Annotated in this window: 50 protein-coding genes, 2 pseudogenes, 1 riboswitch and 1 other annotated feature (2 of these 54 cut by a window edge); of the genes and pseudogenes, 6 read left to right on the plus strand and 46 right to left on the minus strand. The window is 38.5% G+C overall.

Annotation, left to right across the window (positions count from 1 at the left end; genetic code table 11):
* From mtaB to gpr, 13 genes are all read right to left on the minus strand, one after another.
* Positions 1-602, minus strand: partial view of a tRNA (N(6)-L-threonylcarbamoyladenosine(37)-C(2))-methylthiotransferase MtaB gene (mtaB, locus tag EDD72_RS02945; protein ID WP_132767142.1) — the start only. The gene continues 733 nt to the left of window position 1, outside the view; the window shows 602 of its 1,335 coding nt (coding positions 1-602); it begins with the start codon at positions 600-602; the stop codon falls past the left edge of the window.
* Between the two features lie 3 nt (positions 603-605).
* Positions 606-1,346, minus strand: coding sequence for a 16S rRNA (uracil(1498)-N(3))-methyltransferase (locus tag EDD72_RS02950; protein WP_132767143.1), 741 nt, complete (start codon positions 1,344-1,346; stop codon positions 606-608).
* Positions 1,347-1,364: 18 nt separating this feature from the next.
* The gene (gene prmA / locus EDD72_RS02955; RefSeq protein WP_132767144.1) at positions 1,365-2,300 is read right to left on the minus strand and encodes a 50S ribosomal protein L11 methyltransferase; all 936 of its coding nucleotides are present in this window, start codon (positions 2,298-2,300) and stop codon (positions 1,365-1,367) included.
* A 53-nt stretch (positions 2,301-2,353) separates the two neighbouring features.
* Complete coding sequence (gene dnaJ / locus EDD72_RS02960; protein WP_132767145.1) at positions 2,354-3,490, minus strand: molecular chaperone DnaJ; 1,137 nt, start codon at positions 3,488-3,490, stop codon at positions 2,354-2,356.
* Between the two features lie 99 nt (positions 3,491-3,589).
* Positions 3,590-5,419, minus strand: coding sequence for a molecular chaperone DnaK (gene dnaK / locus EDD72_RS02965; RefSeq protein ID WP_132767146.1), 1,830 nt, complete (start codon positions 5,417-5,419; stop codon positions 3,590-3,592).
* Positions 5,420-5,448: 29 nt separating this feature from the next.
* The gene (gene grpE, locus EDD72_RS02970) at positions 5,449-6,024 is read right to left on the minus strand and encodes a nucleotide exchange factor GrpE (protein ID WP_132767147.1); all 576 of its coding nucleotides are present in this window, start codon (positions 6,022-6,024) and stop codon (positions 5,449-5,451) included.
* An 11-nt stretch (positions 6,025-6,035) separates the two neighbouring features.
* On the minus strand, positions 6,036-7,574 hold the full coding sequence (locus EDD72_RS02975; protein ID WP_132767148.1) for a TCP-1/cpn60 chaperonin family protein: 1,539 nt from the start codon (positions 7,572-7,574) through the stop codon (positions 6,036-6,038).
* Between the two features lie 79 nt (positions 7,575-7,653).
* Positions 7,654-8,697, minus strand: a complete 1,044-nt coding sequence (gene hrcA / locus EDD72_RS02980; protein WP_132767149.1) for a heat-inducible transcriptional repressor HrcA — start codon at positions 8,695-8,697, stop codon at positions 7,654-7,656.
* A gap of 97 nt (positions 8,698-8,794) precedes the next feature.
* On the minus strand, positions 8,795-9,934 hold the full coding sequence (gene hemW / locus EDD72_RS02985; protein ID WP_132767150.1) for a radical SAM family heme chaperone HemW: 1,140 nt from the start codon (positions 9,932-9,934) through the stop codon (positions 8,795-8,797).
* A gap of 191 nt (positions 9,935-10,125) precedes the next feature.
* Positions 10,126-11,940, minus strand: a complete 1,815-nt coding sequence (gene lepA, locus EDD72_RS02990) for a translation elongation factor 4 (protein ID WP_132767151.1) — start codon at positions 11,938-11,940, stop codon at positions 10,126-10,128.
* Between the two features lie 156 nt (positions 11,941-12,096).
* Positions 12,097-12,483: a DUF3679 domain-containing protein gene (locus EDD72_RS02995; protein ID WP_132767152.1), complete on the minus strand. Its 387-nt coding sequence runs from the start codon at positions 12,481-12,483 to the stop codon at positions 12,097-12,099.
* Positions 12,484-12,497: 14 nt separating this feature from the next.
* On the minus strand, positions 12,498-13,625 hold the full coding sequence (gene spoIIP, locus EDD72_RS03000) for a stage II sporulation protein P (protein WP_165894949.1): 1,128 nt from the start codon (positions 13,623-13,625) through the stop codon (positions 12,498-12,500).
* A 201-nt stretch (positions 13,626-13,826) separates the two neighbouring features.
* Positions 13,827-14,882 carry a GPR endopeptidase gene (gpr, locus tag EDD72_RS03005; RefSeq protein ID WP_132767154.1) on the minus strand — a complete coding sequence of 352 codons (1,056 nt, stop codon included), beginning with the start codon at positions 14,880-14,882 and terminating at the stop codon, positions 13,827-13,829.
* 162 nt (positions 14,883-15,044) lie between these two features.
* On the opposite strand from gpr, the gene rpsT reads away from it, so the two are divergent.
* The 4 genes from rpsT to EDD72_RS03025 all read left to right on the plus strand — a co-directional run bounded on the left by rpsT (position 15,045) and on the right by EDD72_RS03025 (position 17,915).
* A complete protein-coding gene (gene rpsT / locus EDD72_RS03010) occupies positions 15,045-15,323 on the plus strand; it encodes a 30S ribosomal protein S20 (protein ID WP_132767155.1) in 279 nt (92 codons plus the stop codon).
* A 124-nt stretch (positions 15,324-15,447) separates the two neighbouring features.
* Positions 15,448-16,071, plus strand: coding sequence for a GNAT family N-acetyltransferase (locus tag EDD72_RS03015; RefSeq protein ID WP_132767156.1), 624 nt, complete (start codon positions 15,448-15,450; stop codon positions 16,069-16,071).
* A gap of 41 nt (positions 16,072-16,112) precedes the next feature.
* Positions 16,113-16,742, plus strand: coding sequence for an acetoin utilization AcuB family protein (locus EDD72_RS03020; RefSeq protein WP_132767157.1), 630 nt, complete (start codon positions 16,113-16,115; stop codon positions 16,740-16,742).
* A 3-nt stretch (positions 16,743-16,745) separates the two neighbouring features.
* Positions 16,746-17,915 carry an acetoin utilization protein AcuC gene (locus EDD72_RS03025; RefSeq protein WP_132767158.1) on the plus strand — a complete coding sequence of 390 codons (1,170 nt, stop codon included), beginning with the start codon at positions 16,746-16,748 and terminating at the stop codon, positions 17,913-17,915.
* 454 nt (positions 17,916-18,369) lie between these two features.
* On the opposite strand, the gene EDD72_RS03030 is transcribed toward EDD72_RS03025, so the two are convergent.
* The 20 genes and pseudogenes from EDD72_RS03030 to EDD72_RS03130 all read right to left on the minus strand — a co-directional run bounded on the left by EDD72_RS03030 (position 18,370) and on the right by EDD72_RS03130 (position 44,009).
* Positions 18,370-20,148 carry an acyl-CoA dehydrogenase family protein gene (locus EDD72_RS03030; RefSeq protein ID WP_132767159.1) on the minus strand — a complete coding sequence of 593 codons (1,779 nt, stop codon included), beginning with the start codon at positions 20,146-20,148 and terminating at the stop codon, positions 18,370-18,372.
* 22 nt (positions 20,149-20,170) lie between these two features.
* On the minus strand, positions 20,171-21,349 hold the full coding sequence (locus EDD72_RS03035) for an acetyl-CoA C-acetyltransferase (protein ID WP_132767160.1): 1,179 nt from the start codon (positions 21,347-21,349) through the stop codon (positions 20,171-20,173).
* A gap of 15 nt (positions 21,350-21,364) precedes the next feature.
* A complete protein-coding gene (locus EDD72_RS03040; protein WP_132767161.1) occupies positions 21,365-23,767 on the minus strand; it encodes a 3-hydroxyacyl-CoA dehydrogenase/enoyl-CoA hydratase family protein in 2,403 nt (800 codons plus the stop codon).
* A gap of 338 nt (positions 23,768-24,105) precedes the next feature.
* Positions 24,106-27,323, minus strand: a pseudogene (gene icmF, locus EDD72_RS12795) (fused isobutyryl-CoA mutase/GTPase IcmF).
* A gap of 28 nt (positions 27,324-27,351) precedes the next feature.
* A complete protein-coding gene (locus tag EDD72_RS03055) occupies positions 27,352-28,494 on the minus strand; it encodes an acyl-CoA dehydrogenase (RefSeq protein WP_132767163.1) in 1,143 nt (380 codons plus the stop codon).
* A 142-nt stretch (positions 28,495-28,636) separates the two neighbouring features.
* A complete protein-coding gene (locus tag EDD72_RS12800) occupies positions 28,637-28,759 on the minus strand; it encodes an acyl-CoA dehydrogenase family protein (protein ID WP_132767164.1) in 123 nt (40 codons plus the stop codon).
* The gene (locus tag EDD72_RS03065) at positions 28,746-29,597 is read right to left on the minus strand and encodes a 3-hydroxybutyryl-CoA dehydrogenase (protein ID WP_132767165.1); all 852 of its coding nucleotides are present in this window, start codon (positions 29,595-29,597) and stop codon (positions 28,746-28,748) included. The genes EDD72_RS12800 and EDD72_RS03065 overlap by 14 nt, the downstream gene beginning before the upstream one ends.
* A gap of 19 nt (positions 29,598-29,616) precedes the next feature.
* Positions 29,617-30,792 carry an acetyl-CoA C-acetyltransferase gene (locus EDD72_RS03070; protein WP_132767166.1) on the minus strand — a complete coding sequence of 392 codons (1,176 nt, stop codon included), beginning with the start codon at positions 30,790-30,792 and terminating at the stop codon, positions 29,617-29,619.
* 79 nt (positions 30,793-30,871) lie between these two features.
* A complete protein-coding gene (locus tag EDD72_RS03075) occupies positions 30,872-32,962 on the minus strand; it encodes a (Fe-S)-binding protein (RefSeq protein ID WP_132767167.1) in 2,091 nt (696 codons plus the stop codon).
* Positions 32,963-33,074: 112 nt separating this feature from the next.
* Positions 33,075-34,052, minus strand: coding sequence for an electron transfer flavoprotein subunit alpha/FixB family protein (locus tag EDD72_RS03080; RefSeq protein WP_132767168.1), 978 nt, complete (start codon positions 34,050-34,052; stop codon positions 33,075-33,077).
* Between the two features lie 17 nt (positions 34,053-34,069).
* Positions 34,070-34,828, minus strand: coding sequence for an electron transfer flavoprotein subunit beta/FixA family protein (locus EDD72_RS03085; protein WP_132767169.1), 759 nt, complete (start codon positions 34,826-34,828; stop codon positions 34,070-34,072).
* A 17-nt stretch (positions 34,829-34,845) separates the two neighbouring features.
* Entirely contained in the window at positions 34,846-35,625 is a 780-nt protein-coding gene (locus EDD72_RS03090) for an enoyl-CoA hydratase-related protein (RefSeq protein WP_132767170.1), read from the minus strand.
* Positions 35,626-35,638: 13 nt separating this feature from the next.
* A complete protein-coding gene (locus tag EDD72_RS03095; RefSeq protein ID WP_132767171.1) occupies positions 35,639-36,226 on the minus strand; it encodes a TetR/AcrR family transcriptional regulator in 588 nt (195 codons plus the stop codon).
* Positions 36,227-36,354: 128 nt separating this feature from the next.
* Positions 36,355-38,055 (minus strand): long-chain-fatty-acid--CoA ligase, encoded by a 1,701-nt coding sequence (locus EDD72_RS03100; RefSeq protein WP_132767172.1) that lies wholly within the window; start codon positions 38,053-38,055, stop codon positions 36,355-36,357.
* 158 nt (positions 38,056-38,213) lie between these two features.
* Entirely contained in the window at positions 38,214-39,209 is a 996-nt protein-coding gene (gene holA, locus EDD72_RS03105; RefSeq protein ID WP_165894950.1) for a DNA polymerase III subunit delta, read from the minus strand.
* Positions 39,210-39,518: 309 nt separating this feature from the next.
* Positions 39,519-41,975, minus strand: a complete 2,457-nt coding sequence (locus tag EDD72_RS03110; protein WP_132767174.1) for a DNA internalization-related competence protein ComEC/Rec2 — start codon at positions 41,973-41,975, stop codon at positions 39,519-39,521.
* Complete coding sequence (locus tag EDD72_RS03115) at positions 41,975-42,439, minus strand: deoxycytidylate deaminase (RefSeq protein ID WP_132767175.1); 465 nt, start codon at positions 42,437-42,439, stop codon at positions 41,975-41,977. The genes EDD72_RS03110 and EDD72_RS03115 overlap by 1 nt, the downstream gene beginning before the upstream one ends.
* 206 nt (positions 42,440-42,645) lie before the next feature.
* The gene (locus tag EDD72_RS03120; RefSeq protein ID WP_132767176.1) at positions 42,646-43,065 is read right to left on the minus strand and encodes a CoA-binding protein; all 420 of its coding nucleotides are present in this window, start codon (positions 43,063-43,065) and stop codon (positions 42,646-42,648) included.
* A gap of 89 nt (positions 43,066-43,154) precedes the next feature.
* Positions 43,155-43,349 (minus strand): annotated as a pseudogene (locus EDD72_RS03125) (PLP-dependent transferase); the annotation flags it as partial.
* A 12-nt stretch (positions 43,350-43,361) separates the two neighbouring features.
* Positions 43,362-44,009 (minus strand): helix-hairpin-helix domain-containing protein, encoded by a 648-nt coding sequence (locus EDD72_RS03130; RefSeq protein WP_165894951.1) that lies wholly within the window; start codon positions 44,007-44,009, stop codon positions 43,362-43,364.
* A gap of 52 nt (positions 44,010-44,061) precedes the next feature.
* On the opposite strand from EDD72_RS03130, the gene EDD72_RS03135 reads away from it, so the two are divergent.
* Complete coding sequence (locus EDD72_RS03135) at positions 44,062-44,313, plus strand: DUF2533 family protein (RefSeq protein ID WP_165894952.1); 252 nt, start codon at positions 44,062-44,064, stop codon at positions 44,311-44,313.
* A 247-nt stretch (positions 44,314-44,560) separates the two neighbouring features.
* On the opposite strand, the gene leuS is transcribed toward EDD72_RS03135, so the two are convergent.
* The 10 genes from leuS to EDD72_RS03185 form a co-directional block, all read right to left on the minus strand.
* Entirely contained in the window at positions 44,561-47,032 is a 2,472-nt protein-coding gene (gene leuS, locus EDD72_RS03140; RefSeq protein ID WP_132767180.1) for a leucine--tRNA ligase, read from the minus strand.
* Positions 47,033-47,082: 50 nt separating this feature from the next.
* Positions 47,083-47,315 (minus strand) — a binding site (T-box leader).
* Positions 47,316-47,375: 60 nt separating this feature from the next.
* Positions 47,376-48,122 carry a class I SAM-dependent DNA methyltransferase gene (locus EDD72_RS03145; RefSeq protein WP_132767181.1) on the minus strand — a complete coding sequence of 249 codons (747 nt, stop codon included), beginning with the start codon at positions 48,120-48,122 and terminating at the stop codon, positions 47,376-47,378.
* Positions 48,112-49,008, minus strand: coding sequence for a CvfB family protein (locus tag EDD72_RS03150; protein ID WP_132767182.1), 897 nt, complete (start codon positions 49,006-49,008; stop codon positions 48,112-48,114). The genes EDD72_RS03145 and EDD72_RS03150 overlap by 11 nt, the downstream gene beginning before the upstream one ends.
* A complete protein-coding gene (rsfS, locus tag EDD72_RS03155; protein ID WP_132767183.1) occupies positions 49,005-49,364 on the minus strand; it encodes a ribosome silencing factor in 360 nt (119 codons plus the stop codon). The genes EDD72_RS03150 and rsfS overlap by 4 nt, the downstream gene beginning before the upstream one ends.
* 27 nt (positions 49,365-49,391) lie before the next feature.
* Positions 49,392-49,958, minus strand: a complete 567-nt coding sequence (gene yqeK / locus EDD72_RS03160) for a bis(5'-nucleosyl)-tetraphosphatase (symmetrical) YqeK (protein ID WP_132767184.1) — start codon at positions 49,956-49,958, stop codon at positions 49,392-49,394.
* Positions 49,948-50,541 (minus strand): nicotinate-nucleotide adenylyltransferase, encoded by a 594-nt coding sequence (locus EDD72_RS03165; protein ID WP_132767185.1) that lies wholly within the window; start codon positions 50,539-50,541, stop codon positions 49,948-49,950. The genes yqeK and EDD72_RS03165 overlap by 11 nt, the downstream gene beginning before the upstream one ends.
* Before the next feature lie 2 nt (positions 50,542-50,543).
* Entirely contained in the window at positions 50,544-50,837 is a 294-nt protein-coding gene (gene yhbY / locus EDD72_RS03170; RefSeq protein ID WP_132767186.1) for a ribosome assembly RNA-binding protein YhbY, read from the minus strand.
* Positions 50,837-51,697: a shikimate dehydrogenase gene (locus EDD72_RS03175; protein ID WP_132767187.1), complete on the minus strand. Its 861-nt coding sequence runs from the start codon at positions 51,695-51,697 to the stop codon at positions 50,837-50,839. Before EDD72_RS03175 ends, yhbY begins: the two co-directional genes overlap by 1 nt.
* A 22-nt stretch (positions 51,698-51,719) precedes the next feature.
* Complete coding sequence (gene yqeH / locus EDD72_RS03180; RefSeq protein WP_132767188.1) at positions 51,720-52,832, minus strand: ribosome biogenesis GTPase YqeH; 1,113 nt, start codon at positions 52,830-52,832, stop codon at positions 51,720-51,722.
* Complete coding sequence (locus EDD72_RS03185; protein WP_207893630.1) at positions 52,833-53,354, minus strand: YqeG family HAD IIIA-type phosphatase; 522 nt, start codon at positions 53,352-53,354, stop codon at positions 52,833-52,835.
* A 201-nt stretch (positions 53,355-53,555) separates the two neighbouring features.
* Here EDD72_RS03185 and EDD72_RS03190 point away from each other — a divergent pair, with 201 nt between their 5' ends.
* Positions 53,556-54,866 carry a hemolysin family protein gene (locus tag EDD72_RS03190; protein WP_132767189.1) on the plus strand — a complete coding sequence of 437 codons (1,311 nt, stop codon included), beginning with the start codon at positions 53,556-53,558 and terminating at the stop codon, positions 54,864-54,866.
* 46 nt (positions 54,867-54,912) lie between these two features.
* Here the strand turns inward: EDD72_RS03190 and EDD72_RS03195 are convergent, their stop codons facing one another.
* The 3 genes from EDD72_RS03195 to EDD72_RS03205 all read right to left on the minus strand — a co-directional run bounded on the left by EDD72_RS03195 (position 54,913) and on the right by EDD72_RS03205 (position 57,385).
* Complete coding sequence (locus EDD72_RS03195; RefSeq protein ID WP_132767190.1) at positions 54,913-55,224, minus strand: MTH1187 family thiamine-binding protein; 312 nt, start codon at positions 55,222-55,224, stop codon at positions 54,913-54,915.
* A gap of 346 nt (positions 55,225-55,570) precedes the next feature.
* On the minus strand, positions 55,571-56,347 hold the full coding sequence (locus tag EDD72_RS03200) for an ABC transporter ATP-binding protein (protein WP_132767191.1): 777 nt from the start codon (positions 56,345-56,347) through the stop codon (positions 55,571-55,573).
* Positions 56,348-56,350: 3 nt separating this feature from the next.
* Positions 56,351-57,385: a FecCD family ABC transporter permease gene (locus EDD72_RS03205; RefSeq protein ID WP_132767192.1), complete on the minus strand. Its 1,035-nt coding sequence runs from the start codon at positions 57,383-57,385 to the stop codon at positions 56,351-56,353.
* 137 nt (positions 57,386-57,522) lie between these two features.
* A riboswitch (cobalamin riboswitch) is annotated at positions 57,523-57,671 on the minus strand (it continues 37 nt past the right edge of the window).

Genomic DNA, 57,671 nt, shown 5'->3' on the forward strand with positions numbered 1-57,671 from the left:
CCTCCTGTGTGAATACCCGTTAAAACAATCTCTTTATATCCTGCGGCAACTAATTGTCTAGCCTGTTTCAATACGTTCTCTGGTTTCCGACTTCGTAATAAACCTCGAGCCCACGGAATGATACAGAAGGTGCAGAAGTTATTGCACCCTTCTTGGATCTTTAATGATGCCCTTGTTCGGTCTGAAAAAGAAGGTACATCTAATTCCTCAAATTCTTTTGTCTTCATAATATTGTAGACGGCATTGATCGGCTCTCTTTTCCGTCGATATTCCTCTACGTATTCAACAATCTTCTCACGCCCCTGATTGCCAACAACAATATCTACCCCGGGAATATCGAGAACGTCACCAGGTGCAATCTGGGCATAGCATCCCGTCACCACGATTACTGCGTCTGGGTTTCTTTTAATCGCTCTTCGAATCACTTGTCTACTTTTTTTATCTCCCGTATTCGTTACGGTACAAGTATTGATCACATAAACATCCGCTTTTTTATCAAAATCAACTCGCTCATAACCATGCTTTCTGAACAACTGGTAGATTGCTTCTGTTTCGTATTGATTTACTTTACATCCTAGAGTATGAAATGCAATGGTAGTCAATGTTTATCCTCGCTTTCCTTCTAGATGATAGAGTATATTGGCAACCCCCACAAGTCCAGCTGTTTCCGTACGCAAAATTCGTTTCCCTAAGGAAATTGATATGGCTCCCCTTTTTATTGCTTCTTGTACTTCATGAGTGGAAAATCCCCCTTCAGGGCCGATTACTAGCAGCAATCTCTTTTGTTCTGAATTCTTTGATAGAGCTTGATATAAAGTTATGGTATTTTCCTGTTCATAGGCAATAAGCGTAAACTCTTTCTGTATTAAATCTAATAATCCTTCCCAGGTCAAAACGGGATGAATTTTGGGAATTGCACTTCGATGAGCTTGCTCAGCCGCTTCTTTAGCAATTTTACGCCAGCGCTCTAAACGCTTTTGTTCTTTATTTTCATCCAACTGGACAATTGTTCTTTCGGATGTGAATGGGAGAAATGATGTGACGCCAATCTCTGTCCCTTTTTGGATAATCCAATCCATCTTATCTCCTTTTGGTAATCCTTGTGCCAAGATCACTTCGAAAGGAGATTCGTTGTTTTCTTGAATCACTTCTTCGATATTGCAGATAACTTGGTCTCGCTCGATTTTTTTTATTTTCCCTAGAACATCCAAACCCTCACCATTAGAGCAGATGATCATATCCCCTTGTTTTAATCGCAAAACTTTGCTGATATGTTTTACATCATCTCCCTTGATGAATACCTGATCATCCAAAAATTGGTCCTTATGAACAAAATATCTTTGCATTTCTATATCCCTACTATCTTATACTTTTTTTGCAATAAAAGCTATCCAATCTTCCTGTGTAAGTGTTTCCTCAATAACCAAACCTTCCCGTTCAATTACTTCTTTTACCAATTCACTTTTGGATTGGATAATTCCAGAAGCAATAAAGTAGCCATTTGGTTTGAGTACCCTTGCTACATCATTGACGAAACGTAGAATAACCTCTGCCAAAATATTTGCAACAACGATTTCCACTTGATCCTCGATATGATCTAATAAGTTATTTTGTTTTACCTCAACCATTTGATCAACGTGATTTAGCTTTATATTTAATTTTGCACTTTTTACCGCAACTTCATCTAAATCAAGTGCTAATACATGTTTTGCTCCCAATTTTGCAGCAGCGATACTCAAGACACCTGTACCACATCCAACATCAATCACTTTTTCATCCCCATTAATCACTTTTTCTAATGCTTGAATACACATCACTGTTGTAGGATGGGTTCCTGTTCCAAAGGCCATCCCCGGATCTAATTCAATGACATGTTGACCTGGTTTTTCTTCTACTTCTTCCCATGTTGGAGTGATTAAGATTTTCTCAGAAACCTGAACGGGTTTGTAGTATTTTTTCCATCCTGAAGCCCAATCTTCTTCATTCACTTCAGAAATGGATACATGTCCTGCCCCAATGTTAATATCATAAGTTAATAGATTATTAATCGCTGATTTAATTTGCTCAACCGTTTCCATGAGATAACTATTAAGCGGAAAATATGCTTTGACATAAACACCTTCCTCTGGAAAATCTTCAGGAGAAAGTTCGTACACCTCACCATAAGGAGATTCCCACTCTCGCTCAAGAACTTCTGGGTCTTCAATAATAACTCCACCAGCACCTGCCTCGTGAAGAATATTCGCAACCGCTTCGATTGCTTCTTGTGTCGTATGAATTGTAATTTCGGACCATTTCATAAACGTTCATTCCTCCTAAAGTTTCCATTCAATTAAAAGAAGAAAAATGGGGGTTATTCCCCCATAAAGGCTTTTTTCATACGCTCAAAAAAGGATTTGGATTGCTGGTGGGTTTCCTCACCACTGAGATTACCTAATTCCCTTAGTAATTCTTTTTGTCGCTCTGTTAAATTCGTAGGAGTCACGACAACAACCTTTACATGCTGATCTCCTCTACCACCAAAACGTAGGTGGGGTACTCCTTTTCCTTTTAAACGAAAACTGGTTCCGGTTTGTGTCCCTGCAGGTATTTTTAATTTCACTCGACCATCAAGAGTAGGAACTTCGATCTCATCTCCTAATGCTGCCTGTGCAAAGGTTAGTGGGACTTCACAGTAAATATTATCTCCATCTCTTTCAAAGAAATCGTGAGGTTTGACATGTAAGAGAATAAATAAATCACCAGGTGGTCCTCCATTTACCCCAGGTTCTCCTTCCCCACTTACCCGCAATTGCGAACCATCATCCACTCCTGCAGGAATTTTCACATGAATTTTTTTATTCTTCTTCACACGACCTGTTCCATAGCAATCCGTACATTTATGGGGAATGATTTTTCCTTTTCCTTGACATGCTGTACAAATTCGACGATTTACAATTCGACCAAATGGGGTATTCTGAACTACTTCTTGTTGTCCAGTTCCTTTACATACGGAACAGGTTTCTACTTTGGTTCCTGGTTTTGCCCCTGTACCATGACAAGTATCACATTCTTCTTCCCGTGGAATGGTGATATCTGTTTCTTTTCCGAAAACAGCTTCCTTGAATTCTAATGTCATACTATATTGGAGATCAGCACCTCTTCTTGGTGCATTGGGGTTACGTTGTCTCCTTCCACCACCGAAAAACATATCGAAGATATCGCCAAAATCTCCAAAATCAGCACTGCTAAAACCACCGCCACCAAATCCTCCGCCACCAAATCCAGCAGTAGGATCTTCATGACCAAACTGGTCATAGCGGGCTCTTTTATTTGGATCACTTAGAACCTCATATGCTTCTTTTACTTCTTTAAATTTCTCTACTGCATCAGGTTCTTTATTCACATCAGGATGATATTGACGAGCCAATTTGCGGTATGCCTTTTTTATTTCATCCTCAGTGGCGTTTTTACTGACTCCTAAGACTTCGTAATAGTCTCGTTTACTCATCGAATCACCACCGTTCTTTTCATATTGATGAAAACAAGAGAAAAGCCAAAGCCAAGAAACACGACTTTGACTTTCTCCTTTTATTTACAGTATGCAATATTATTCTTTCTTGTCATCTTTTACTTCTTCATAATCGACGTCAACAACATTCTCTTTATTTTGAGATTGATTATTCGTTGTCCCTTGTGCATTTTGTGCTTGTGCTTGTTCATAGAGTTTCACAGAAAGTTGTTGTACAATGCCAGCAAGTTTTTCATTTGCTGCCTTGATTTCTTCGATATTATTACCTTCTAGTGCTTTCTTCAAAGCTTCTTTTGCTTCATTTGCCTTGTCAATCTCCGCTTTATCGATTTTTCCTTCTAAGTCTTTGAGTGTTTTTTCCGTTTGATAAATCATGGAGTCGGCTTGGTTACGAATTTCAACTTCTTCTTTGCGTTTACGGTCTTCTTCAGCGTGTGATTCAGCCTCTTTCACCATTCTTTCGATTTCTTCTTGGCTTAAACCGCTAGAAGAAGTGATGGTAATTTTTTGACTCTTACCTGTACCTAGATCTTTTGCAGATACATTTACAATACCGTTAGCGTCAATATCAAAAGTAACTTCAATTTGTGGAATTCCACGTGGTGCTGGTGGAATATCATGTAATTGGAAACGACCTAATGTTTTGTTATAAGCTGCCATTTCACGTTCTCCTTGAAGAACATGAATATCTACAGATGTCTGATTGTCAGCAGCGGTAGAGAAAATTTGTGATTTACTTGTTGGGATCGTTGTATTTCTTGGGATTAATTTGGTAAATACTCCACCAAGGGTTTCAATACCTAAGGATAATGGTGTAACGTCAAGTAAAACAACGTCCTTCACATCACCCGTAAGAACTCCTGCCTGAATCGCTGCACCAATAGCAACAACTTCATCTGGGTTCACCCCTTTATATGGTTCTTTCCCAATGAACTTCTTAATCGCTTCTTGAACAGCAGGAATCCGTGTTGATCCACCAACAAGGATGACTTTATCGATATCGTTTGGTGTTAATCCTGCATCTTGTAATGCTTGACGAGTTGGGCCCATTGTTCTTTCAACTAAATCTGCAGTTAACTCTTCAAATTTGGCACGAGTTAAGTTGACTTCTAAGTGTTTTGGACCTGTTGCATCTGCAGTGATAAATGGTAATGAGATAGTAGTTGTTAAAACTCCAGAAAGTTCTTTTTTCGCTTTCTCAGCAGCATCTTTTAAACGTTGTAAAGCCATTTTATCTTGGCTTAAGTCAATCCCATTTTCTTTCTTAAAAATATCGATTAAATAATCGATTATGGCTTGGTCAAAATCGTCGCCACCAAGTCGGTTATCTCCACTGGTAGCTTTTACTTCGAAGATTCCATCTCCTAATTCAAGAATCGATACGTCAAAGGTTCCACCACCAAGGTCATAAACAAGGATGGTTTGGTCTTCTTCTTTATCTAAACCATAAGCGAGAGACGCAGCAGTTGGTTCGTTAATAATTCTCAACACTTCTAAGCCAGCAATTTTACCTGCATCTTTCGTTGCTTGACGTTGGCTATCGTTGAAGTAAGCAGGAACCGTAATGACAGCTTGAGTAATTTTTTCTCCTAAGTAAGCCTCGGCATCAGCCTTTAATTTTTGAAGGATAATTGCAGATATTTCTTGTGGTGTATATTCTTTACCATCAATATTTACTTTATAGTTTGTACCCATATGGCGTTTAATCGAGATGACTGTATTTGGATTTGTAATCGCTTGACGTTTTGCTACTTCCCCAACTAATCGTTGCCCATCTTTGGTGAAAGCAACGACGGATGGAGTTGTACGGTTACCTTCAGCATTTGGTATGACAACAGGTTCTCCACCTTCTAATACTGCGACACAAGAGTTAGTAGTTCCTAAGTCAATTCCTATTACTTTTCCCATGATCGATTACCTCCTATTTCATTTTTCTTTTATGCATTTACTTTAACCATTGAGGGTCGAAGAACTTTATCTTTGAATTTATATCCTTTTTGTAATTCTTCAACTACAACCCCTGATTCATATTCATCTGTTTGGACTTGCATAACTGCTTGATGAAGTTCAGGATTGAATGGTTGACCAACTGCTTCAATCGGTTGAAGTCCTTCTTGGTTTAGAACTTGTTCAATTTGTCGATAAACCATTTCTATTCCTTGAACAAGAGATTCAAAGTTTTGGGTTTCTTTACTCGAACTAACCGCCCTTTGAAGATTATCATAGGCAGGTAATAATGCTTCTACTAAGCGGGCGGCGGCGTATTTAGCCGTTTCTTCTTTTTCAAGTCTCGTTCTTTTTCGAAAATTATCAAAATCTGCATGTACACGTAAAAGTTTATTTTGCAACTCATCAATCGTTTGTTTTAAGGTATTAACCTCATCATCTGTTTGTTCAATGATTTCTTTTTGAGTTTCTTCCTTATCAGCATCGACTGATTCATTCTTCTTCGTTTCTTCTTTTTCCATTTCCTCTGACATCACTGTAGATTGGTCCTTCGTTTTTTCTGTCATTGAGTCACCTCCTAATCATGGTCAACAGATCTCATTTTTATAATGGTTTGAATGCGAAGAATCGCCTCTGCAATCTCTCCAGCAGCCCTCAAGGCATGAATTTTAACGAGAGATGGATCAATGACTCCAACCTCTTCCATATCGATCACTTTACCCGTATCAGCATGAATTCCTAAGGAGTCTTTCTTTTGTTTATTTTGAGCAACTTTCACCTCTTCCAGCTTTTCCAATGGATTAAATCCTGCGTTCCAGATGATCTGAGCCATTGGCTTTCGCAAAGCGGTTGCAACCACTTGCAGACCATGGCCTTCCATTCCCTGAACTTGTTCTATTAACTTTTCAATTTCTCTAGCTGCCCAAAATTCGATTGCACCACCACCTGGAACATATCCCCCACGAATAGCTGCTTGTACGGATGAGGCTGCATCTTTCGCAATTCGCTCTCTTTCTTCAACAATTTCGCCTGTAGATGCTCCAACAAGAATCGTGGCCATTGGCTTTCCTTTACCACCTATGATTCTTATTTTCTGTAACATTTGATCCTCTAGTACTTCTTCAGCATGGCCAACATATGCTTTTAGTTCCTCCACTTCCTTATGAAGACCTGTGCGTTTGATTGTTTTCGCACCTGTATGTTCAACGAGACGCTTTAAATCTTGCCTTGACAACCTTTGTATCACCATAATTCCATGATCAATACAATATTCCTCTGCTAAAGGATCAACGCCTCGATCAACGGCAATCACGTTGACCCCTAATAAAGGAATTTTTACTAAATTCTTTTGGAATTCAGCTTTATATTCTAAATATTTGCGAAAACCAACTTCTGTACCTAATGCTTCGTCATCAATATCTTCAGGTTCAAATGCATCTTCAATCACCAAAATGTTTGCATTGATCAATTTCTTAGGCATCTGGATATTCATCCGTTTTTTGCTGAGGATCAAACCAGAGATTAATTCATTCTCCGTTCCTTCATAAGCCATAATCGATTCAGCGAATTTATATTCAGGATTAAGCAGTTTTTCTTTTGTCATTAACCTAGCGGCATCTATGATTAACTCAGCAATATCTTCATGTTCCCGTCCAGCAATATAAGCCACTTGACGTAATGATGATTCGGATAAATCAGCAATCATCCGCACTTTCGATCGGATAAGATCGATTGCATAGTCGATTCCCTTTTTCATTCCAGCGATAACTTTTGCAACTGGCACACCGCGATTTACTTGGTTTACTGCTTCAGTTAATAATTCACTAGCTAGAACCGTAGCCGTCGTTGTGCCATCACCAATTTCATTTTGCTGTGACCTGGCTACTTGTATCAGCATCTTCGCTGCAGGATGACTCGCTTCCATCTTCTCTAAGATCGTTACCCCATCATTTGTAACGATTACTTGACCATTTTCATCCACCAGCATCGTATCCAAACCTTTTGGGCCTAGTGTTCCTTCAACCGCAGACGCCACAGCTTTAATCGCGTTTACATTGGTATGTAAAACAGTCAAGCGGTCATCATAATCATGGCCGGTTTGGTTTTGCTTGCTCATTCATGTCATCCTTTCAATTGAAAATGGGGAAAATTCCCCATTTCCATAAATCCCCTATTATTTTTGGGATATTTTCCTTCTATTTATACAATCTAGTAATGAAATTTGAAAAATCTTGGGTTAAAAATTCAAGAATCCGAATCACACGGCTGTAATCCATTCTCGTCGGCCCAAAAATACCGATTTTCCCTAATAAGACTCCATCCACTTCATATGTTGCAGTAATAATGCTACTATTAGTAGCTGCTTCTACGGTATTTTCTGAGCCAATTCTCACTTCAATTCCTTTTTGACTGGATTTCATCAATTCTCGAACATCTTCTGTTTTTTCAAACATCATCAAAAGATCTTTGATTGTATTGATATCATTAAATTCTGGTTGATTTAAGATATTTGTTGTCCCACCGACATAGATTTTATGGTCAGCTTGGTTATCAAGATCTTGAAGAATTGCCTGATCAATCAATTGCATCATTTGTTCATATTCACTAATGTTTTTTTGCAATTCTTGCTGAAGTTCAACAAAGATTTTTGATTTTAATTGATATAACGGAATACCCGTCAACTTAATGTTCAGGAAGCGAACCATCTTCTCAATCGAATCGATTGAAATTTCGTTCGGAATGGTTAACGTTTTATGTTGAACCTTTCCAGTATTAGTAACCAAAATAACAACTAATCTTTGATCAGATAAAGGAACAATTTGGACATGTTTTAACTTGGTATGATAAATCTCTGGACCAAGGATAATACTTGTATAATTGGTGATTTGCGATAGAATTATAGCAGTTTGTTCTAAAATCTGCTCGAATTCGTTAAATTGCTTCGTAAAGATATGGCTTATATTCGTTAGTATCTCTTTAGAGATTTTGATATTCTTTGGATTGATTAAATGATCCACATAATACCGATATCCTTTATTGGATGGAATTCGACCTGCTGAAGTATGGGGTTGCTCTAAGTAACCCATTTCTTCGAGGTCAGCCATTTCATTACGGATGGTTGCCGGACTATAACCGATATCATGCCGTTTCGAAATCGCTCTCGATCCAACAGGTTCAGCAGATTCTATATAGCTATTCACCACTGCAGCCAAAATCAGTTTCTGTCTATCCGTAAGCACACCATCCACCTCCATCAATATTATTAGCACTCACATCTAACGAGTGCTAAAAAATCTATTTAAAAAATACCAAAATTAAACCCGTTTTGTCAATGCTTCATGAAATAAATTCAGCAAAGACTTCATTCCCGTAAATGAGTCCTTTTTTAGTTAGACGAATCCCAATTTCATCTTTTATTAATAACCCCTTGTCGACGAGTTCAGAAATTTGTGAACCGAATTTTGTTTCGATCGATTCACCAAAGATTCGTTCATAGTCCGCGATTTTTACACCCTCTAACAACCTTAATCCCAGCATCAGCATATCCTCTTTTTTCTCTTCTATAGAGACTTCATGCTCTTCAATTCGAGGGAGTTGTTGTTCTTTTTCTATTTTTTCAATATAAGGAACAACCCCTTTAAGATTCATATGCCTTTTTCCATTTAAATATCCGTGAGCACCCGCACCAAACCCATAATAGTCTTCATTTTTCCAATAGGTGATATTATGCTTACTTTTAAACCCTTTTTTGGCAAAATTGCTAATCTCGTATTGTCGATACCCATGTATTTCCATCTGTTCAATCGTCATTAAATACATATTTAATTCATCGTCTTCAGGTGGTAACGGCAATTGATTTCTTTCAAATAATCGATGAAATAAGGTATTTTCTTCTACTTTTAAACTATAAACAGAGAAATGAGGTAAATCTAATTCAAAAGCTTTGTCTAAACTCTCTTTTACCATACTGAGCGTTTGATTGGGGAGTCCAATCATTAAGTCGATATTGATATTCGTAAATCCAACTTTATGTGCGTTATCCACACTTTGGTATACATCTCGCACATTATGAATTCGTCCAATATAGGAGAGGAGGCCGTCTTGAAAAGCTTGAACACCCATACTTAGTCGATTCACGCCATAATCTTTCATGATCTGTAACTTTTCAATTTCTACTGTTCCTGGGTTGGCTTCCATGGTAAACTCAATCTCTTGATCCCAACTTTGGAAATGATTTTTCACGCTTTTGAGAAAGTATTCCATTTCTTGCAGAGAAAGTACCGTTGGAGTTCCTCCGCCAACGAAAATGGTTTTAACCTTCTTTATCGGGATGATTTCCAATGTTTTCTTCATTTCTAGATCCAGTGCTTTTAGATAATCCATAACAGGTTGACCTTGTGCAATATAGGAGTTAAAGTCACAATAGTGACATTTGTTGGTACAAAAAGGAATATGAATATAAACCGCATGTGCCATTTAAAACATCACCTCTAGAGTAAAAAAACTTCCATCGAAGTCGTTTCGAAGATGTAGTCGAGTCCTTTTCTTTAGCGGAAGTTTTTTATGCCGATCGTTCAAGTTTAACTTCGATTTATTACTTTAATGAAGTTAAACTTTCCGATGTGGTAAGAAAACCTACACCTATGTGTAGGTTTGAATTGTTTTATTTATTGTTGATCCATTTTTAAAACAGCCATAAATGCCTCTTGTGGAACCTCTACTGTACCCAAGGCTTTCATTCGCTTTTTCCCTTCTTTTTGTTTCTCTAATAATTTTCTCTTTCTCGTAATATCCCCGCCATAACATTTAGCAAGAACATTTTTCCGCATTGCGCTAATCGTTTCTCTAGCAATGACTTTGTTACCAATTGCTGCCTGAATGGGTACTTCAAACATTTGCCGTGGAATCAGTTGTTTTAATTTTTCTGCAATTTGTCTTCCTTTTTGATAAGCTTTGTCTTTATGAACAATAAAGGAAAGGGCATCTACTTTTTCACCATTTAATAGAATATCGACACGAACTAATTTCGAAGGTTTATATCCTGTCAATTCATAATCAAAAGAAGCATAACCTTTTGTACTTGATTTTAACTGATCAAAGAAATCATATACAATCTCGGATAATGGCATATTGTACGTTAAGGTAACCCGATTGGTATCTAGATATTGCATATCAAGAAACTCTCCGCGTTTTGACTGGCAAAGTTCCATGACTGCCCCAACATAATCATTGGGTACCATAATCGAAGCCTTTACATAAGGTTCCTCGATAAAATCAATATTTCCTGGTTCTGGCATATTCGATGGATTATCAATGATCAATTTTTCCCCATTCGTCTTTGTTACATGATAAACCACACTAGGTGCTGTTGTAATGATATTAATTCCAAATTCCCGTTCAATTCGTTCTTGAATAATCTCCATATGAAGAAGTCCTAAAAAGCCACAACGAAAACCAAAACCAAGGGCTGTCGAAGTCTCTGGTTCATATTTTAGCGCTGCATCATTTAACTCTAATTTTTCCAAAGCTTCCCTTAAGTCATCATAGTCTTTCGTTTCTACTGGATATAATCCACAATAAACCATTGGGTTTACTTTTCGGTAACCTGGTAATGGCTCTTTCGCTGGACGTTTTGCATCGGTGATCGTATCCCCAACTCGGGTATCTTTTACATTCTTAATGGAGGCCACGACAAAACCAACATCGCCAACCGATAACTGATCCACTTGCGTCATTTTTGGTTTGAATACCCCTACTTCTGTTACTTCAAACGTTTTATCCGTGGACATCATTTTAATCTTCATTCCTGGTTTAATCGACCCATTCACTACACGAATATAGGTAATAACCCCTTTATATGGATCATAGTGCGAATCAAAAATTAATGCCTGTAAAGGGTCGTCACTATTCCCAGAGGGAGCTGGCACTTTTTTAACAATTTGTTCTAAGATTTCCTCAATACCTATTCCTACTTTCGCAGAAGCCAATACAGCTTCTGAAACATCCAATCCGATCACATCTTCAATTTCCTGTTTCACTCGTTCTGGTTCTGCACTAGGTAGATCAATTTTGTTAACTACCGGTATAATCTCCAAATCATTTTCAAGCGCCAAATATACATTGGCCAGCGTTTGCGCTTCGATTCCTTGAGCTGCATCTACTACTAAAACAGCCCCTTCACAAGCTGCTAAAGATCGGGAAACTTCATAGGTAAAGTCCACATGTCCAGGTGTATCTATTAAATTAAGAATATATTCATTCCCATCTTTTGCTTTATAATTTAAACGAACGGCTTGTAGTTTAATGGTAATACCTCGTTCACGTTCTAAATCCATTTGGTCAAGAACTTGATCTTCCATTTCCCGTTGGGTTAAAGCACCCGTAAATTCAAGGATACGATCGGCCAAGGTTGATTTACCATGGTCGATATGGGCAATGATAGAAAAATTACGAATTCTTCTTTGTCGTTCTTGGTCGTTCATATAATCCCATTCCCTTCTAAAAACCCTTCCGAAAAGAAACACAAATACACTTCTATTAATTATATAGATTATAAAGTATCGATGCAATATGTGTAAGGGTGTAATTGAAATGTGTTGGAGACCAGTAAAAAAAATAGAGCCTAGTTCGGCTCTGAATTAATCGATAAAACTCGCGAGGATTTCAAATCCTTTTTCTGCACCAAGTTGAAGTGTAGAACTGATCGCATTTCCGATCTCACCAATATAAGTAGAACTTTGCCCTTTTTCTTCTTGAACAGGTTGTTTTGGTGATGTTGGTTTTGAACTTTGTTCTTTTTTGGTAGCTGATTCCTTTTCTTTTCCTGGGATTGGCTTCTTATAGGTCTTTCCGAGTACCGTAACCTCTACTTGATCATTATTTTTAGATACCTGAAAACTTTGGATTCCCTGATTTGGCTTACCTGTAACTTTATAGATTCCTTTCTCAGCAACTGTAATTCCCATAAAAGTGCCAACTAGAAAAATAACAATCACAAAGAAAAAACGTAAAGAAAATCGTGCCATCGTTCTCACCCCTTCTAATTTTTCTTAGCTGGTGGTGTTGCGTTTACCTTTGCCGCATCAAAGTAAATTTCTGCCACTGCTTCTGCTAACGCTCTTGCCGTTCGATATTCTTCTTCAAGGGTATTATAGTTACTACCCACCTCGATCAAGACACTATTTGGTGAAACGGATTGATTATATTCTCCATTTGTTCCAGATGTTTTCGTTTTTTCTGTAATTCCTTTTGATAAACCAGGGTAAAGTTTATTGATGGTATCATGTAATTTTTGAGCAAATTCTTTGTTCTTTTGATAATTCTGGTTCCCTTTGCCAATCACAAACGTGACCGTTGCATAATCAACACCTTTAATCTTACGTGTAGATAATTTTTTCATCTCTTTCGGCTCATAAGATTTCCCAGATGGAAACCCATCACGATGGATATCAAAAATAAATTGGTAGTCACCATTTCGTTTTAATGCTTCTTTGACTGTTTTCGATGATTCCATATAGGCTAATGCATATTTTTTTAAATCAGGATAATAATCGTCCGTCGATACTTCCGCACCAATCCCTAATTTTTTTAATTCTTCCCCTAGTTTTACCCCTACCTTTGTAATGTTCACTTTGGAATCTGAATTTTTGTTTGTTTCTGGTAGGAAGGATTCACGATTATGTGTGTGATAAATAAATACGACATTTCGATTTGCTGATACCTCTTTGGCCTCTGTTTTCTGATCATCTTGAACTAATTCTTTTGGGGGTTTTGATTCCATTGGATGATCGATTACATCCGTCATATTGGCTGCTGTTAAGTTCGCAAAATCCATCAGAGAATAAGCAGGGATCTCTTCTTTTATCCAGTCATTTGGATGTTTGGGTTTATACGAAAGAGAAAATAACTGAAAGAAAGGATTTTCTGGACTTTGTGAATTACCTTCTTCTAATGCTTGTACATCTATATGAAAAATTGGAATTTCCATCGTAAATAAATACAAAAATTGATTCGTTGATAATTTTAAAGAAAACTTGTCCCAAAAATCACCATCTGTTTGTTCATGTTCCTTTGATAGTTGTAAGAAAAAAACACTGATCAACATAAATAAAATTGCCGTACCAATAGAAAGGGATAAAAAGAACTTTTGAAGCGAAGATTGTTTCATTTTTTTCACCCTATTCTCCATTAAACGTTTTGTACATGTTTATGAGCGAGAAATAGGGTTTAGAACTAATTTTTTACCGCATCGGAAAGTTTAACTTCATTAAAGTAAAAAATCGAAGTTAAGCTTGAACAATCGGCATAAAAAACTACCTCTAAAGAAGAACTCGACTACGTCTTCGAAAAGACTTCAATAGAAGATTTTTTAATTCGTATAAGAAGCTATATTCTCTTCATTTACCGCTGAATGGAGAGCCATATTGAGTCCATTAGCCAAAATTTCAGCCATATCTTCGATAAATATATCTACTTCCTTTGGGGTAACCATCAGATTATAACCTAAAGGCGCTAGTACTTCATAAATCAATTGACGTTTTTCTTGTTCCCCTAATGTACCTACCATACCCAAGAAATGCTGATGAATTTCAGGATTTTTTGAAGGTCTTTTTCCAAAAGGATTGCGAATGTCCATTTGTTTTCCTAAATGTTGCAATAAATAATCCATTGTATCACTTGTGATCGATACCGCATCAACCACCGTTGGAATCCCAATCGCAATGACTGGAACACCGAGTGTCTCTCGATTTAATGCTTTTCGTTTATTGCCAATACCTGACCCAGGGTTAATTCCTGTATCTGCGATTTGAATAGTTGAATTGACACGATTTAAAGAACGAGCGGCTAAAGCGTCAATGGCTATGACTAAATCAGGTTTACTCTCTTCCACAATTCCCTTTACGATATCGCTTGTTTCAATTCCGGTAATTCCTAGTACACCAGGAGCAACAGCACTAACAGGACGGAATCCTTCATTAACATCATTAGGCATCAGCTCAAAAAGATGGCGAGTCACTAAGATTTTCTCTACCACCAACGGTCCTAACGCATCAGGAGTTACGTTCCAATTCCCTAATCCGATCACTAAAACTTTGGCATCTTCCAGAATTCCGATTTCTTTCAAATAACGTTGAAAATCATTGGCAAAAACCTTTGTCATCTGTCCCTGAAAAGTAGAATCATGTCTTTTTAGAGCATCTGCTTCAAAGGTGATATAATTCCCCTTTCGCTTGTTGATTCGTTTTGCTCCTTCCTCACTCTGAATGGAAAGCCTTGAAATATGGATCCCTTCTATCTCTTCTTCATTTATATACACCCCGGGAATCTGTTCACCATATTGCTCTACTGCCATCTGATGACTTTCTAATGCTAAATCTGTTCGTACTTGATATTGACTGAGATCAATCTGATTCTCTCTATTCATCATGAACCCCCCTAAAATTTACTAATTTTATTTTTCTACTAAAAATAAAGTTTCATTCTTTGTTTTCACAGAATCCTTGCTTTTTAAAACTGGCCATGTTAGAATATTTGGTGTTCTATTTGGAATTTGTACTTAACAGGTTGCACCAAGGAGGTGAATCGAATGCCAAATATTAAATCCGCGATTAAACGTGTAAAAACTACAAAAAAACATAATGAAAGAAATTCTGCTCAAAAATCAGCACTAAAAACTGCTATTAAGCATTTTGAAGTAGCTGTTCAGAATAATGATGTTGAAGCCGCAAAAACCGCTCTCTTGAATGCAACCAAAAAATTAGACAAAGCGGTAACCAAAGGTTTAATTCATAAAAACGCAGCTTCTCGCAAAAAATCTCGTTTAGCAAAGAAATTTAATGCTCTTACATCAAATGTAACTGCATAAACCAAAACAACAAAGAACGACCCATTGGCAACAAGGGTCGCTTTTTTATTTTATTAGATGTCCTCGTTTGAACCTCATATATTATAATAATAGAAGTAATCTAAAAATATTTAGGGGTTTTCTAATGAAGTACGTCAAACACTCTTTTCAAAAACCCATACCCTATCTCGATTCTACGATTATCGTTGAAGGTTCCGTTTCGGCCGATTTCCTACAAAACTTTCATCTCCACGAAGAACTAAATTCTTTTCGTGCCCCTGCAGAGCAGATGAAAATGTTGCAAAAAATTGCTTCTCTACCTGAAGGAAAAGTGATCATTGCTTATTATGGCCAAACGATTGTCGGCTATGTTGTTTTTTCTTACCCTGATCCACGTGAACATTGGTCTAGATTTAAAATGCCAGATCTTTTGGAACTTGGGTCGATCGAAGTGTCTAGGCCTTTTCGCGGAAATCAGATTGCCAAACGATTATTAGAAGTCTCCTTTCTCGATCCAACCATGGAAGACTATATTGTGATGACCACACTCTATTATTGGCACTGGGATTTAAAGGGAACAGGACTTACAATCTGGCAATATCGCAGGATTATGGAAAACGTGATGAAAAGTGCTGGCCTCATATGCTACCCCACCAATGATCCGGAAATTCGTTCCCATCCCGTGAATAGTTTAATGGCCCGTATTGGCAAGAATGTTCCGCAATCATCGATCGAAAAATTTGACGAGTTACGTTTTCAATATCGTTAAACTCTGACAATTGCTAGGTCTAGATAGGAGGGAGGAATAAAATGTTAGTTGAACAGATCATGAATCGAAATGCGGTAACGGTAACACCAACCACTCCGATTAAAGAAGTCTTTGAAATCGTAAAACATACACGGGTTCACCACATCCCTATTACAACAAATGGAAAATTGATCGGATTGATCACAGCGAGACATTTGCGGCAACACTGCACTTTAGCAGCGACTGAAGGCAATGACTTAAATCAGAGAACAGTTGGTTCAATCATGAAAACCAACATTATCACTGCTCATCCTCTCGATTTTGTTGAAGATGTTGCTTTAGTGATGTATCAAATGCATATAGGTTGCCTCCCTGTTGTTCAACAGGGTCAATTCGTTGGTCTTGTTACCGAGAGAGATATCATGCGCACTTTGATTGAAATGACAGGGATTTCTCATCCTAGCTCACAAATTGAGGTAGAGGTAGAGAATCAAGTAGAAAATCTTGCTAAGATCGTCCAAATCTTTAAAGACCATCAATTAAACATCAGTAGCGCTTTTATCTATCCAAGTACTGTTCCAAATAAAAAGATGCTTGTTTTCCGTGTTGAAACGATTGATCCAAGGATCGTCGTAAGTAAAATCAAAGAAGCTGGTTATCATGTCATTTGGCCTAGTCTACCGGAGGAATAGTAAATGAGCAGACAATTCCTTTTCATTTACTCTCCTAATCTCTTAAACTATCAATTTTATAAGGAACATCCTCTCAATCCAAAACGGTTAGAATTGACCTACCAATTGATCCATGCGTTTGAACTCCTCTCAACTGAGCAAATCATCTTACCAAGATATGCAACTGATCAAGAGCTCTCGTTGATCCATGATCCACATTATATTGAATTTGTAAAAAAAGTAAGCGAAACAGGAACATGCCAAAAAGGATGCCCAAAATTTGGGATTGGTAATGAAGATACTCCCCCTTTTCAAGGAATGCATGACGTTTCTTCATTAATCGTAGGTGGGGCATTGCAAGCTGGGGAATACGTCATGGAAGGAAAAGTAGACCATGTTTTTCACATGGCTGGCGGTCTACACCACGCCTTTCAAAAACAAGCATCTGGATTTTGCATATACAATGATGCTTCTGTTTTAATTGCTTTTTTACGAAAACAATATAATGCAAGGGTATTATACCTGGATACCGATGCTCACCATGGGGATGGCGTTCAATGGGCTTTTTATGACGATCCCAATGTACTCACTCTTTCGATTCATGAAACAGGACGATATCTTTTTCCAGGTACTGGTCATTTAGGAGAACGAGGAAATGGTGCAGGGTATGGCTATAGCATCAATGTTCCGTTAGATGCCTTTACTGAGGACGATTCGTTTATTGAGATACTCTATCAGGTCGTTCCTATTGTAGTAGAAAGATTTCAACCTGATATTATCGTGAGTCAAAATGGCTGTGATGCCCATGCTTATGATCCTCTTACTCACTTAAATACCTCCATGCGAATCTATCAGGAAATTCCTCGACTAGTCCATCAGCTTGCCCATCAATTTACCGAGGGAAAATGGGTGGCCTTAGGCGGTGGGGGCTATGATATCTGGCGTGTCGTTCCTAGAGCATGGACACTCCTATGGGCTGAGATGATAAACCGGCCATTAGAACAACAACCATTACCAACAAGCTGGATCGAACGATGGCAAAAAGAAAGTCCAGTAGAGCTTCCTCGTTTTCTTTTTGATGATCTAACCACTTTTGCGAAGATTGCTAGAAAAGAGGAAATTCAAGAAAAGAATAGACTGACGGCGGAAAAAGTTTTGGAGTCTTTAGCGTATATTAGGGGAAAGGACAATTAGTGAACCACTCACCACTTAGCTATCGCTTGAAGTGGGAGCTTCTCAGCTCCACGACGAAAGCAACCTTTCGTCTCCCTGAGCGTTACTTCGGGTCGTTCCAACCCTAGATGTCCGACAATTCGGAGTTCTTTTGTACCTTGGATATTTTACGCATGGAAGGATCAGCTTGGTCTTCGCGTTTTATTTTCTCCATGCAACCCCATATATCCAGTTATCAAAGAACAACATAAGTTTATTTTACTATAGCATCGGACAATTGAACAGACGACAAACGCCTGTCCTTGTCCGAAGTCGATTCATCTCCCACTTTCATTAAGCTACGCAAGATTTAGAAGTGGGAGACTTCTCGAATGAAGAATGTTAAAAAAATATGAAATCTACAAATCAGATATCTGATATCGTGAAAAAAAGGCCCATGAATCTCATGAACCTTTTGCTATTTTCTTTATCTTCCCTACACCACATACTTCTCCGCTTCTATAATTCGTGCAGCAATGTTACGCTTTAATTGAACGATATTGATTGGCGTATAACGAGTAAGTTTTTTTAAAATAGATAGTTGCGTTCTTAACACATCTCCTTCATCCATCGAAGCTAGAGAGACTTTTGCTAATTGAGCTAAACGTTCAAAGGTTTCTTGGAAGTAGACTTGAGTCATTTCAATCTTTTGTATAGACTTCTCTAAGCCTACCTTATTTATGGATTTTAAAGTGCGTAAAAGGATACTTTCTAACCCATAGATTTCAATAATCATATCCGACACATTGCGCAGAATCTCTTGTTCCTGTTCTAGCTTTTGTTGATATTTTTGAACAGCGATTCCGGCCACCATTAATGCCATTTTCTTTGTCTTTTCTAGCAGATCCTTCTCTTGGCTTAGTGGGGTGTCCTCAAGAACGGAAGGCATTAATCCCATCAGTTCTTGTTGTAAACCTTGTGCTTTTGCTAGAAGTGAGAGTTCCCCTTTTAGTGCCTTTTTCAGTAATGTTCCGGGGATCAATAGACGATTAATTTCATTCGTTCCCTCAAAAATTCGATTGATTCTGGAATCGCGGTATAATCGCTCAATCTCATATTCCTCAATAAAGCCATATCCACCATGGATTTGAACCCCTTCATCGACGATAAAATCAAGTGCTTCTGACCCATACACCTTATTAATCGAACATTCGATGGCATATTCAGCAATCCCATTGGCCACTTTTCGACCCTCGTCTTCTTTTACTCCTTTTAATGAGTTTAACATCTCTTCTATCAATCCACCTGTCCGATAAACGGTGGTCTCATTGACATACGTACGAATCGCCATATCTGCCAACTTCTCTTGAATTAATGGGAAGGAACTGATCGGCATTTTGAACTGTTTCCGTTCTTTCGCATATTTCACGGCAAGATCAATCACGCGTTTTGACGAACCTACAGTACCAATTCCTAATTTATATCGTCCAATATTCAAAATATTAAACGCAATCACATGTCCTTTCCCCACTTCACCTAAGAGATTTTCAACAGGGACCTTTGCATCTTCTAAGATTAATGGACGAGTAGAAGAACCGCGAATTCCCATTTTCTTTTCCTCTGGACCAACTGATACACCTTCAAACTCTCTTTCCACGATAAAAGCAGAAAACTTATCCCCATTTACTTTGGCATAGACGATAAAGACATCGGCAAATCCTGCGTTAGTGATAAACTGCTTCGTTCCATTTAAAATATAATATTTTCCATCTTCACTTAATACTGCAGTCGTTTTTGCCCCTAATGCATCCGAACCAGACGTTGGTTCTGTTAAAGCATAGGCGGCGATTTTTTCTCCAGTTGCTAATGCAGGAAGATATCTTTTCCGCTGATCATCATTTCCAAAGAAAACGATGGGTAATGTCCCAATTCCAACATGTGCACCATGACTTAAGGCAAATGAACCAGCTTTTGCAATATTTTCAGTGATTAAAGAAGAACTGATCTTATCTAAACCAAGCCCACCATATTCTTCAGGAACTTCTGCTCCAAGCAACCCTAATTCCCCTGCTTCTTTTAATAACTTCACAACCAAATCAAAATCTTTATGTTCAATTTCTTCCGCATGCGGAAGAACTTCTCCTTCAACAAAATCCCATGTGGTCTTTGCAATCATGATTTGCTCATCATTAAAATCCTCTGGTGTAAAAATATCCTCTGGTCGAAGATCATCGATTAAAAAACTACCGCCTTTGATTTGCTTTTTCTCTTCCATTCTGAATCCCCTCCATCAATTTTTATAAAATTTCAAAAACCCCTGCGGCTCCCATACCACCGCCAATACACATGGAAACGACGCCATACCTACCATTTCTGCGTTTTAACTCATGCAGAAGAGTTACTGTTAATTTTGCTCCTGTACATCCTAATGGATGGCCGAGTGCAATTGCTCCACCATTCACATTTACTTTTTCTGGATCAAGTTCTAATTCGCGAATGACATACACGGCTTGTGAAGCAAAGGCTTCGTTTAATTCAAAGAGGTCGATATCTTCAAGTGATAAATCTGCTTTTTTCAGTGCTTTTGGGATCGCTTTAACAGGTCCAATCCCCATAATTTCTGGGGCAACACCAGCAACCGCATAGCTGACAAAACGAGCGATTGGTTTTAATCCTAATTCCTCAGCCTTTTCCCTCGACATCATCATCACTGCTGCTGCTCCATCACTGGTTTGCGAGGAGTTCCCCGCTGTCACCGTGCCATTTGCCATAAAAACAGGTTTTAACTTTGCTAAGGCACCTAATGAAGTATCATTACGGACCCCTTCATCCGTGTCAAAAACAACTTCTTCCTTACGTACCTTCCCTTTTTCATCAATGGTGGTTTTGGTCACTTTGATCGGTACAATTTCCTCTTTGAATTTTCCTTCCTTAATCGCTTTTGCTGCTCGCTGATGACTTTTAAGCGCAAACGCATCTTGTTCTTCCCTAGTTACTCCAAAACGTTTCGCAACTTGTTCTGCTGTTAATCCCATCGACATATACGCTTCTGGCATATGCTCCATTAACCAAGGGTTTGGAGCTGGTCTATTTCCACCCATTGGAATCATACTCATACTTTCAACCCCACCAGCAATGACCACATCAGCAAAACCAACCATGATTTTTTCTGCCGCAATGGCAATGGTTTGCAGTCCTGAAGAACAATAACGATTCACCGTCATTCCTGGCACTGTGTTTGGAAGTCCTGCACGTAGGACGATGTTTCTTGCTATATTCATTCCCTGTTCTGCCTCTGGAAACGCACATCCTATGATCACGTCATCAATTTCTTCAAGCTTTAAGCCTGGTGTACGACGTATTAATTCATCAATGACAAATGCACCTAAGTCATCGGGACGGGTGTCCTTTAATGTACCTCTTGGCGCTTTACCCACCGCAGTTCTTACCCCTGCAACAATGACAGCCTCTCTCATTTTTAATCCTCTCCTTTAGTTTCGAAGTGGTTTTCCAGTTGTTAACATATGTTGCATTCTTGCTTGTGTTTTTGGTTCACCAACCAAGCTTAAAAATGCTTCCCGTTCTAAATCCAATAAATACTGCTCCGTCACATAACTATTGGCTGGTATATTCCCACCTGCTAAGATATAGGCTAGTTTTTCAGCAATCTTCTGGTCATGTTCACTAATCATTCCGCTTGCCTTGTAGGAGTAGATTCCTAACCTTAGGGTATTAAATCCCGTTTCTCCTACCACTCGAATCTTTTTTGGTTTTTGCGGTTGATAACCAAGCTGATCTAAGGCTAAAACCGCTTGTTTCGCATCATAGATTTGGGTATCTCGATTCACAGAAATTCCATCCTGTTTTCGCAAGTATCCTAGTGTCTTTGCATCTTTCGCACTCGTTGAAACCTTTGCCATCGCAATCGTTTCAAATGCCCGATTGACAAGGGGTTGGACATCCATACTTACTCCATCTGGGATTCCTTCTAAATTGCGAAGTAATAATTCTTTTGTTCCACCCCCAGCAGGAATTACGCCAACTCCTACCTCAACAAGACCCATATAGGTTTCTGCAGCTGCTTGCACATAGTCAGCTGCAAATACGACTTCTGTACCTCCACCTAATGTCATACCAAATGGAGCAACAACAACAGGTTTATCTAAATATTTTAATTTCATATTTGCCTCTTGAAACATTCGTACCATTAAATCAAGCTCATCCCAATTCTCATCCTGTGCTTCCATTAAAATCATCATCAGATTGGCACCGACACTAAAATTCTTTGCTTCATTGCCAATGACTAAGCCGCGATAATTGCGTGAAACTTCCTCCACGCTTTGATTGATCATGGTAATAATATCGGTTGCGATGGCATTATTAGGTGAATGAAATTCTAGTAGTGCTACATCATCGCCAAGATCAATGAGAGTTGCCCCAGCGTTAGCTTTAATCACTTTCTTCTGTTCTTTTAAATCAGCAAGAGAAATCTTCTTCGGATTCTCTGAAATGTTCTTAAAGGTTCCATTGGTAGAAAAATAAAGGCGTTTGGTTTCTACCTTTTCATAAAAATGAGATTTGCCACTTTCTAAGAGTTTTGTAACAAACGAAGGAATTACTTCCCCTTCTTCTTTCATTCGTTTCACTGATTTTTCAATACCAATGGCATCCCAAATCTCAAAAGGACCCAATTCCCAATTAAATCCCCATTTCATTGCTTGATCAATATTGACGATATCATCTGCAATTTCACCAAGTTTGTTAGCAGAATAAAGTAAAACTCGTTTTAAGGTGTTCCAGGCAAATTGTGAAGCTTCATCTTTGCCATAAAGAAGTATCCTTAATTTATCCTTTAAAGTTTTGGCCTGTTTTGCCATTTCTACCAAAGCCGATTCGAATTTTACCTTTGGCACATATTCCATTGTCTTCGGGTCAAATACAAAGATTTCTTTGCCCTTTTCAGTCATCATTTTTTTATAAAAACCTTGCTTGTTCTTATCACCAATCCATCCCTGTTTCACCATCTCATGAATATAACTTGGAATCGTAAAGACACGTTTTTCCTCCTCATCCTCTGAGTTGTCTCTTACATTATTGGCAACATGGACAAAGGTATCGATTCCAACCAAATCTAACGTTCGGAAAGAGGCGCTTTTTGGCCGTCCCATTAACGGGCCTGTTATCACATCCACCGCATCTGCCCGTAATCCCATCTTCTCCATCTCATGTATGGTAACCATTAATCCATATGTGCCAATTCGGTTGGCAATAAAGTTAGGTGTATCCTTTGCTAACACAATTCCTTTGCCAAGGACGTTCTCGCCAAAATCCACCATAAATTCCACAATCTCTGGATCGGTTGTTTCTGCTGGAATCACTTCTAATAGTTTCATATAGCGTGGTGGATTGAAGAAATGAGTACCTAAGAAGTGCTTTTTGAATTCATCGGCTCGATCGGCCACCATTTCGTTAATCGATATCCCAGATGTATTGGAACTGACAATGGTTCCTGGCTTACGATAAGTCTCAATCGTTTCTAGCACTTTCTTTTTTATTGCTAGATTTTCCACAACAACTTCAACGATCCAATCCACCTCTGATAAGCGATGCAAATCATCTTCCAGATTCCCGATTTGGATGAGGTCAGCATCTTCAATTGAGTAGAGTGGGGAGGGTTTCGTTTTTAATAGAGCTTGTTTTGCAGTTGCTGCCAGTCGATTTCTTACTGCTGAATGATTAAGTGTAAAACCTTTTTTCTCTTCATCAGGCAGTAGTTGCATTGGAACGATATCCAATAGATAAACGGGTATTCCTATATTGGCCAAATGGGCCGCGATTCCTGAACCCATCACTCCTGAACCTATCACCGCGGCTTTTTTAATTTTTCTTTTCATGAACAAACCTCCATTTCAAATTCATCTTCTACATTCCAAAGGTTAGTGGTGTCCAACGCGTCTCCGCTCTCCGTGCCTTTCACTGAATAAAACGTAAAGTGAGAAAGGCACTCCGCGAAGTCGTCGTTTTTGGTCACCACAAACCTATTTCAATGTTGTGTACCACCAAGTCCGCTTTTGATTACTAAAAACCAACCTGAATGACGATTCATTCACCAACAATATTATTTAAAATATTAAAAATATTCAGTTAATTTGAACTAGGACGATTCCATTTCCGCTAACGGGGAATATCCTCATCCTAGCTCCCCATACCATTTCATCTATTTCATGATCGATTACATATTGCGGCGATATTGTCCACCCACTTCATACAAGGCTTTGGTAATTTGACCTAAGGACGCTACTCTTACCGTATTCATCAATTCGGCAAAGATATTTTCTCCGTGTAAGGCAACCTCTTTTAACCTGTTTAATGCTTCATCTACCTCATGTCGGTGCTGTTGATGAAACTGTCGTAAGCGTGCAATCTGTTCGTCTTTTTCCTCAATTGTTCCTCGCGACAATTCAATCTTTGTTACTTCCCCTCCTCCATTGGGATTTAAGAAAATATTAATTCCGATAATCGGTAGCTCACCAGAATGCTTTTTCATTTCATAGTACATGGATTCCTCTTGAATCTTACTTCGTTGATAAGCGGTTTCCATTGCTCCTAATACACCGCCACGAGCATTTAACCGTTCAAATTCCTGAAGAACGGCTTCCTCAACCAAATCGGTTAATTCTTCAATAATGAAGGAACCTTGCAATGGATTCTCATTTTTAGCTAATCCCAATTCCCGAGTAATAATCAATTGTATCGCCATCGCTCGACGAACAGAATTCTCGGTTGGAATTGTAATAGCTTCGTCATAGGCATTGGTGTGTAAGGAGTTACAATGATCATAAAGTGCCATCAAAGCCTGTAAAGTAGTGCGAATATCATTAAAATCCATCTCCATCGCATGAAGAGAACGACCTGAGGTTTGGATATGGTATTTTAATTTTTGTGAACGTTCATTCGCACCATATTTGTACTTCATTACCACCGACCAAATTCTTCGAGCCACCCTCCCTAATACGGAATACTCTGCATCCATTCCATTACTAAAGAAAAAAGAGAGGTTAGGAGCAAAATCATCAATTTTCATCCCTCTACTCAAATAATACTCGACATAAGTAAACGCATTGGCGAGAGTAAAGGCTAATTGCGTAATCGGATTTGCACCTGCCTCGGCAATATGATAGCCGCTGATACTGACGGAGTAATAATTACGTACTTTGTGTTCGATAAAATACTCTTGTATATCGCCCATCATTTTCAGAGCAAACTCGGTTGATAAAATGCAAGTATTCTGTCCTTGATCCTCTTTCAAAATATCTGCTTGAACAGTTCCCCGTACTGTTTGTAAGGTTTTCGCTTTAATCCCTTCTCTTTCCATTGGATCAGGTTCTCGTCCATGTTGTTCTTTAAACTTTTCGATCTGTTGATCGATTGCCGTATTTAGAAACATGGCTAGAAGAATGGGTGCTGGACCATTAATCGTCATCGATACACTCGTATTGGGAGCACAAAGATCAAATCCATCATAAAGCTTTTTCATGTCTTCGATGGTAGCGATACTTACCCCGCTTTCGCCAATTTTTCCATAGATATCTGGTCTTGTATCTGGATCTTCGCCATAAAGTGTGACACTGTCAAAGGCTGTACTTAAACGTTTTGCGGAATCATCTTTTGTTAGATAATGAAAACGGCGATTGGTTCTTTCTGGTGATCCCTCCCCTGCAAACTGGCGCTTCGGCTCCTCTTCTGTACGTTTAAAAGGAAAGACACCTGCGGTATATGGGAAAAATCCTGGTAAATTTTCTTTCATCTTCCATTTCACAAGTTCTCCCCAATCTTGATAAGGCGGGAGCGCAATTCGCGGAATTTTGCTTCCTGATAAGGTCGTATGAAAGATTGGATCTTGTTCATAAGTCGCTTTTATATTAGGCCATTCATCGAGCCATATTTTCGTTTCTTGATGTAGTTGATCCGTGATCCGTTCTATCTCTTTATCGATCCAATCTGTAACAGCATGATACTGTTCATTCGCTTTTACTAGCAATAATTTTGTACCTTTTAATTGATAGAGTTGTCTAGCCAATCCACCTGCTGGATAGTGAATTGCTGGTATTGGCGAACAGTATTTACAATCTCATATAGGTAGGATTCTCGTTGTGGTGGAATGATTTGTTGATTTTTACTTTCATGCAATCGTACCTTTGAATCTAACTTCCAATCCAGCTGATTCTTCTCAATCACTTTCGCGATCAAATCTTGATAAAACCGATTCACTCCCGCGTGATTAAAACGATTGGCGATTGTGCCATAAACAGGTAAGTCTTCTAATGCTCGATCAAAGAGCTGGTGGTTCCGCTGATATTGTTTTCTCACATCTCGTAAGGCATCCTCTGATCCTTTTCGGTCAAATTTATTGATCACAATCAAATCTGCAAAATCTAACATATCAATTTTTTCTAATTGTGAGGGAGCACCATAATCACTGCTCATCACATAGACCGAGAGATCCGAAATTGACGTGACTTCCGTATTTCCCTGACCGATTCCACTCGTTTCGACAAAAATGAGATCAAAATTAGCCGTTTTCAATATTTCAATCGCATCCTTTAAGGCAAGACTAATCTCTGTTCGCGATCCCCTTGTAGCTAAACTTCGTACATATACTTGAGGATGGTGTATGGAATTCATTCGAATTCGATCCCCTAAAAGTGCCCCTCCTGTTTTCTGTTTCGAAGGATCAACTGAAAGTATCGCAATCGATTTATCAGGAAAATCCTGTAGAAAACGACGAACAAGTTCATCCGTTAAAGAGCTTTTTCCCGCACCACCAGTGCCCGTGATCCCAATTACAGGAACATTCCGATTTGCTAGCCGCTTTATCTCTTTTTTCCATCGCAACTCATAGGTTTTTTGATTTTCCTGACTATAACTGTTTTCTACTAGGGTGATCATTCTTGCAATCGCTAGATGCCGTTGTTGCTGAAGATCCTCAAGTTCAATCGCTGAAATCTGGCTAGTCGAAAAGTCGGTTTCTTTAAGCATATGGTTCACCATGCCAATTAACCCAAGTCGTCTTCCATCCTCTGGTGAAAAAATTTTAGCGATCCCATAACGTTCTAACTCTTGAATTTCCTCTTGTACAATGACTCCACCGCCACCGCCGAAAATCCGAATATGTCCAGCGCCTTTTTCTTGAAGCAAATCATACACATATTTAAAATACTCCATATGCCCCCCTTGGTAGGAGCTAAGTGCAATTCCTTGAACATCTTCATCAATTGCCGCATTGACGACTTCCTCTGCCGAACGATTATGGCCAAGATGAATGACCTCTGTACCTGCTGCCTGTAATAATCGGCGAAAAATGTTAATCGAGGCATCATGCCCATCAAAGAGACTAGAGGCTGTAACAAAACGAATTTTATGGATCGGTCGGTAAAATTCGGTTTCCATGAACACACCACCTTTTTCCATTTTCGTCTTACTCTTTCAATAAGTAGTTCGCAATCACCAGTCGTTGAATCTCATTCGTCCCCTCATAAATTTGCGTAATTTTTGCATCCCTCATCATTCGTTCGACTGGATAATCCCGTGTGTAGCCATAGCCACCAAAAATTTGAACCGCCTCGGTGGTAACCTCCATCGCTGTATCACTAGCCATTAACTTCGCCATTGCCGATTGTTTGCCATATGGTAAACCATTGTCTTCAAGCCATGCTGCTTGGTAGGTTAATAATCGTGAGGTTTCTATCTTTGTTGCCATATCCGCAAGTTTAAATTGAATCCCTTGTTGGGCAGCAATTGGTTTGCCAAATTGAACACGCTCTTTGGCATAGTTGAGCGCTTCATCTAAGGCTCCTTGGGCGATGCCAAGTGCCTGTGCTGCAATTCCATTTCTTCCACCATCTAAGGTCATCATCGCAATTTTGAACCCTTGCCCTTCTTCACCTAAGAGATTTTCTTTTGGCACCCGTACATTGTCAAAATGCAATTCTACAGTAGTCGAGGCACGAATTCCCATCTTTTTTTCCTTTTTACCAAAACTAAAGCCTTCCATCCCTTTTTCCAAGATAAATGCACTGATCCCTTTATGCTTTTTCTCCTTATCTGTGACAGCAAAAACGATATACGTATCTGCTACCATCCCGTTAGTAGTAAAAATCTTCGAGCCATTGATGATATAATCATCCCCATCTTTAACAGCCGTTGTTTTGATATTGGCGGCATCTGATCCTGCTCCGTTTTCTGTAATCGCAAAAGCACCAAGTTTTTCTCCTGTGGCTAGAGGCTTTAAGTATTTTATTTTTTGCTCTTCGTTCCCAAACTTATAGATTGGCCAGCTCGCTAATGATATGTGAGCAGATAAAGTTACTCCTACTGAGGCGTCAACCCGAGAAAGTTCTTCTACTGCAATCACATAACTTATAAAGTCGGCTTCAGCACCCCCATACTTTTCGGGCCAAGGAATCCCCGTAAGTCCTAGTTCCGCCATCTTCTCAAAAATCCCTCGATCAAAAAGTTCTTGTTCATCCCGCAATGCAGCTGTCGGTGCTACTTCATTCTCAGCAAAGTCTCGAACCATCTTTCGAAACATTTCCTGCTCTTCTGTTAAACGAAAATTCATATTACTCACTCCCCCAAACGTTTATTTAAGTAATTGGTTCGCAATCACGATCCGCTCAATTTGATTCGTCCCTTCATAAATTTGCGTAATCAATGCCAAGAAGACCGAGTCTCCCCATTTCCTTGATTAACTCTAAAGGAAATTAATCACTTTCATCAATTTTTGCTGCGATTGGAGCGATCTCGTTCCTTGCAAAATCCCGAATCATCTTGAGAATAGATTCTTGTTCTTTTGTAAATTGAAGATGCATGCTATTCGTAGACATAAAAGCCACGACCTGTTTTTCTTCCCAGCCATCCAGCTTTTACATACTTTCGTAAAAGTGGGCATGGGCGATATTTCGAATCCCCTAGTCCATCATGAAGAATCTCCATGATCGATAAGCAAGTATCAAGTCCGATAAAATCCGCTAATTCTAATGGTCCCATTGGATGATTCATCCCAAGCTTCATGACTTTATCCACGGCTTCTGGTGTGGCCACTCCCTCATAAACGGTATAGATCGCTTCATTAATCATCGGCAACAACACACGATTCGAGATAAAACCCGGAAAATCATTCACTTCTACAGGTGTTTTCTTCAATGTTTTGGCTAAATTTTCTACCGATTGATAAACCTCATCGGTTGTGGCTAATCCACGGATCACTTCCACGAGAGGCATCACAGAAACGGGATTCATGAAGTGCATTCCAATCACCTGACCAGGGCGACTTGTCACCGCCGCAATTTCTGTAATCGGTAATGAGGAAGTATTACTTGCTAGAATCACTTCTGGTTTTGCGATCCGATCAAGCTCTTGAAAGATTTGGGTTTTGATCTCCATGTTTTCGGTTACGGCCTCAATAATGAAGTCGGCTTCACTCGCTAAGGTTAATTCTGTTGTCAGTTGAATACGAGCTAGAATCTGCTCCTTTTCCTCTTCGGAAATTCTACCCTTTTCCACATAGCGAGCAAGATTTTTTTCAATTCCCTTAAACCCTCTTGAAAGATGTTCGTCTTTAATGTCTTGCATGATGACCTGAAAACCCGCTTGAGCAGCTACTTGGGCAATCCCACTTCCCATCTGTCCTGCTCCAATGACCATGATCTTTTGGATCAACATTTCCTTTCCCCCTTTTAAACTATACTCGAACTAAAATCGCATCGCCTTGACCACCACCACTACAGATGGCTGCAATTCCTAATCCGCCACCTCGACGTCTTAATTCATAGATCAGAGTGATTAAGATTCTCGTACCACTTGCACCAATTGGATGACCGAGGGCGATTGCTCCCCCATTCACATTCACCTTTTCTTTATTCCATTTCGCAATTTTGGCACTGGTTAAAACCACAGAGGCAAAAGCTTCATTAACCTCAATCAGATCGATTTGGTCAATGGTATACCCCGTCTTTTTTAACAATTTATTGATCGCAAGACCAGGAGCGGTCGCTAAATAAGGAGCTTCCACCGCTACCTCCGCATGACCGAGAATCGTCGCGAGAGGTTGCAAACCATATTGTTTCGCCTTTTCTTCTGACATAAGCACCATAGCTGCTGCTCCGTCATTAATCCCTGGTGCATTTCCTGCTGTGACACTCCCATCTTGGATGAATACAGGAGGTAATTTTGCTAGTTTTTCTAAACTAGTATCTCTTCTTGGCGATTCATCCACATCAATGATCAGCAAACTCTTTTTTTCCTGGATCGTAACAGGAACAATCTCTTCAGCTAACTTACCATTGTCGATCGCTGCAATTGCTCGTTGATGGCTACGAAATGCCCATTCATCTTGAGCTTCACGAGAAATCTCATATTCCTTGGCCACATTACTTCCATGAACCGCCATGTGTACGTTATGAAAGGCACAAGTTAATCCATCATATACCATGAGATCAATCAATTCGTCATTGCCCATTCTCATTCCAAATCGTCCATTTTTCAGCGCATATGGAGCTTGGCTCATGCTCTCCATTCCACCAGCAACGACCGTATCCACATCCCCACTGCGAATGAGTTGATCGGCTAATGTTACACTTCGTAAGCCTGAAGCACAGACTTTATTGATGGTTTCAGTTGGTACATCCCAATCCAATCCTGCTTTTCTAGCCGCTTGCCGAGAGGGAATTTGCCCTGCACCGCCTTGCAGAACCATCCCCATAATCACTTCATCCACCCACTTCTCTTGAATCTTTCCCCGATCTAAAGCTGCACGTATTGCGATTCCACCTAGATCCGTTGCTGACATTGATTTTAATGTCCCACCTAACTTGCCAAATGGCGTCCGCGCAGCACTCACAATCACTGTTTTCCTCACAAAATCCCCTCACCTTCAATTTATTGATTTCAGATTTGTACTTTGTATAAGAACGGAGCTCGTTACAAAGTATAAATCTTTAACCTAAAGACCTTTCTAACAACTCCACCACATCGAATGTCTTTACCTCTTCTTCAACACCTTTGGCTTTGGTGCCATCAGATAACATCGTTAAGCAGTACGGACAAGCGGTTGCAATTGTTGTTGGGTTTAACTGTAAGGCCTGCTCTGTCCGCAGAACATTGATCCTTGATCCCTCTTTTTCCTCTAACCACATCAAACCGCCACCCGCACCACAACACATCGCATCCTGTCTACTTCGTTCCATCTCCACCAATTCCACTCCAGGGATCGACTTCAAAATTAAGCGTGGGGCATCATAGTTCTCGTTATATCGTCCAAGGTAACAAGAGTCATGATAGGTGATTCGCTCTTTCACTTCTTTTTGCGGTTTAATTCTTCCCTCTTGAATCAATTTCACGAGAACTTCCGTATGATGATACACCTCAGCCTCTAATCCAAATTCAGGATATTCATTTTTAAAAGTGTTATATGCGTGGGGATCAATGGTTACAATCTTTTTGACGTTATATTTCTGGAAGTTCGCAATATTTTCGTTAGCGAGTTGTTGGAAGAGAAACTCGTTTCCTAACCTTCTAGCAGAATCTCCCGAACTTTTCTCCTCATTTCCTAAGATGGCAAAAGTAATTCCTGCTTTTTGAAAGATTTTCGCCAACGATTGGGCGATTTTTTTACTGCGATTATCAAACGAACCCATCGAACCGACAAAGAAGAGATATTCGAATTCCTCCGTCTCTTTTACAGTTGGAACCGTAATATCCTCCCGTTCGTGCCGCCAATTGGCTCGTTCCTTGCGATTAATCCCCCATGGGTTCCCTTGACGTTCAATATTATTAAGAGTACGTGTTGCTTCTAGACTCATCTCACCTTTTGTAAGAACAAGATAACGGCGCAAGTCTACAATTTTATCTACATGTTCATTCGTGACAGGACATTGGTCCTCACAGTTCCGACAAGTGGTACAAGCCCAAATTTCTTCTTCTGTGATAACATCCCCGATCAATTGCAATTCATGAAGCGGTTTTAGTGCTGTTGCCCCATCTATTGTTGCCGCTGCCTCCTGTCTTGCAAGAACAGCGGGAAGTCCTACCGATGCTGGATCTTTAAAAATTCTCCCTGGTGCCCAAGGTGTCGTATGTGGAGCAATAACCTCTCCTTTTTCCGTTAAATGATCTCTGAGCTTTGTGATTAAGCGCATTGGTGATAATGCTTTACCCGTTGCTGAGGCTGGGCACATATTGGTACAGCGTCCACACTCCACACAAGAGTAAAGATCAAGTAATTGCTTTTGTGTAAAATCCTCGATTTTTCCTACGCCAAATTCTTCCTGTTCTTCATCCTCAAATGAGATTGTTGATAGTTTTCCTGGAGAATGTAATCTTTTAAAGTAGACATTTATGATCGCAAAAATTTCATGTGCTTGCTTGGATTGAGGGAGATAGACAAGATAGGATAATAGAAGCAACAAATGTGCCCACCAAGCTACATAAAAGAGAACATATGCTGCCTCAGTTGAAATGTTGTGAATGAAGAAATAGATAAGAGATGAGAATGGTTTGTAAATGGTTGGTTCCTCATGCAGAATCACCATCTCCGCTCCACCAGCAACGATTACGGATGTCATTAACGGAGCAAGAAACCAATAAACGAGTCCTGATCGAAAAGTACGCTGTAATCGCGGTAATTTTTCCACATACCTTCGATAAGCCATATAAAGAACAGCAAAGAAAACAGATCCTACTAATAACTCTTGAGATAATGTGAAGAAATGATAGAAAGGAACTGGAAGATACCAACCGTTAACATTTGCAAAGCCTTTCCCGATTAAATCAATCGCTCCAAGCTGGACGAGAATCGCACCATAGAAGATAATAACGTGCGTAATCCCACTCTTTTTATCCTTCAGCAGCTTCTTTTGACCCAGTACAAACGTAACAATCGATTTCAATCTTGCTTTGGTATTCTTCTCTAAGTTAGGATATTTCCCTAATTTAATATAGGTATAACGAGCATACAGCACTCGATAAAATAGCCAGAAACCATAAATGGTGACAACGATAAAAGCAAGTAGATTCAGTAATTGCCACATTCCTCTCCCTCCTTTTTTCTTTGTTTTCATATGGATGTCAAGGTTATATTTTCAGTATATTCAGATAATTAATAGTATAGTCTGAGATAAATTATGACACTCTAAAAGTAAATTAATTTACAAGTGCTTTGAGCTCATCAACTAAGATTGGCAAAACCTCAAACAAGTCACCGACAATTCCATAATCGGCTATTTGGAAAATAGGCGCTTCTGGATCTTTATTCACGGCAACAATGACTTTTGAATTGGACATCCCTGCCACATGTTGAATTGCACCAGAAATACCTAAAGCAATATATAAGTCTGGGGTCACCACTTTCCCGGTTTGGCCTACCTGTAGAGAGTAATCTGCATACTCAGCATCACAAGCACCCCGAGATGCACCAACTGCCGCTCCAAGAATTTCTGCTACCTCATACAGCTTCTCAAAACCTTCTTTGCTCTTTACTCCACGCCCACCGGAAATGACAATTTTTGCCTCACTTAGATCTACACCTTTACTTGCTTTACGAATCACATCTCGTACTTTTACTCTTAACGCATCCTGAGAAGGAGAAAAGGAAAGCGTTATTTTTTCCGCACTTCGTGAAGGATCTGCCTCTTCCATCGCAATATTATTGGGGCGAATCGTTGCAAAGACAGGCGAATCATAAGCTATTTTTTTCACGAATGCCTTTCCAGCATAGATCGGTCGTGTAAATACAATTTTGTCATCTATGACTTCTAAGTCAATATTATCAGTAATCAAACCAATCTTTAATGCGGCTGCGATTTTTGGAGCCATATCTCGACCGATTGGAGTATGACCAATCAAGATTGCATCAGGTTGGAACTGCTTTACTACTTCAATAAATGCCTCTTTATATACATCTGTAACATATTGAGTTAATGAAGGATCTAATACGACAAAGACTTTATCCGCACCATGTTTAGCTAATGCTTGAACATATTCATTAGAATCTAAACCAAACAATATACTGGCAATTTCTCCACCATTTGCTATTTTTTTCGCGGCAGCTAATACTTCAAAAGAAACATTGCGCAGCTTTCCGTTCTTCTCTTCTGCAAAAACCAATACTTTTTGACCCATCGCCTATTCCCCTTTCTTTAAATTACTTTTGCTTCGTTCCGTAATAATTGAACCAATTCTTTGGTTTGATCCTTTATTTCACCTTTTAAGATTTTCCCACCGCTTTTCTTGGGTGGTAAATAAGTTTCCAATACTTCCGTTTTGGCTTGAATTGCTTCTTCTGAAATATCTACATCTGGACGAGCTAACGGTTTCTTCTTCGCCTTCATAATCCCTGGTAAAGACGGATATCTTGGCTCATTTAATCCTTGCTGGGTAGTAATTAATACAGGTAGTTTTGTTTCTACAATCTCTGTATCTCCCTCAACATCACGATGAACAATCACATCAGAACCATTGATTTCAACTTTTACTGCTGTACCAATGAAAGGAATTCCTAAAATTTCCGCTATTCGTTGAGGAACTTGCCCTGAACCATCATCGATTGCAACATGACCTGCAAGAATAAGATTATAGGATTGTTCCTGAATTACCTTCGCCAAGACATTGGAAACAGTATATTCATCTCCAAATAAACTCTCATCATCGATTAGAATCGCTTGATCGGCTCCCATAGCTAATGCTGTACGAATGGAACTTTCAAATCGATCAGGTCCTAGGGACAAGGTTGTAACCGTTCCGCCTAACTCTTCTTTAATTTTCAGCGCTTCCTCTACCGCATACTCATCATAGGGATTGATAATAAATTCCACACCATCTTCACTAATTTGACCATCTTCTAAGACAATTTTTTCTTCCGTATCAAAAGTTTGTTTTAATAATACTAAAATGTCCATCCAGTTCTCCTCCTCTTCTATTTATCTTCAAATACTGGGGAACGTTTTTCAAAGAATGCTCGAGTACCTTCCTGTTTATCTGCCGTAATACAAACTTCTCCAAACAACTTTGCTTCCAGTAACAACCCTTCTTTAATTGATCCGCTTAACCCTTGGTTAATCGCTTCGATCGATTTGGCGATTGCAACTCCACCTTTTATTGCGATCTGATGAGCCAACTTCTTCGCCTCTAATAAAACGTTTTCATCTGGAACGATGCGATTCACAACACCTACATGATACGCTTCATCCGCTGAATAAATATTACCTGTTAATATCCATTCCAGCGCAATTGAATGATTGGTCAATCTTGCGAGTCGTTGTGTCCCGCCAAACCCTGGAATAATACCAAGATTAATTTCCGGTTGACCGAACTTTGCTGAATTACCAGCAATCCGAATGTGACAAGCCATCGCTAATTCCATCCCGCCACCAAGACATACTCCATTAATCGCAGCAATTACTGGTTTTTTCATTTGCTCAATTCGATCAAATAGTTGCTGTCCTAGTCGTGATAATCGTTCTCCTTCTTCTTTGGAAGAAATGTTGGCAATTTCTTTGATATCAGCACCAGCAACAAATGCTTTACCGTAACCTGTTAGCACCATTGCTTTTACTCGAGAATCTACACACGCTGTTTCCATTGCTGTTTCTAACTCTTGTAATGTTTTTACCCCAAGCGTATTCACTGGTGGATGGTTAATTGTAATTATTGCTACACGATCTTCTAATTCATATTTCAAACGTTCAAATTCCATTTTCCCTACTCCTTTACTTTCGTTTAAGACCATTCATTAATAAAGAAAATACAGGTTCTACTAAAGCAAGCAAATCATATTTCATATCCTTCATCACCCAAGATGTCGCTGTTTCATCTAATGTCCCAAAAATCATCTGCCGCATAAGTCGGATATCTACATCGTCATGAAATTTTCCTTCCTCAATCCCAAATCGGATTAAATCTTCGATCAGGAGGTGATAGAGCTTTAAGGTGCTGCCAATTTCCTTTCGAAAGTTACGATTGGATTGGCGCAATTCAATTTGTGTCACAATCGCAAGATGAGGATCCATCGCTAATTGTTTAAAATGCATATAAATGAGTTGATGAAGCTTTTCTTCGACAGAATGAACCAAATCTACTTTCTGTTTAACCTTCTCAACAAAGCGCGTCATTTTCAAACGAAATAAAGAGATGAGTAAGTCTTCCTTGTTTTTAAAATAGAGGTAGATTGTTCCGTCTGCTACCTGGGCTTCACGAGCAATCTTGGTTACTTGTGCGTGGTGATATCCGTTTTCGGCAATCACTTTGATTGCTGCATCAATAATTGCATGATACTTCTCTCCGTATTTTTTAACCATTTTTTAAACTCCTTTTATACTGAATGATTATTCATTCATGTATAGTTAAAGCATATCGTTATTTGAAAGAAAAATCAATATATTAAGAATATTCTGTAAATAATTAGTACAAGTTCACATTTTTTAAATTAACTTACTTTGTCCTTTTCTATCTTCTTTCTTTCTTCCTCAACTAAGGTACGACGTAGGATTTTCCCGACCATTGTTTTTGGAAGTTCAGTACGAAACTCATAGGCTTTTGGAACCTTATACGCCGCCAAACGTTCTCTGCAAAACGCATCCAACTCTTTTTCATTGGTTTTTGCTCCCTCTTTTAAAACGATAAATGCCTTTACTGTTTCTCCTCGATATGGATCAGGAATACCGACAACAACTGCCTCCTGAACAGCTTCATGTTCATATAGAACCTCTTCTACCTCTCGCGGATAGATGTTATAACCTCCAGCAATGATCATATCCTTCTTCCGATCAACGATATAAAAGTATCCTTCATCATCCATCGTTGCCATATCTCCTGTCAATAACCAACCGTTGACAAGCACTTTTGCTGTTTCTTCTGGGCGATTCCAATAACCTTTCATCACGACAGGACTTTTAATGGCTAATTCACCAATTCCACCAAGTTCAACATCTTCACCAGTAACAGGGTCAACAATTTTTGCTTCCGTATCTGGCCAAGGAATTCCTATGCTTCCTATTTTTCGTTTCTCCCAGATCGGATTGGCATGTGTAACTGGAGATGTTTCTGTTAAACCATACCCCTCTACTAATCGCGCTCCAGTTAGTTTTTCAAATTTGTCCTGTACTTCAAGCGGTAGCGGAGCTGAACCACTTATACACGCTTCAATCGACGATAAATCATACTGTTTCACATTGGGATGATTGAGTATCGCGATATACATTGTAGGTGCACCTGGAAAAAAAGTTGGCTTTTCTTTTTGAATCGTTTGTAAAATTTCCTCAGCTTTAAATCTAGGGATTAAGATCATGGTTGAGGCAAGATGAATGCTTAAATTCATGACAGAGGTCATACCAAATACATGGAAAAATGGTAAAACACCTAAGATTCTTTCCTGTCCTTTTTTGGCACGATATAGCCAATGCGCTTCTTGAATGACATTGACGACAAGATTATAATGGGTAAGCATCACACCTTTAGCAATACCTGTTGTTCCACCTGTATATTGTAAAAGAGCAATATCTTCTTTTGGATCCAGCTGAACATGAATTGGAAATACAGGTTGTCTTTTCATTAGTCTTGAGAAAAAGCAAACACCATCCTTTTTGAGGACTGGGACATACTGCCCATCTTTTCTTAATTTTAAGTTATAAAGCATATTTTTTGGGAAAGGAAGATAATCCTTAATACTTGTCACAATGACGTGTTTTAAAAATGTTTTGGAACGGATATTTTCTACTTTCGGATAAAATAAATCTAAAGTAATGATCACTTCCGCTCCTGAGTCAACCAATTGGTGTTCTAATTCCCGTTCAGTATACATGGGATTATTCTGAACAACAATTGCTCCTAGCATTAATGCCCCGTAATAAACAATTACCGATTGTGGAGTATTTGGGAGCAAGAGTGCGACTCGGTCACCTTTCTTCACACCTAACTGTTTTAATCCATGAGCAAATTTGTACACATCATTCAATAATTCTTTAAATTTAATCGTTTTGCCCATGAAAGATATCGCATCTTGGTTTGGATATTCTCTTGCTGCGTTCACTAGAAGTTCCGGAATTGAAATCTCTGGATAAGAAATTGTATGAGGAACCTCTTTAGGATAGGAAGAAAGCCAAATTCGATTGATAACCTCCTTACTCATTTTTTCCCCTCCTCATTTTTTCTTGGTTATATTTCTATTGTATATAATTTTATGAATATTTTGAATATTTTTATTTTTTTCTTTTTAAATTTTTTGATAATAAAAAGGTCTGTGATTGCAAATCACAAACCTTACATACTTACATTCAAATTTTTATTTCATTTACTTTTCATTCTAGTTAAAGAAAGTAAAAATAACTCCAAAGCCAAAACTTTATCTTTTTTACCCGTTTTCATTTCAAAGTCCATTTCCGCTAATTTCTTGATAATCCCTTTTAATTCCTGCTCGCTAAATCCTCGACCTTGCTGAAGTGCTAGTTGTACCGCATACGGATGTACCCCGATATGATTACCGATTTGCTGATTGGAATAGCCTTTTTGCGATAACTCTTTAGCAAATAGCATTAGCCGAAATTGTTTGGCTAAAAGTGCGACGATTTTAATCGGTTCTTCTTTATTTTTTAATAGATCATAGAGCATCCTTATCGCTTGGTCGATTTCAAGATTGGCTACTTGTTCAACTAAAGAAAAAACATTTTGTTCTAATGTTCGAGCCGTTAATTCTTTCACAACTTTTTGGTCAATTTTACCCCCTTTTCCTACATATAGGGCCATTTTTTTTATCTCTTGGTTAAGGATCTGAAGTTCTTCTCCAACCGTATAGATCAAGAATTGGGCTGCGTCAGAACTTATTTCGATCCCTTCAGTTTGTGCAATTTTATGAATCCAATCTGCTAATTCTTTTCCTTTTAATGTTGCAAAGGATTCTACCGTGGCAGCTTGTTTCAATATTTTTGTGATTTTTTTCCTTTCATCTAATTTTTCAGAAAACACAGTCAAAATTAGAGTACTGTAATCAACAGGGTTTTCTAAAAACCGTTCCAAACTCTCGATCTCATGTTCCACCTTTGTATTTGCTTTTTGCCCCGTAAGGAAATAGGCATTTTTCGCGATCACAACTTTATGTTCCGAAAGAAAAGGCAATGTTTCCGCTTCTTGAATCACTTCTTCGATCGGTGTTACTTGTAAATCATAGGTGATCAAATTCATCTCTCTCTCCTCAAATGGAAGCCGTTGATGAATGATTTGCTCAATTTTCTGTTCGATTAAATAGGATTCTAATCCATAAAAAAGGTAGATCGATGATTTTGGCATAAGCTCCTCCTTCAATTTCAATCCCACGTCCATTATATCGGTAAAACTTCCATCGTTCTAGACAAAATCAATCAAAATAGGTTTGTATATTCCAACACGCTCCGTTGTTCGTGTACATTACACTCCCAAAATCTTATACTTACTTACATAATAAAACCCCCAGGTATAGGGGGTTGTTTCCTGATATTGCCCTATTCACAATTATGTAAACGCCCAATGGAAAGGCCTAGGAACTTCCCAATTGGGCGGGAAGCAGTTGTTGTATTACACTATACGAAGTTTTTTTAAAATGTGTGACGAATTTCTAGATTATTTTTTACGCAAAGTTTTTTCAATTTCATACCCTTTTGGATTCACATGAACAATAATCGCTCCATCTTGATCGGTGCGCCAAATATCAATCTGATTCTCTTTTAAACGTGAAATGACTTCCTCAGAGGGATGACCATAACGATTATGCATACCCACAGAGATGAGTGCTTCCCTTGGGTGTAAATGATCTAATAATGTTGGAGTAGTAGAAGTTTGACTCCCATGATGTCCGACTTTCAAAAAATCAACAGTAGAAAGAGAGTAGTTTTGAATTAATTGGTTTTCCCCTTTTTGTTCAAGATCCCCCATAAAAAGAAATTGAGTTTGATAGAGTTTGACATAGGTAATCAAAGATTGATTATTTTCTTTTTCTTCTGGTCGTAAACCAAGTGAAAGAAACGTGATTGTCGAATTTTGATCGAGAGAAAGATGAGATTCCCCTTTTTTTACAACTTTGATTGGAATTTGCTTTTGATTTAATTTGGTATATAACTCTTCTCCTAACTCTGTTCTAGGAAATCCTTCCCCTACAATAAACCAACGAATGGGAATTTGATCGACAAGTGCAAGATATCCTTCTAGGTGATCAGCATCTTCATGAGTTAAAACGGCATAATCTAAAACTTTGATCTCTTGGTCGTGTAAATAGGGGAGAACGATGTCTTCTCCAACTTGGAAAGGATCCCTTCTTTTTTCCCATTCTGATTCCTTTGTAAAAGATAATGTCCCACCACTATCAATTAAGATAGATTTCCCTTGAGGGGATTCAATCAAAAAACTATCCCCCTGACCCACATCGATCATCGTCACACGTGCTTCTTCAGGAGATAAAAGAATAAATCCGAACCACAAGCCGATGCTAAGAATAAGGAAAACTTTTTCAAAGAAAAATAGATATCTTTTCACACGATAAGAGATGAAAGAATCTCTGATTTCTCTTCTGATCAACCACCAAATCAAAATACAATATAGCAGAACAACTATCCACCATGAATAATGGTGATACACTTCAAATCCGTTTAATTTGCTTAAATCAGCAATTACCTTAAAAAGAATCTTCAATAAAAAATCTAAGACTTGGCCAATCCAAATGGCAAATGGAAGATGAAATAAACCTAATACTAATAGAAGTAACCCCATTGGAAGAATAGCAAAACTAAAAATCGGTACAAATAGTAAGTTTGCAAACCATGAAAGTAATGAGTACTGATGGAAATGATAGAAAAGTAGTGGGAATGATGCTAGTTGGGTGATGATTAAGATCGCGATTGTTGAAAGAAGTAACGAAGGAACCTTGTCTCTTAACATCGTTTCAACTTTCGGATATCCCCAAATCAGAAAAAAAGTAACGACAAACGATAATTGAAATCCCACATCATAAATCCATTTGGGATTATATAAGGTCATTAAGAGAAAGGTAATGCCAATCGATTGTAGCGAGAGAAAAGATTTACGAAAAGTAAGTCCATAAAGCGTGACCAAAGACATCAGGGTTGCTCGAATTACTGAAGCGCTTGCACCAACCAAGAACATATAACTAACCAAGAAAATCCCTGTTATCATCCCTCTTTTTTCCCTAGATAGGCCTAAATTCGCTAACAACCAAGATAAGATCAAAGTTAAAATGGTTAAATGGAGTCCGGAAATAGCAATAATGTGGCTTAGTCCTAACGTAGAGAAACTATCCCTAATCTCGCTAGAAAGATCATGACGATTACCCAAGATTAAGCTTTTCATAAAACCAGATTGAGGATCCGTTAAATATCTGTCAAAGAGTTGGGAAAACTGGTTTTGCAAAAGATAGAACACATATGTAATCGAAATTCGTTGAGAAACTTGGACATTGCCTAGGTCAGAAATCGCAATCTGCCAATACACATTTTGATTTGCCAAATATCGCGAATAATCAAATTGGCCAGGATTTCTGGCTGGAGAGGGCTTTTCTAAGATCCCGTAAAAGGTGATACCCATCCCATTTGCCCATTTTCTCACTTTTTCTTGATCGGTTTCTTTTTTTAAGTATAGATTGACGATTAACTTTTCTTTTGTTTGAATCCTTTTTTCTTGTAGCTGCCATTGATAGGAGAATGGTTGAACTTGAAATTTTACCAATTTACCATCAATAACCGGTTCTGAGGCAAGAAAACCTCGGATACCTAGCCTTTTCCCCACCATATCTTCAGGTAATTGCGTTTGATGTTGACTCTGATACGCAAGCATATAATTAAATCCAGCGTAGAGAAATGTGAAGAGTAAGAAAACGAACCAGAGATTAGATCTGCGGTAATAGAAATAAAGAGAAAATAGAAAAAAGACCAAACTGAGCAAAATTCCTATCATCAGTTTGATCCATGACACCTCTGCATCTCTACCAAGTAACAAGCCAATAGCCCAAACCAAAGATAAAAGAATAAGTGGTGCCTTAAGTTTATAAAAATGACGTACCAAATCCATTATTTATTCTCTCTTTCATATTGGCGGAAAGTAATATTGGCTTCTTTAAATAATTCTGTTACCTTTGGTAAATCCTTTTCATATTTCCGTTCATAAACGACTTCTTTAATTCCACTATTCGCCAGCATCTTAGCGCAATTATAGCAAGGGGAATCGGTAACGAATACAGTTGCTCCTTCACGGTCTGCCCGATCCGTGAACAACATCAAATTGACCTCCGCATGAATCGTTCGGATACATCTTTCTTTCTCTTCACCATTCTCATGATAATGTTCAATCAGACAACCTTGTTCATAACAATCCGCTACTCCTGATGGACTTCCATTATAACCCGTACCCATTAATTTTTTATCTTTTACCAAGATCGCTCCTACATGTCTTCTAGGACAAGTCGCTCTTTCAGCAACAGTAAAAGCCAGATCCATAAAATACTCATCCCAACTTTTACGGTAATGTGAACCCAATTCCCTTCCCTCACCTTCGTTAAACGAATTCCTTTCATTGTATTACACTCCTATTGTTTTCTTTAAAATAAGAGCTTGTCAAGAAAAAAATTCGCTTCGCCATTAGCTTGTAGGATTCCATATCAAAATTATCCAAAGAAATAAAAGATTATCCCATTACCTTTAAAAAAATAAGGGTTCGTTTCAATGAACCCCTATCGATGATCCTATTCTGATTTAAATAAACGCTTATGTTCAATCTTGATACACTTATCCATCACAACTTTTAAACCTTTTTCAGAAGCAAAGTTCGCAGCTTCTTCATTCACAACCTCTAATTGGAACCAGATTGCCTTAGCTCCAATTTGAACCGCTTCTTCTGCAATTGGCATCACTTGATCAGGTCTACGAAATACATCAACGATATCAACTTGACCTTCAATCTCCTTTAAAGAACCTACTGCTTTTTTTCCTAGAACTTCATCAATCGTTGGATTGACAGGGATGACCTCATATCCTTGGTTGTTCAAATACTCTGCTACCTTATAACTGTCACGATCAGGTTTGTTAGATAGTCCAACAATTGCAATCCGCTTGGATTCTTTTAATAAGCTTTTTATTTGTTCATCTGTAGTTAAACGACTCATAATTTTCCCCCTTTCATCTAAGTCAACATTAATGGATATCAAAGAGTACGTCAATAGTTTAACTAACATCGCATTTCTTTATACCAAGGTTATATAGCAGTTAAAGCTTGATCCAAATCTGCCAATAAATCATCAATATCTTCAATCCCAACCGATACACGAATGAGATCGTTAGGTACACCTGCGGCGATTTTCTCATCATCTGTAAGCTGTTGATGTGTCGTACTCGCAGGATGAATCACCAATGAATGTACGTCTCCTACATTAGCGACATGGGTAAAGATCACAAGATTGGATTAATGTACCGAAATTTTTTCTTTTAATTTTTCGAATGTTTTTTCACCGATGCCAGACACATTCATGAGATCTTCAATTTTTTGAAAGGGGCCATTTTGTTGACGATATTCAATGATTGCCTTGGCCCTCGTTGCTCCAATTCCATCTAATTCCATTAATTGCGCTTCATCGGCCGTATTAATATTGATTTTACTAGAGGTTTGATTTGAAGGATTGGTTGTGATCCCGCTACCTGCTGTTTGACTAATGATTTTAGTTCCTACTTCTTCTCCTTTTACCGGAATATAGACCACCATTTCATCCTTTAACTTTAAAGCTAAATTCACTTGGTTTAAATCAGCGGTAGGTAAAGTTCCTCCTGCAAGTTCAAGAACATCTTGTAATCTTGCATTATTTTTCAGATGATAGATCCCTGGTTTCATGACTGCACCTTTGACATCAACCACAATCTCTTCCGAATTTGTTTTCTCTGATTCGGTTTTACTCGAAATAGCATTTGACGCGTCTTTTGCTTGGTCTCTAAATGGTGGCGGATCTTCTTGTTTGGAAGAGATATATTGACTTATTCCAAACAAGAGGGCCATAATAAATAGAATAATAAAGATTTTTTCTCTTTTCGTGAAGTGAAACTTTGAAATTAGATCCACCGTTACCATCCTTTCTAAATTTGAAATCGATTGATGAACCGAGGTGTTTACATTGGCTAGTGTTCATTTAGAAATTTCCAAAAAAGTAAATGAAAAAGTAAAAGCAATTGAAACCTATAAGAAAATGGATCAACAACGTGAGGCAATCATTGACAAATTGGTCGCAGATTATCAAGCTGGCAAACCAATCGACTTAGCTCCTCTCAACCAATGGACGCAAAAAATGAATGAGTTTGCCGTGAAAAATCAACTACCAACTAGAAAAATTGTGACGATTGAGATGTTTGAGTCTTTTATGAACTAATCGAAATAATTCGGAATCTATTAATTATTTCGATAATATTTGAACAAATCCTTCAATCAATTCCATTTCATATAAAAATAGGTTTGTATATTCCAACGCGCTCCTATTACAAATATGAAAAACAACAAAAAAACCATTCTTTTTGTTACTCATGAAAATAAATTTTACTACGTAACAGTTAAACAGAAATAAAAATAACTGCCGAGAAATTCTCGGCAGCTATTTTTGTCCCATAACTTATTCCCTTTTATCCCACGACAATATTGACTAACTTGCCTAAAACGACGATCACTTTCTTGATTGATTTTCCTTGTGTCCATTCATTTAGACGTTCATCTGCAAGGACAAGTTTCTCAATCTCTTCTTTGCTTGAAGAGGTTGGAACCACCATTTTTCCACGAATCTTGCCATTGATTTGAATGGCGATTTCCACTTCATCAAGTACCAAATATTCTTCATTGTAGGTTGGCCACTCTTGTTGGTGAACACTAGAGTCATGCCCCATCATTTGCCACAATTCTTCAGTGATATGTGGAGTCATTGGTGCAAGCAAGATCACCACTGTTTCAATTGCTTGTTTAAAGAGTCCCTTGTTTCCATCCTCTGGATAGCTATGAATCTTGTTGACGAACTCCATGATTGCAGAAATCGCAGTGTTGAAGTTGTTTCTTAGATCAATATCTTCCGTTACCCGTTTGATCGTAACATTGATCATCCGACGAAGTTCTTTTTCGGCATCGGTTTCGACTTTAACCTCTGGATTCGCAGTGAGGGTCTCAAGATTTTGTTGAACCATTCTCCAAACACGATTTAAGAAACGATGGCTTCCTTCTACTCCAGAATCACTCCAATCGAGGTCACGATCTGGTGGAGCCGCAAAGAGGATAAAGAGACGTCCTGTGTCAGCCCCATATTTCTCGATGATTTCATTTGGACTCACTACATTCCCTTTGGATTTTGACATCTTTGCCCCATCCTTAAGAACCATCCCTTGCGTTAATAGAGATTTAAAAGGTTCTTGGAATGAAATTAATCCTGCATCATACAATACTTTTGTAAAGAATCGTGAGTAGAGTAAATGTAGGACTGCGTGTTCAATTCCACCAATATATTCATCAACAGGCAACCACTTATTCACTTGTTTGGAGTCAAACGGTTTGGTCTCTTCATGAGGACTTGCATATCGGAAATAGTACCAAGAAGAATCAATAAAGGTATCCATGGTATCTGTTTCCCGATGTGCATGGCCGCCACATTTTGGACATGTAGTATGAACAAACGACTCGGATGTGGTTAATGGATTATCTTTTCCATTAAAAATCACGTCCTCTGGTAGGAGCACAGGCAACTGGTCTACTGGTACTGGTACCACGCCACATGTATCACAATAGACCATAGGAATTGGGGTACCCCAATAACGTTGGCGTGAAATAAGCCAATCTCTTAAACGGTAAGAAACAGTTGGTTTCCCTTTCCCGATTTCTTCCAAATATTTAGCGATAGTCTGAATTGCTTCGCGGTTTGGTAAGCCATTGAAACGATCAGAATGGACAAGTGTTCCGTCTTCTGTAAAAGCTCCATCCATTTCTTCCACCGATCGTGGAAAACCTTCTTGATTTTGAACAACAATCTTGATCGGAAGGTTATATTTCTTTGCAAATAAGAAGTCTCTCTCATCATGAGCGGGAACCCCCATAACAGCCCCTGTACCATAATCCATCAACACATAGTTGGCTACCCAAATTGGTACATCTTCTCCTGTTAATGGATGTCTCGCATAAGAACCTGTGAAATAACCCACTTTTTCTTCTTCTGTGGAAGTCCGAGTGATTTCATTTACTTTCTTTAAGTCTTCAATAAAGTCTAGAATGGTTTGCTCATTCTCTTTCCCGGCAATCAATTGTGGAACCAACGGATGCTCAGGTGCTAGAACCATATAGGTGACTCCATATAAGGTGTCTGGACGAGTAGTGAAAACAGAGATCTTTTTATCGTTAAGAGTTGGAACAGTAAAGACGACTTCTGCCCCTTCACTCTTTCCAATCCAGTTGCGTTGCATCATTTTTACTTTATCTGGCCACCCATCCAATTGGTCAAGGTCTTGAAGTAACCGCTCAGCATAGTCCGTAATTTTAAAGAACCATTGATTCAGTTCTTTTTTAGTCACTTCGCTATCACAACGCCAGCACTTTCCATCTTCCACTTGTTCATTGGCGAGAACCGTATTACAAGTTGGGCACCAGTTGACTGCTGCTTGTTTTTTATAAGCTAAGCCACGCTCATAGAATAGCAAGAACAGCCATTGCGTCCATTTATAATAGTCTGGAAGGCAAGTCCCCACATAACGATCCCAATCATAGGATACACCCAGACGCTTCTGTTCGGTGCGAATCCGCTCCATATTCTTTAATGTCCATTCCCGTGGGTTGACCCCTCTTTGAATCGCTGCATTCTCGGCAGGAAGACCAAACGCATCTGCACCCATTGGATGAAGAACTTGATATCCTTTCATTCGTTTAAAACGAGCGATCACATCACCGATTGTATAGACGCGAACATGACCCATATGTAAACCTTCACCAGAAGGATAAGGGAATTGCTCCAGTGTATAATATTTTGGTTTTGCCATATCCTCGTTTGTCTTATTCGCATCATTTTCTTCCCAGATTTGTTGCCACTTTTTCTCAATCTTCCCAGGTTGATAAACCTGTTCACTCATGCTGAAAACCTCCTAAAATATAATAAAACCTCCCACCCCAAAGCTCAACTGCTAGGGACGAGAGGTTAGTAAAAACATTCCCGTGGTACCACCCTAATGATATTCTCATCGTCATGATGACAATACCACTCGAGATCTTTAACGCAGATAATACGATAGAAAGTACTGATTTCCCTTCTACAGTTTAAAGGTGAGTTCACAAGCGTTGACTTATCGGTTTCCACCAAACCCGACTCTCTATCAAATCAATCATCCTGTTACTAATCCTTCTCATTACTTTTATACTAGTTCTTAATTTTAGTTATGATTATATGAAACTTTTGTACCAATTGTCAATAGTTGCTCATCTATGTTTTTGTGCAATATAAAAAATCCTCTCGGTCGTATCCCTAACTGGTTCTAATTGAAAATCGCCATAAGTTGTGAGAAGTTCAAATCCTGTTTCTTCTAAGAGTTGTTTCACTTTTTCAATTGGGTAGGTTTGTTGAACATGTGTTTCTTCAAACTTTTGATAACATTCATCATCTTGCTCGACAAAAAAAGTAAGCTCATGTTCCACAATCAATTGTTCCAGATCCACTGTTGTTTCCCAAATCACGGAGATATCATCTTCGTTCCACGCAAAGGTTTGATTAGCAAATATATGAGTCAGTTTATAAGGAGAATGCAGATCAAAAACAAAAAATCCCTTCTTTTTTAGATGTTGATTCACTCGTACAAAGGTTTGTCTTAGATAATCTAAGCCAATTAGATAATTTAAGGAATCACAATATCTGATGATCAACTCTGCTTGATTTTGTAGTTCAAGTTCCCTCATGTCTTGTTGAAGAAGCGGAAACTGTAGATGTTGATCCATCATTTTATCATAAGCGATCGAAAGCATTTCTTCAGATAAATCGATACCAATCATCTGATATCCCTTTTTTGCTAAAGGAATCGCTATACTGCCTGTACCACATCCCAAATCAATGATCTGATTCGGATTGATTTGATACTGATCGATAATCTCTTCTGTAAATCGAATCCATTCCTCATAAGGAGCATCTTTCATCAATACGTCGTAAATATAAGCAAACCGATTATACATCATGATTTTCTTTTAAATATGTCCACCCTTCCTCTTGATAAACTAGACCATCCTTCATTAACTTTCCCATAGCTCGTTTAAATGCAGCTTTGCTAAGATGAAATTTTTCCATCAATATTTCTGGGGGAGTCTTGTCCCAATAAGGCATTGCACCACCACGTTCTTTTAGATACTGCAATATTCTTTCTGCATCTTCGATTCTACCAACTTCTTTTAATGGTCTCATGGACAAGTTCACTTTTCCATCTTCGCGAATAAACGCTACTCTCGCTTCGACCTGTTCTCCTAAACGTAACTCCTTGATTTGTACTGAACGGTGAATAAAGCCAAGATGATTTGTATCCGTTAAAACCAATGCTCCAACACTGAAATGATGAATTACAATTCCTTTTACAGTTTGGTTTTGTTTTAGAAGCTTAGTCTTGTTGTGATCGATTTCACGTTGCTTGGTTATGTATTGGTTGATCTTCAGTTCATCCACAACCAATTCTGCAAGTAGTCGCCCTTGTTTATCATAGTTAAATGTAACCAATAATCGATCACCAAGGTTCGGCCAAAGTTTTCTTTCTTTTGGTAATTCGCTGATCGGCAATAGAACGTCCTTGCCAATACCATTATCCAAAAAATAGCCGACCTTGGGTTGAAAACCTGTTACTTCTAGAAAGCCAACGTCCCCAAAGACTAACTTCGGTGTTTGCAGGGTAGCTGCAATTCGACCTTTATGATCATTGTAGAGAAATACCTTTATTTCCTCACCGATTTTTAGTTCTTGTTGATTGGTTTCTGAATGATGAAGAAGAACATCTTCATGACCATTGCTTAAAAAATAACCAAACGGCGATTCACGTTCTACTGCTAAAACCTCATATGTACCCGCTTTTAAACTCATTCTACGACTCCTTCTACTTCAATGACTGGAGCGTCTCTCCATAAACGCTCTAAATTATAAAATTCCCGTTCATCTTTATGGAATACATGCACCACGACATCACCTAGATCGATCAAGACCCATCTTGCCTGATCCATACCTTCCCAACCCTTTACTTCAATCTGCTGTTCTTCCATTTTATCTTTAATCTCATTCGCGATGGCTTGAACTTGTGTCTCTGAATTCCCGCTACAGATGACGAAATAGTCGGCGATCACAGATAACCCTTTTATTTCAAGAACAACGACATCTTTTGCTTTTTTGTCGGAAGCAATTTTTGCGGCCAATTTCGCAATATCTAATATAGACTGTTCCATCTGCTTTCCTCCATTCTTTCATAGTTATTATTCCTTCAATAGATCATTTCTTGCTTTTACAGTTAAGGGATATATTTTCATCTTCTTTTGAATTAAAAATTGAATCGTTCCATCAAAAGCCACTTGCAACGCTTCATCTAAATCTTGTTCAGCGATTTTCCGAATTTCATCTACACCGGGAAACTGGCGTGATGGTTCAATATAATCAGCTAAACAAACGATTTTTTCTAACAGTGACATTTGCTCCCGTCCTGAGGTATGGTAACGGATGGCCATGATTATTTCCTCATCCCGAATATCAAACCATTCTTGAATCACAACCGAGGCAACTGGGCCATGCCAGAGTTCTGCATTATAATCTAACAAATCTTGAGCTAATTCCTTACTTTCTCTAATCCGTTTGGCTAACTCTTCTTTTGGCCAAAATTTGGTAAAGTCATGAAGAATCCCAGCAATTACTGCTTTGGATGAGTCCGCTTGATAAATTTGTGCTAAGCGTTTGGCTGTATCAGCCACGCCAAGTGAGTGGATATAACGATGTTCAGTTACCTCTTTTTTTAACTCTGCTTTTAAATACTCTAGATCAATCTTCATATAAATGGTTCTCCTTTATATATTGTTCCACAGCAACAGGAACGAGATAACGGAGTGGTCTGCCTTCCTTTACCCAATGACGAATTAAAGTTGAGGAAATCTCTAATTGTGGCATTGGAATGATTTTCACTTGATCGATAATTTGTTTTTCCCTTTCCGTACGAGGAACCAAAGAATAACCAGGCCGCGGTAAGCCGATAAATTGAATCAGTGATAATAATTCCTCAATCCCGTACCATTTTGGCAAATACTGAATCATATCTCCACCAATAATGAAAGAAAAAGAAATATCTGGATATCTTGATTGCAGTTCCTTTATCGTTTCTAAAGTATAAGAAGGGCCATTTCGTTCCAATTCAATCGTGCATAGCCGATATTGAGGTTCATTCTGAATTGCTCTTTTTACCATTTCTATTCTCTGATCAGCTGATGTAATCGATCGACTTTGCTTATGGGGTGGGATATAGGCTGGCATGAACCAAATTTCATCTAATCCCCCATAAAAAAGAGATTGATCAGCCATGATGAAATGGACAATATGAAGCGGATCAAAGGTTCCTCCAAGTATCCCTACTTTTTTCATCGTTACCTCGGCAATTCAATTGTTTTATTCTCTTTCGATTCTTTATAGAGCACGATCGTATGACCAATAATCTGAACAAGCTCTGCATTTGTTCCCTTCACAATGGCATCTGCCGCTTCATCTGTTTCTTCCAAACTATTTTTTAGAACAGAAACCTTGATCAATTCTCGAGCTTCAAGTGCTTCATTGATTTGGTTAATCATATTCTCGTTTACTCCACCTTTTCCTACTTGGAAGATGGGATCAAGATGATGAGCTAATGAACGTAAGTACCTTTTTTGTTTTCCTGTTAACATCAATTTCTTCCTTTCTCATTTATAGATTCAATAACCTTCTTTTTCATATAGGAAGGATCAGGTGTCACACCTGTCCATTTTTCAAAGGCAATAACCCCTTGATAAACAAACATCCCAAGTCCTGAATGAACGGATGCTCCCTGAGACCTGGCATCATGGATGAGTTTTGTCTCTAAGGGATTGTAAATAATATCACTGACAAGTTGATGAGGCTGAATCCATTCTTTGTCAATTAACGATTGGTCGATATTGGGTGACATCCCAATCGAAGTCGTGTTTACAATAATATCTGCTTCTTTCACACCTTTTTCAATTTGTTCCATTGGTAATACTTCTGTTTTTGCATAATGTTCCAAGTCTTTCCGCAAAATATGAGCTTTATTTTGGTCTCGATTGATAATGGATAATTGCTCAATCGGTGTATTAGCCAATGTATAACCAATCGCTCTCGCTGCACCACCAGCTCCAATCATCAGTACTCTTTTTCCTTTTAACTGGACATCCGTTTCTTCCACCAATGAACGAAGATACCCTTCTCCATCCGTGTTATATCCAATTAACTGACCCTTATCGTTTACGATTGTATTCACCGCGCCAATTCGTTTAGCTTCTTCCGAAATTTGATCCAGATACTTCATCACGTTAACCTTATGAGGAATGGTTACATTGAACCCCTTGATGTTTAATGCTCTCATACCTTCGATTGCTTCTTTTAAATACTCGGTTAAGACATCAAAAGCTAAATAAGTGTAATTTAATCCCAATTTTTGAAACATAGCATTATGCATCTGTGGCGATCTAGAATGAGATACAGGGTGACCGATTAGTCCAATCAATTGTGTTTGACTATCAACTTCCATCTCCATCTCCCTCAATTCCTGTTTAAATTAAAGCCTCCCGAAGGTGGACACCAATCCCTTTTGGTACATAAATGTCAATCGTCGTCGGTTCACCATCAACAGCGACCCATCCTAAACCAGAGATAACAATATCCACCTTATTACGACCTGTAAATCGAAAACTATGTTTGGTCAATGGTGGCAGTTGGTTTGCTTCCTTAAGTGTTGGAGGTTGAAGTAATTCACCAAGATGTTTTTGATAAATTTCATCGGCATTTACTCTCTTCGTTCGATGAATTGGAATGGCATTGGCTAAATAGCAGACAAAATTGTTCTTTGTTTCCCCTACTTGATCAATTCGGGCTAAACCGCCCCAAAATAAAGTTTGATCGCCTTTTAATTGGTATACCTTTGGCTTTACCGTTTTGTTTGGGATAATCGCTTTTAATGATTTCGGATCGACCCATTCGCTAAAACGTTTATGATTGACAATTCCTGGTGTATCGATCATATCAGTTCCATCAATGAAAGGGATTCGCACCACATTTAAGGTCGTTCCAGGATATCTCGATGTGGTAAGTGCAAAATGTTCATGTTTTCCTTTAATTATTGAAATTATGCGATTAATAAAAGATGATTTTCCTACATTTGTAGCTCCAACGACAAACACATCGCGTTTTCCTTTTTCTCGTTCTAAATAACGAATCACATCGAGTAAACCAATATTTTTTTCAGCACTCACAAGAAAAATTTCTTCGGGATAAAGTCCGTGTTCATTCACATATTTTTTTAACCAATGTTTGATTTTTTGATGATTCACTGATTTTGGGAACAAGTCAATTTTATTTGCAACAAGAATATAAGGATTTTTACCGATAAATCGTGGCAAACCCGCGATTAAGGTTCCATCAATGTCAAAAAGATCCACAATTTGTACTACAAAACTATCTGTGTTTCCAATGGAATGAAGAATTTCTAAAAATTCATCCTCATCCATTTGAAGCGGAATCACTTCATTATAGTTTTTTATCCGAAAGCAACGTTGACAAATTTTATGTTCTTTTTCTAATGCAGATGGTGGGATATACCCCACTTTTGTTGGGTCTGTTGTTTGAAGTGTGGCGCCACACCCTTCACAATATTTGATTTCTGTCATTCATTTATCCCCCCAAGGTATCATTTTCCGACGTTTTAGCCAATTCATGATTCTCCGTTCAATCGCTCGGTTAATTTTTGTCCCGAGCTTTTCTTTAGGTGAAATCGGTACAACCAGAATGGTATATAACCCCATCCGATTCCCGCCAAAAACATCAGTTAATAATTGATCACCAATCACAACTGTTTCTTCTACAGTAGATTGAAGTCGTTCAAGTGCCAGTTTAAATGCTCGTTTTGTTGGTTTTTTCGCCTGATGAATATATGGAACCGTTAAGGAATCAGCAAACTCTGATACCCTTGTTCGATTATTATTCGACACAATGATGACTTTAAAGCCCATCTCCTGCAAATCATCTAACCATTTGACTAATTTCGGAGTATAGTACGGTGAGTCTGCTTCTACTAATGTATTATCAAGATCGGTAATGATCGTAGTTACACCACGTTTTTTAAGGGCCACAAGATCAATATGATAAATGGATTGAACATATAAGTCAGGTACAAAATAATTTAACAGCACAAACAAAACTCCTTAAGAAAAGTATAAGTCAATATTATCTAATATCGGCAATAACTATACCATATTTATCCTTTGGTCTGCAATTTAAGATCGGTTTTAAAGCAAATTTTATAGGCATGATTTTTAACTTTTTATCTACACTAAGTAGTAACTACAAATGGAATCTACTATTTTTTGGTATCAGCTATAGAGGGTGGTTTTTTGCAACTATTATATATAGTATTAACCATATTTTTTATTTTCTTCTCTGCCTTCTTTGTTGCCGCAGAATTTGCTATTGTTAAAGTTCGAGAATCAAGAATCGATCAACTGATTGCAAATGGCAATCGTAAGGCATTACATACAAAAAAAATTATTCATAACTTAAATGAATATCTTTCTACTGCACAGGTTGGGATTACCTTATCCTCATTAGCCTTAGGGTGGTTGGGGGAACCTACTTTCTATGAACTCTTACTACCTATTTTTGAACGTTTTCATCTCCCAACTCAGATTCAATCAACCATTAGTTTTATTGTAGCCTTTACCCTGATTACTTATCTACATGTGGTACTCGGTGAATTGACACCAAAAACAATAGCGATCATAAAGGCAGAACCACTTGCTTTAGCAACTGCAAGACCATTAATTTTTTTCCATACTATCTTGTTTCCTTTTGTCTGGTTATTAAATGGGAGTGCCAATCTATTGGTTCGTCTGATGGGATTCCCAACAATTAGCGAACATGATAATGTCCACAGCGAAGAAGAGCTAAAGCATATTCTTTCTAGAAGCTACGAAAGTGGAGAAATCAACCAAACAGAATATGATTACGTAAATAATATTTTTGAGTTTGATAATCGGGTAGCGAAGGAAATTATGATTCCAAGAACAGAGATGGTCTGTCTGTATAATAACCTTTCTTTTGAGGAAAATTTGGAGATTATCGAGAAAGAAAAATTCACCCGCTATCCCTTTGTACAGGATGATAAAGATCACTTAATCGGGATTGTTAATTCGAAGGAATTGATTCTAGACTACATAAAGGGGAAACATCAAGCACTTGAAACTTATGCTCATCCAGCACTGATGGCGATTGAAACCACTCCCGTCCATGAACTGCTAAAAAGAATGCAAAAGGAACGAACAGAAATGGCCATTCTGTTGGATGAATATGGTGGAACAGCAGGACTTGTCACTCTTGAGGATATGTTGGAAGAAATCGTTGGAGAAATTCGAGATGAATTTGACCAAGAAGAGCGGCCGATGATCGAGGAAATAGCAGAAAATGAGTATTTAGTCGACGGAAAGGTTCTTCTTGAAGATATTGAAGAAAAATTCGGTATCAATTTAAAAAATGACGAGGATATGGATACGATTGGTGGTTGGCTTTATTCCAAACTCCCTGACGTACATGAAGGATCGCAGATCGACTTTGAGGATATCGTATTCACGATCGAAAAAATGGATCGATTTCGAATTAGCAAAATACATATTAGAACCAATGAAGAACATATGCCTTTAGAAAATTAAAAAAAAGAAGACTACTTTCTTACTTTGTAGTCTTCTTCTGTTTCTCCTATGCATGACCTAACTTTTCGTTTACGGATTTCACTTTTTGTTCTATCGAAGCTGGTTTATCTCTTCGATCATCAATTCGTATGAGGGTCGATACACGTAATGCACCTTTATCAAAAGGAACTTCATGCATTCTCATAATTACTGCCATGATATCTTTTAAATCACCTTCGATGATCGTACTCATCGCAGTTAATTGAAAATGAACGGGTTCTGGTGCTTCCTCTAGTACTTTATGGACATCTGCTACATATTGGCTCACACTTGGTGTTCCTGTTCCTAACGGGGTAATCGTTACTTCTACAATTGCCATTGAACCATCCTCCTTATCATGGATTCAGCATCTTTATTCCAATTTTAGCAAATAACTTTTATGAAATACAACTAGACAAAGCATTTCATATATAATGAAAAACGGAATATAAAAGGAGATCAATATTCGATTTGATGGGAATCTACTTGTCATGTCGAAGTGTAAAATGGCGTTTGTCAGAAAACTACCTACCTTGGATGATATCAAGAAGAATCACGATAAATTTACTGACGAGCTTGAAAAGTTTAAAGAAAGACATTCTAATCTTGCGGAACTTATGGAAAGTAGTGGAATCAGAATTATATTATCTCCCATTAATCCAAACGGAAGGTGCAACTTCATAGACTTATGCTTGTAAGAGAATTTGTGGTACTTTTAATTTCGGATGATTCACTACAATCAGTTTTGTTTGATAAACCCGTTCGATTTCTTCCGCGCGAATGACCTCTTCCACTTTTCCTAGAGACTCCATCTTACCATCATGAATTAGCAACAATTGACTGCAATATTGTGCTGCTAAATTGAGATCGTGCAATACCATAATCACAGTAATTCCTTTTTCTCGTTGCCATCTACGGATGTGCTCTAGCACAACCATTTGGTGACCAATATCTAGATAAGTAGTTGGTTCATCGAGAATAAGCACTTCTGGTTGTTGCACCATGGCTCGTGCAAGCGAGACTAATTGCCTTTCTCCACCACTTAAGGTTGCAACTTGTTGTGCTCTCTTTTCCCATAATCCTAGCTGATGGAGGGTCTGTTTAACTATGAATAGATCACGACTTGATAGACTTGAAAAGAAGTTTAACCACGGGTATCTTCCCATCGCGACCACTTCCTCTACCGTAAAAGAAATAGGTGGTGTCCCTTTCTGGGACATGACCGCTATTTTTCGAGCCAACTCTTTTTTTCGATAGCTCGTTATTTTTTCTCCCTGAAATAAGATTTCTCCTTCATCAACGTCAAACAAACCACTCATAGCATGGAGTAAGGTGGTTTTCCCACTTCCATTTGGTCCGATGATGCCAAGGATACTTCCCTCTTCTATTTCAAAATGTATATTATACAACACTTGTTTTTGACCAAAAAAATGGGAAACATGATTCACTTGGAAGAGACTCATTTTTTAACTCCTCCCATTTCGACTTTTATAAAATAGATAGGCGAAAAAGGGTGCACCCAAAAACGCAGTAAGAACACCGATTGGAATCTCTCTTGAAGGAATAATAGTCCTTGCTAAGGTATCGGTCCAGAGTAAGAAAATTCCACCAGCAATCACAGAGACCGGTAATAAGATCTTATGATTGGAACCAAATACGATACGGATCAAATGAGGAATGATAAGACCAATAAATCCGATGATTCCCACGATCGAAATAGCCGATGCAGCCAAAAGTGATGCAAAAGCTAAGATCAAAACTTTCTTTTTCTGGACATCCATTCCTAAATGAATTGCCGCATTTTCACCAAGAGAAAGGATATTAAGATCACGTTGTTGAATGAGTAAGAATAGTGTCCCAATCATGAAATAAGGAATCAGTACCCAGACATCCTGCCAATCATGATTAGCTAAACTCCCCATCATCCAGAAAACAATCGATTGAAGTTTTTTATCTGATATGGTGATCAGAAAAGATAAAACGGCCCCCATAAACGATTGCACAATCACTCCCGCTAGAATGAAGGAGTCACTTCCTCGATGCCGTTGTTTACCCGATATTAGCAGTACCAAAATCAACGCTAGTACTGAGCCAAGAAAAGCAAAAATAGGCAAAGTAAACCGCCCAAACAACATAAGATTCGGTATAAAAAGAATCGCGATTGCCGCACCTAATGCAGCCCCTGAGGAAACACCAAGAATATAAGGATCAGCAAGTGGATTCCTTAATACTCCTTGAAAGGCAACGCCAGATACCGATAGCATAGCTCCAATTAGGATAGCGAGGAAAACTCTAGGCAATCTTAGATTCATCACGATTAATTCTTCACTAGCCTCCCATGTTGGAGTACTGTTAATAAACGGAATATGGTGAATCAAAATTTTTGTCGTTGTTGGTAGTGCTACTGAAACAGAGCCAATCGAGACACTTGCAAAGATTGAAATTAGGAGCAAGAGGATAAGCCCTCCTGTCCAAATGATCATGTTTCTTTTCTGATTCATAACTTCACCTATTGAAATAATGATAGAAAAAGCAAATTAAAAGCAAAATCCCTTTTTATCGAAGATAAAAAGGGATCAAAGTAACATGATGAGTTAATCAGTTTATTGATGCCTCCCCTTTTCCTCGAAGGTTTAGCTTCCTTAATAATAAATAGGCAGGTCTCCTGGCTTATGGCATACCTTCCACTCCTTCCCATCTAACGACAGTGGATTCTTGAGGAGGCTTCTACCAAATACAGTGGCGGGACCGCATCGGATTTTCACCGATTTCCCTTTTCATCCTTCT

The sequence above is a fragment of the Tepidibacillus fermentans genome, from assembly GCF_004342885.1.
Taxonomy (GTDB): domain Bacteria; phylum Bacillota; class Bacilli; order Tepidibacillales; family Tepidibacillaceae; genus Tepidibacillus; species Tepidibacillus fermentans.

Bases quoted from the DNA above. Each gene is read 5' to 3' on its own strand.
- EDD72_RS03205 (WP_132767192.1), bottom strand. From the start codon at position 57,385: ATGAATCAGAAAAGAAACATGATCATTTGGACAGGAGGGCTTATCCTC.
- prmA (WP_132767144.1), bottom strand. From the start codon at position 2,300: ATGAAATGGTCCGAAATTACAATTCATACGACACAAGAAGCAATCGAA.
- EDD72_RS03080 (WP_132767168.1), bottom strand. From the start codon at position 34,052: ATGGGTCAAAAAGTATTGGTTTTTGCAGAAGAGAAGAACGGAAAGCTG.
- EDD72_RS02975 (WP_132767148.1), bottom strand. From the start codon at position 7,574: ATGAGCAAGCAAAACCAAACCGGCCATGATTATGATGACCGCTTGACT.
- EDD72_RS03015 (WP_132767156.1), top strand. From the start codon at position 15,448: ATGAAGTACGTCAAACACTCTTTTCAAAAACCCATACCCTATCTCGAT.
- EDD72_RS03025 (WP_132767158.1), top strand. From the start codon at position 16,746: ATGAGCAGACAATTCCTTTTCATTTACTCTCCTAATCTCTTAAACTAT.
- EDD72_RS02995 (WP_132767152.1), bottom strand. From the start codon at position 12,483: ATGGCACGATTTTCTTTACGTTTTTTCTTTGTGATTGTTATTTTTCTA.
- lepA (WP_132767151.1), bottom strand. From the start codon at position 11,940: ATGAACGACCAAGAACGACAAAGAAGAATTCGTAATTTTTCTATCATT.
- EDD72_RS03085 (WP_132767169.1), bottom strand. From the start codon at position 34,828: ATGGACATTTTAGTATTATTAAAACAAACTTTTGATACGGAAGAAAAA.
- EDD72_RS03095 (WP_132767171.1), bottom strand. From the start codon at position 36,226: ATGGTTAAAAAATACGGAGAGAAGTATCATGCAATTATTGATGCAGCA.
- yqeK (WP_132767184.1), bottom strand. From the start codon at position 49,958: ATGAAGATTGATCTAGAGTATTTAAAAGCAGAGTTAAAAAAAGAGGTA.
- hemW (WP_132767150.1), bottom strand. From the start codon at position 9,934: ATGGCACATGCGGTTTATATTCATATTCCTTTTTGTACCAACAAATGT.
- EDD72_RS03075 (WP_132767167.1), bottom strand. From the start codon at position 32,962: ATGTGGCAATTACTGAATCTACTTGCTTTTATCGTTGTCACCATTTAT.
- holA (WP_165894950.1), bottom strand. From the start codon at position 39,209: ATGCCAAAATCATCGATCTACCTTTTTTATGGATTAGAATCCTATTTA.
- EDD72_RS02950 (WP_132767143.1), bottom strand. From the start codon at position 1,346: ATGCAAAGATATTTTGTTCATAAGGACCAATTTTTGGATGATCAGGTA.
- rsfS (WP_132767183.1), bottom strand. From the start codon at position 49,364: ATGGAACAGTCTATATTAGATATTGCGAAATTGGCCGCAAAAATTGCT.
- EDD72_RS03100 (WP_132767172.1), bottom strand. From the start codon at position 38,055: ATGAGTAAGGAGGTTATCAATCGAATTTGGCTTTCTTCCTATCCTAAA.
- yhbY (WP_132767186.1), bottom strand. From the start codon at position 50,837: ATGTTAACAGGAAAACAAAAAAGGTACTTACGTTCATTAGCTCATCAT.
- spoIIP (WP_165894949.1), bottom strand. From the start codon at position 13,625: ATGAAACAATCTTCGCTTCAAAAGTTCTTTTTATCCCTTTCTATTGGT.
- EDD72_RS03020 (WP_132767157.1), top strand. From the start codon at position 16,113: ATGTTAGTTGAACAGATCATGAATCGAAATGCGGTAACGGTAACACCA.
- EDD72_RS03065 (WP_132767165.1), bottom strand. From the start codon at position 29,597: ATGTTGATCCAAAAGATCATGGTCATTGGAGCAGGACAGATGGGAAGT.
- EDD72_RS03090 (WP_132767170.1), bottom strand. From the start codon at position 35,625: ATGGAATTTGAACGTTTGAAATATGAATTAGAAGATCGTGTAGCAATA.
- EDD72_RS03195 (WP_132767190.1), bottom strand. From the start codon at position 55,224: ATGGCAATTGTAGAAGTAACGATTACCCCGTTAGGAACAGGAACACCA.
- EDD72_RS03150 (WP_132767182.1), bottom strand. From the start codon at position 49,008: ATGAGTTTAAAAGCGGGTACATATGAGGTTTTAGCAGTAGAACGTGAA.
- rpsT (WP_132767155.1), top strand. From the start codon at position 15,045: ATGCCAAATATTAAATCCGCGATTAAACGTGTAAAAACTACAAAAAAA.
- EDD72_RS03055 (WP_132767163.1), bottom strand. From the start codon at position 28,494: ATGAATTTTCGTTTAACAGAAGAGCAGGAAATGTTTCGAAAGATGGTT.
- EDD72_RS03110 (WP_132767174.1), bottom strand. From the start codon at position 41,975: ATGGATTTGGTACGTCATTTTTATAAACTTAAGGCACCACTTATTCTT.
- dnaK (WP_132767146.1), bottom strand. From the start codon at position 5,419: ATGGGAAAAGTAATAGGAATTGACTTAGGAACTACTAACTCTTGTGTC.
- EDD72_RS03120 (WP_132767176.1), bottom strand. From the start codon at position 43,065: ATGAGTCGTTTAACTACAGATGAACAAATAAAAAGCTTATTAAAAGAA.
- EDD72_RS03175 (WP_132767187.1), bottom strand. From the start codon at position 51,697: ATGGAAGTTGATAGTCAAACACAATTGATTGGACTAATCGGTCACCCT.
- EDD72_RS03145 (WP_132767181.1), bottom strand. From the start codon at position 48,122: ATGATGTATAATCGGTTTGCTTATATTTACGACGTATTGATGAAAGAT.
- gpr (WP_132767154.1), bottom strand. From the start codon at position 14,882: ATGAATAGAGAGAATCAGATTGATCTCAGTCAATATCAAGTACGAACA.
- EDD72_RS03040 (WP_132767161.1), bottom strand. From the start codon at position 23,767: ATGAAAAGAAAAATTAAAAAAGCCGCGGTGATAGGTTCAGGAGTGATG.
- leuS (WP_132767180.1), bottom strand. From the start codon at position 47,032: ATGAGTGAACAGGTTTATCAACCTGGGAAGATTGAGAAAAAGTGGCAA.
- EDD72_RS03030 (WP_132767159.1), bottom strand. From the start codon at position 20,148: ATGGAAGAGAAAAAGCAAATCAAAGGCGGTAGTTTTTTAATCGATGAT.
- EDD72_RS03200 (WP_132767191.1), bottom strand. From the start codon at position 56,347: ATGAGTCTCTTCCAAGTGAATCATGTTTCCCATTTTTTTGGTCAAAAA.
- EDD72_RS03035 (WP_132767160.1), bottom strand. From the start codon at position 21,349: ATGAGAGAGGCTGTCATTGTTGCAGGGGTAAGAACTGCGGTGGGTAAA.
- yqeH (WP_132767188.1), bottom strand. From the start codon at position 52,832: ATGACAGAAATCAAATATTGTGAAGGGTGTGGCGCCACACTTCAAACA.
- EDD72_RS03165 (WP_132767185.1), bottom strand. From the start codon at position 50,541: ATGAAAAAAGTAGGGATACTTGGAGGAACCTTTGATCCGCTTCATATT.
- EDD72_RS12800 (WP_132767164.1), bottom strand. From the start codon at position 28,759: ATGTCTACGAATAGCATGCATCTTCAATTTACAAAAGAACAAGAATCT.
- grpE (WP_132767147.1), bottom strand. From the start codon at position 6,024: ATGACAGAAAAAACGAAGGACCAATCTACAGTGATGTCAGAGGAAATG.
- dnaJ (WP_132767145.1), bottom strand. From the start codon at position 3,490: ATGAGTAAACGAGACTATTACGAAGTCTTAGGAGTCAGTAAAAACGCC.